Source organism: Streptomyces melanogenes (assembly GCF_014649795.1).
In the GTDB taxonomy this organism is placed as follows: domain Bacteria; phylum Actinomycetota; class Actinomycetes; order Streptomycetales; family Streptomycetaceae; genus Streptomyces; species Streptomyces noboritoensis.
In genome coordinates this window covers 1-47,919 of record NZ_BMTS01000037.1, presented here as the reverse complement: position 1 = coordinate 47,919, position 47,919 = coordinate 1, and the positions used below count along the sequence as shown (strand labels likewise).

The 47,919-nt window shown below is 70.2% G+C and carries 38 protein-coding genes; 17 read left to right on the top strand and 21 right to left on the bottom strand.

Annotation, left to right across the window (positions count from 1 at the left end; translation table 11 throughout):
- Nucleotides 1-768: uroporphyrinogen decarboxylase/cobalamine-independent methonine synthase family protein (locus tag IE252_RS39335; protein WP_308434604.1), on the bottom strand; the 768-nt coding region annotated here is incomplete at its 3' end.
- Nucleotides 769-1,373: 605 nt separating this feature from the next.
- On the opposite strand from IE252_RS39335, the gene IE252_RS39330 reads away from it, so the two are divergent.
- From IE252_RS39330 to IE252_RS39320, 3 genes are all read left to right on the top strand, one after another.
- On the top strand, nt 1,374-1,580 hold the full coding sequence (locus tag IE252_RS39330) for a hypothetical protein (protein WP_190094302.1): 207 nt from the start codon (nt 1,374-1,376) through the stop codon (nt 1,578-1,580).
- A 218-nt stretch (nt 1,581-1,798) separates the two neighbouring features.
- A complete protein-coding gene (locus tag IE252_RS39325; protein ID WP_190094301.1) occupies nt 1,799-5,011 on the top strand; it encodes an MSCRAMM family protein in 3,213 nt (1,070 codons plus the stop codon).
- 228 nt (nt 5,012-5,239) lie between these two features.
- The gene (locus IE252_RS39320; RefSeq protein ID WP_190094300.1) at nt 5,240-5,782 is read left to right on the top strand and encodes a hypothetical protein; all 543 of its coding nucleotides are present in this window, start codon (nt 5,240-5,242) and stop codon (nt 5,780-5,782) included.
- 285 nt (nt 5,783-6,067) lie between these two features.
- On the opposite strand, the gene IE252_RS39315 is transcribed toward IE252_RS39320, so the two are convergent.
- Both IE252_RS39315 and IE252_RS39310 read right to left on the bottom strand, forming a co-directional pair.
- Entirely contained in the window at nt 6,068-7,165 is a 1,098-nt protein-coding gene (locus IE252_RS39315; RefSeq protein ID WP_190094299.1) for a PP2C family protein-serine/threonine phosphatase, read from the bottom strand.
- Nucleotides 7,166-7,368: 203 nt separating this feature from the next.
- On the bottom strand, nt 7,369-7,722 hold the full coding sequence (locus IE252_RS39310) for a hypothetical protein (RefSeq protein ID WP_190094298.1): 354 nt from the start codon (nt 7,720-7,722) through the stop codon (nt 7,369-7,371).
- A 275-nt stretch (nt 7,723-7,997) separates the two neighbouring features.
- Between IE252_RS39310 and IE252_RS39305 the strand changes: the two genes are divergently transcribed.
- Nucleotides 7,998-11,105: a S8 family serine peptidase gene (locus IE252_RS39305; RefSeq protein ID WP_190094297.1), complete on the top strand. Its 3,108-nt coding sequence runs from the start codon at nt 7,998-8,000 to the stop codon at nt 11,103-11,105.
- 15 nt (nt 11,106-11,120) lie between these two features.
- Here IE252_RS39305 and IE252_RS39300 read toward each other — a convergent pair whose 3' ends face one another.
- Nucleotides 11,121-12,209: a Dyp-type peroxidase gene (locus IE252_RS39300; RefSeq protein WP_229849097.1), complete on the bottom strand. Its 1,089-nt coding sequence runs from the start codon at nt 12,207-12,209 to the stop codon at nt 11,121-11,123.
- A gap of 106 nt (nt 12,210-12,315) precedes the next feature.
- Between IE252_RS39300 and IE252_RS39295 the strand changes: the two genes are divergently transcribed.
- Nucleotides 12,316-13,647: a right-handed parallel beta-helix repeat-containing protein gene (locus IE252_RS39295; protein WP_190094296.1), complete on the top strand. Its 1,332-nt coding sequence runs from the start codon at nt 12,316-12,318 to the stop codon at nt 13,645-13,647.
- Between the two features lie 12 nt (nt 13,648-13,659).
- Here the strand turns inward: IE252_RS39295 and IE252_RS39290 are convergent, their stop codons facing one another.
- The 3 genes from IE252_RS39290 to IE252_RS39280 all read right to left on the bottom strand — a co-directional run bounded on the left by IE252_RS39290 (nt 13,660) and on the right by IE252_RS39280 (nt 18,164).
- The gene (locus IE252_RS39290; RefSeq protein WP_190094295.1) at nt 13,660-14,538 is read right to left on the bottom strand and encodes a hypothetical protein; all 879 of its coding nucleotides are present in this window, start codon (nt 14,536-14,538) and stop codon (nt 13,660-13,662) included.
- Nucleotides 14,539-14,658: 120 nt separating this feature from the next.
- Nucleotides 14,659-15,147, bottom strand: a complete 489-nt coding sequence (locus IE252_RS39285) for a hypothetical protein (protein ID WP_190094294.1) — start codon at nt 15,145-15,147, stop codon at nt 14,659-14,661.
- 134 nt (nt 15,148-15,281) lie between these two features.
- Nucleotides 15,282-18,164: an MSCRAMM family protein gene (locus tag IE252_RS39280; protein ID WP_229849096.1), complete on the bottom strand. Its 2,883-nt coding sequence runs from the start codon at nt 18,162-18,164 to the stop codon at nt 15,282-15,284.
- A 407-nt stretch (nt 18,165-18,571) separates the two neighbouring features.
- On the opposite strand from IE252_RS39280, the gene IE252_RS39275 reads away from it, so the two are divergent.
- A complete protein-coding gene (locus tag IE252_RS39275) occupies nt 18,572-20,989 on the top strand; it encodes a DUF4855 domain-containing protein (RefSeq protein WP_190094292.1) in 2,418 nt (805 codons plus the stop codon).
- Between the two features lie 29 nt (nt 20,990-21,018).
- Here the strand turns inward: IE252_RS39275 and IE252_RS39270 are convergent, their stop codons facing one another.
- Nucleotides 21,019-21,573, bottom strand: coding sequence for a hypothetical protein (locus IE252_RS39270; RefSeq protein WP_190094291.1), 555 nt, complete (start codon nt 21,571-21,573; stop codon nt 21,019-21,021).
- A gap of 445 nt (nt 21,574-22,018) precedes the next feature.
- On the opposite strand from IE252_RS39270, the gene IE252_RS39265 reads away from it, so the two are divergent.
- Nucleotides 22,019-22,270: a hypothetical protein gene (locus tag IE252_RS39265; protein WP_190094290.1), complete on the top strand. Its 252-nt coding sequence runs from the start codon at nt 22,019-22,021 to the stop codon at nt 22,268-22,270.
- Between the two features lie 155 nt (nt 22,271-22,425).
- On the opposite strand, the gene IE252_RS39260 is transcribed toward IE252_RS39265, so the two are convergent.
- Together IE252_RS39260 and IE252_RS39255 are read right to left on the bottom strand one after the other, a co-directional pair.
- A complete protein-coding gene (locus tag IE252_RS39260) occupies nt 22,426-23,568 on the bottom strand; it encodes a ParB/RepB/Spo0J family partition protein (RefSeq protein ID WP_229849095.1) in 1,143 nt (380 codons plus the stop codon).
- Entirely contained in the window at nt 23,565-24,812 is a 1,248-nt protein-coding gene (locus IE252_RS39255) for a ParA family protein (RefSeq protein ID WP_190094289.1), read from the bottom strand. Before IE252_RS39255 ends, IE252_RS39260 begins: the two co-directional genes overlap by 4 nt.
- 2,183 nt (nt 24,813-26,995) lie before the next feature.
- Here IE252_RS39255 and IE252_RS39250 point away from each other — a divergent pair.
- The 3 genes from IE252_RS39250 to IE252_RS39240 are packed head-to-tail and all read left to right on the top strand — an operon-like array spanning nt 26,996 to nt 30,035.
- On the top strand, nt 26,996-28,105 hold the full coding sequence (locus IE252_RS39250; RefSeq protein WP_190094288.1) for a bifunctional DNA primase/polymerase: 1,110 nt from the start codon (nt 26,996-26,998) through the stop codon (nt 28,103-28,105).
- Between the two features lie 20 nt (nt 28,106-28,125).
- Complete coding sequence (locus tag IE252_RS39245; protein WP_190094309.1) at nt 28,126-29,637, top strand: DNA primase family protein; 1,512 nt, start codon at nt 28,126-28,128, stop codon at nt 29,635-29,637.
- Nucleotides 29,634-30,035, top strand: coding sequence for a DUF6009 family protein (locus tag IE252_RS39240; RefSeq protein WP_190094287.1), 402 nt, complete (start codon nt 29,634-29,636; stop codon nt 30,033-30,035). The genes IE252_RS39245 and IE252_RS39240 overlap by 4 nt, the downstream gene beginning before the upstream one ends.
- 57 nt (nt 30,036-30,092) lie before the next feature.
- Here IE252_RS39240 and IE252_RS39235 read toward each other — a convergent pair whose 3' ends face one another.
- Entirely contained in the window at nt 30,093-30,566 is a 474-nt protein-coding gene (locus IE252_RS39235) for a carboxymuconolactone decarboxylase family protein (RefSeq protein ID WP_229849093.1), read from the bottom strand.
- A gap of 94 nt (nt 30,567-30,660) precedes the next feature.
- Nucleotides 30,661-31,590, bottom strand: a complete 930-nt coding sequence (locus tag IE252_RS39230; protein ID WP_190094286.1) for an alpha/beta fold hydrolase — start codon at nt 31,588-31,590, stop codon at nt 30,661-30,663.
- A 243-nt stretch (nt 31,591-31,833) separates the two neighbouring features.
- Here IE252_RS39230 and IE252_RS39225 point away from each other — a divergent pair, with 243 nt between their 5' ends.
- A complete protein-coding gene (locus tag IE252_RS39225) occupies nt 31,834-33,501 on the top strand; it encodes an MFS transporter (RefSeq protein WP_190094285.1) in 1,668 nt (555 codons plus the stop codon).
- A 25-nt stretch (nt 33,502-33,526) separates the two neighbouring features.
- Nucleotides 33,527-34,702, top strand: a complete 1,176-nt coding sequence (locus tag IE252_RS39220) for a carboxylate-amine ligase (protein WP_229849092.1) — start codon at nt 33,527-33,529, stop codon at nt 34,700-34,702.
- An 8-nt stretch (nt 34,703-34,710) separates the two neighbouring features.
- Here IE252_RS39220 and IE252_RS39215 read toward each other — a convergent pair whose 3' ends face one another.
- From IE252_RS39215 to IE252_RS39195, 5 genes are all read right to left on the bottom strand, one after another.
- On the bottom strand, nt 34,711-35,373 hold the full coding sequence (locus tag IE252_RS39215) for a nitroreductase family protein (RefSeq protein ID WP_373298684.1): 663 nt from the start codon (nt 35,371-35,373) through the stop codon (nt 34,711-34,713).
- Between the two features lie 48 nt (nt 35,374-35,421).
- Nucleotides 35,422-37,407, bottom strand: coding sequence for a DUF4855 domain-containing protein (locus IE252_RS39210; protein WP_190094284.1), 1,986 nt, complete (start codon nt 37,405-37,407; stop codon nt 35,422-35,424).
- 216 nt (nt 37,408-37,623) lie between these two features.
- Nucleotides 37,624-37,935: a hypothetical protein gene (locus tag IE252_RS39205; protein WP_190094283.1), complete on the bottom strand. Its 312-nt coding sequence runs from the start codon at nt 37,933-37,935 to the stop codon at nt 37,624-37,626.
- Nucleotides 37,936-38,001: 66 nt separating this feature from the next.
- Nucleotides 38,002-38,316: a hypothetical protein gene (locus IE252_RS39200; protein ID WP_373298683.1), complete on the bottom strand. Its 315-nt coding sequence runs from the start codon at nt 38,314-38,316 to the stop codon at nt 38,002-38,004.
- Nucleotides 38,317-38,887: 571 nt separating this feature from the next.
- Nucleotides 38,888-39,277 carry a hypothetical protein gene (locus tag IE252_RS39195; protein WP_229849091.1) on the bottom strand — a complete coding sequence of 130 codons (390 nt, stop codon included), beginning with the start codon at nt 39,275-39,277 and terminating at the stop codon, nt 38,888-38,890.
- 350 nt (nt 39,278-39,627) lie between these two features.
- Between IE252_RS39195 and IE252_RS39190 the strand changes: the two genes are divergently transcribed.
- Nucleotides 39,628-40,551, top strand: coding sequence for a cadherin-like domain-containing protein (locus tag IE252_RS39190; protein WP_190094281.1), 924 nt, complete (start codon nt 39,628-39,630; stop codon nt 40,549-40,551).
- Nucleotides 40,552-40,812: 261 nt separating this feature from the next.
- Here IE252_RS39190 and IE252_RS39185 read toward each other — a convergent pair whose 3' ends face one another.
- Both IE252_RS39185 and IE252_RS39180 read right to left on the bottom strand, forming a co-directional pair.
- On the bottom strand, nt 40,813-41,082 hold the full coding sequence (locus IE252_RS39185; protein ID WP_190094280.1) for a hypothetical protein: 270 nt from the start codon (nt 41,080-41,082) through the stop codon (nt 40,813-40,815).
- Nucleotides 41,083-41,391: 309 nt separating this feature from the next.
- A complete protein-coding gene (locus IE252_RS39180; RefSeq protein WP_229849090.1) occupies nt 41,392-42,300 on the bottom strand; it encodes a C40 family peptidase in 909 nt (302 codons plus the stop codon).
- Nucleotides 42,301-42,795: 495 nt separating this feature from the next.
- Between IE252_RS39180 and IE252_RS39175 the strand changes: the two genes are divergently transcribed.
- Nucleotides 42,796-43,161, top strand: coding sequence for a hypothetical protein (locus IE252_RS39175; protein WP_190094279.1), 366 nt, complete (start codon nt 42,796-42,798; stop codon nt 43,159-43,161).
- Nucleotides 43,162-43,189: 28 nt separating this feature from the next.
- Nucleotides 43,190-43,822 (top strand): MerR family transcriptional regulator, encoded by a 633-nt coding sequence (locus IE252_RS39170; RefSeq protein ID WP_190094278.1) that lies wholly within the window; start codon nt 43,190-43,192, stop codon nt 43,820-43,822.
- A gap of 50 nt (nt 43,823-43,872) precedes the next feature.
- Here the strand turns inward: IE252_RS39170 and IE252_RS39165 are convergent, their stop codons facing one another.
- Nucleotides 43,873-44,649 carry a hypothetical protein gene (locus IE252_RS39165; protein ID WP_190094277.1) on the bottom strand — a complete coding sequence of 259 codons (777 nt, stop codon included), beginning with the start codon at nt 44,647-44,649 and terminating at the stop codon, nt 43,873-43,875.
- Between the two features lie 353 nt (nt 44,650-45,002).
- Nucleotides 45,003-45,683 (bottom strand): hypothetical protein, encoded by a 681-nt coding sequence (locus IE252_RS39160; protein WP_190094276.1) that lies wholly within the window; start codon nt 45,681-45,683, stop codon nt 45,003-45,005.
- 373 nt (nt 45,684-46,056) lie between these two features.
- Between IE252_RS39160 and IE252_RS39155 the strand changes: the two genes are divergently transcribed.
- Nucleotides 46,057-47,121 (top strand): cobalamin-independent methionine synthase II family protein, encoded by a 1,065-nt coding sequence (locus IE252_RS39155; RefSeq protein ID WP_190094275.1) that lies wholly within the window; start codon nt 46,057-46,059, stop codon nt 47,119-47,121.
- Nucleotides 47,122-47,133: 12 nt separating this feature from the next.
- Entirely contained in the window at nt 47,134-47,694 is a 561-nt protein-coding gene (locus IE252_RS39150) for a carboxymuconolactone decarboxylase family protein (RefSeq protein ID WP_190094274.1), read from the top strand.
- Nucleotides 47,695-47,919 lie beyond the last annotated feature (225 nt).

Genomic DNA, 47,919 nt, shown 5'->3' with positions numbered 1-47,919 from the left:
GAACCTGGGCAGGAACCTCTGGTAGTCGACGTCCGCGCTGTGCGTGGAGTCCCAGTCCCCGCCGGGGCAGGTGTGGACCCCGATACGCTGCCGCTCCTCGGGGGAGAACCGGTCCAGCACCTCGTTGTTCAGGGAGACCCAGTCCCGCAGCAGCCCCCCGTCCGGGTCGAGCTTCAGCGAGACCCGGCCCTCGGTGAAGTCCATCTGCACCTTGTGGGCGCCGCCGTCGAGGCAGCCCCGGATGTCGGCCGCCGCCTCGTCGACCAGGTCGTCGTGGAATGCCTGCCGGGAGTATCCCCTGATGCCCAGAGGGGGGTAGAACATGCTCAGCATGGACGGCGCGATCACCGCCTGCTTCACGGAGAGGTCGGTCATCGACCGGACCGTTCGCAGCAGCTCGCGCGTCTTCCTCAGGTAGTCGCCGCCGTGCGTCTGATAGCGGAAGTCCCCCTCAGTCAGCAGCGGCAGCTGCCGGGTGTGCCCGTCGGCGAACGGCACGACCTGGCCACCCGGGTTCAGATTCAGCCCGGCGACGGGGTAGGTGGCGAAGCTCGGCTTGGTCTGCTCGCCGTCGGTGATCACCGGCGAACCCGTGGCAAGGAACTTCTCGATGGTGTCCCGCAAGGCGAGTTCTCGGTGTTCGTCGAGTTCCCCCTGGGAGATCCTCCCCTCGGCAAAGTCCTTGTTCGCCTGAATGAGATGAACTGGACGGGGAATGCTGCCGATCGGCTCAGTCGGCAGGGAAACCTTTGACGGTCCCTTCCTCACTTCCGCATTCCGGTTCTCCGCAGCTGCCTCGCCGACCAATCCAAGTCCGCCGCCCACAGCAACGGCCCCAGTTGCTGCAGCAGCATAACCGGCGGACTTGAGAAAACCTCGCCGATCGCTGTCGAAACCCGAAGAACGGTTGGCTTTCTTGCCGAACTTACCCACACCGCGCCCCTTTGAGGAGATCCCGGACAATTCCCCCGACAGGCAGGAGAATTACAGCAGGTAACCCTTGGGGCGCCAGCAAGGAACACTTCGGCCGTTACATCTCACCAGATTGTGTAAAGCGAGTCGACAGGGCGTTCCAGTATCGATCGGGCGCGCTGACCCCTGCTTTGCGTAGTGGATGCAAAGGAAGCCCTGGTTCTGGTCGGGCGGGTGTTCGCCTGCGACGGAGCACCCGACCGGCGCAACGGAGCGCGGAACCGATCCGCCGCGCCGTCGTTGAGCACAACACTACGTCCCCCGTAGTCGCCGAAGGGCCCCGCAGACTGGCATGGCCGTGGGGCCCTTCCGGCATGAAAGGGCCATGAGGGAACAAAACATTCCCCATGCCCATATAGTGGTACACGCCTCCGCCGCCGTCCCGCGCCTAGCCTTCGCGCATGACCGACGAACACCTGAGCGGTAACGAGGTCCCGGCCAGGACGGACATCCCGCTGACCGACGGCCAGCGCCACAGGAACGCCGAGATCTCCCGACTCCGGCACTACCGGCCCGACCGGCCGCCGACCGAAGCAGACGCGGCCGCGATCGCCGCCCTCACCACGGATTGGGAGCGCGACGGTCTCGGCTCAATGGAGTGGCCGTAGGCGCGAAGGACGGGATTCCGTGTCGGCCGGTCGCCACGGGCCGCTCGGTCCAGCGTCACCTGGGCCTGGGGCCGCCTGCCAAGGACGCGCGAGGCAATCCGGGTGAATCCGCCCCGGCGGACGGGTGAGTGTCGGACTTGCGCGAACCCGTCACCCGAGATAACCCCACGATGTGATGTTCATTCTTTTCGTCGTATTACCGGCGGAAAAGAGACATCATGAAGCATCCCCCGGGGCTCCTACGAGCCCGGAACCGGAACAGGTTGGCCGCCGGCGCCGCCGTGCTGCTCGCGGCACCTCTCCTGGCAGCCGCGCCCTCGAGCAGCACCGCAGCCGCCCGCGCGGACGGCACGGTGGACGTCACGGTGGTACGGGACGTGGACTCCGACGGGAGTTGGACCCCGGCCCTGGAGGTCGGGGAGAGGGGCATCCCCGTCACGATCACCGACGCGGCGGGCGCCGCCCGCACGGTGGTCACCGGCGATGACGGCAAGGTCCACTTCAATCCCGCCGACCTCGGGCTGACGGGCGGGCGCTACCGGGTCGAGGCGGTCATCCCGAAGGACAAATCATTCCTGCGCCCGGCGCAGGCGGGCGGGCCCGCCCCGTCCCTCTCGTCGCTGGTCGAGTTCGTCGACGTGACCGGGGGCAAGAACGCCTCGGTCGTGACCGGCGTCCACGTCCCCGCCGACTACTGCCAGGCCAACCCGACCCTGGCCACGCCCTGCTACCACCAGGGCGCGCCCGGCGAGGTGGGCACCAAGGCCCTGGTGTCCTGGCCGTACGACCGCACCGGCAACAGCCCGGCACCGGCCGACGAAGCCACCTTCGAGCAGATCGGCGCCACCTACGGCCTCGCCCACAAGCGCGACACCGACCAGCTCTTCGTCGGCGCGCTCACCAAGCGCCTGATGCCGTACGGACCCGCCGGCCCCGGCGGCATCTACGTCGTGGACCGCAAGACCAAGCAGACCTCGCTGTTCGCGACCGTCCCGGACGCCGGGGACGCCAAGCACTCCGCGGACCTCACCCGCGACACCCTGGAGATCAACGACGCGGTCGGCAAGGAGGCCCTGGGCGACCTCGACCTGGCCGACGACGGCCACACCCTGTACGCGGTGGGGCTCAAGGCCAAGAGCCTCTACGTCTACGACACCACCGGCGCCGGACCCGGCAAACCGCCCGCCCAGCCCAGCCAGACCATCCCTGTCCCCGACCCCGGCTGCCCCAGCGGCGCGGACGACTGGCGCCCGTACGGTCTGGGCTTCCACGACGGCGCCCTCTACGTGGGCGGCACGTGCAGCGCCGAGTCGTCGCAGAAGGACGCGGACCTGCGCGCGTATGTGCTGAAACTGAGCGGCACCTCGTTCTCGACCGTCGTCTCCCACGACCTCGCCTTCGAGCGGGGCATGGGCTACTCGTCGGTCAAGGGCGACACCCACTGGCGGCACTGGCTCAGGACCTGGGACCCGCAGGCGTGGTTCCAGCAGGCCAACTTCCCCCAGCCGCTGCTGTCCGACATCGTCTTCGACCGCGACGGCTCGATGATCCTCGGCTTCCGCGACCGGCTCGGCGACCAGGCCGGATACGAAGCCCTGGCACCCGAGGGATCGACCGACACTCCCCAGCGCTCCCTCTTCCCCGCCATGGGCGACATCACCCGGGTGTGCAAGAAGGGCGCCGAGTGGGTGTGGGACAGCGAGGGGCCCGAGTGCCCCAACCACTTCGTCAACGGCAGCGCGCCGCCGCAGCAGGACGGGGTCAAGGAGTACTACTACGACGACTCCACGCTCGGCCAGCTCGCCGAATCGGTCCAGGGCGGCCTCGCCTTCGCGCCCCGCTTCACCAAGACCGTCTCCACCATCGTCGACCCGCTCGACATCTTCACCGGCGGGGTCCGCAAGTTCGACAACACCACGGGCAAGGGCTCGGAGGACTACCAGGTCGACGGCGGCAAAGGCACCTTCGGCAAGGCCAACGGCCTGGGCGACCTGGAACTCCTCTGTGACCAGGCCCCCCTCCAGATCGGCAACCGGGTCTGGTTCGACCGCGACCGCGACGGCATCCAGGGCCCGACCGAGGAGCCCATCCCCGGCGCCACGGTGACACTGCTCGACAAGAGCGGCACCGTGCTCGAGACGACGAAGACCAATGACCGCGGCGAGTACTACTTCCAGGTCAAGCCGCACACCGAATACCAGATCACGTTCGACGCGACCACGGCCGACACCAGCGCCATCCCCGAGAAGCCGGCCCCGAAGGACCTCATCCCCACGGCACCGGGCAAGGGCGACAACCGCTCCATCGACTCCAACCCCGACCCGGCCACCCAGATCGACAAACTGACCACGGGTTCGGCGGGCGACAACGACCACACCCACGACGCCGGCTACTACATCCCGGCGAAGACGGGAACGCTGAGCGTGTACAAGCGCGAAATCTCGACCAACAAGCCGCTGGCGGGCGCGGTGTTCCAGCTGTGGCGCGAGTCCAACGGACAGGCGGGCCTGCAGACCGACGGGGCCGCGCCGGACGCCGTGGTGGACGGTCCGTGCACCACGGGGGCGGACGGCCTGTGCGAGGTGAAGGACCTGCCGCTGGGCACCTACTACTGGCAGGAGACCAAGGCCCCGGACGGCCACGTGCTGCCCGACCCGGCCGTCTTCGGTCCCCTGGAGCTGACCGAGGCCAACGCGGCGGACGGCCTGTGCATCGACGTCGACAACCGTCCCGTACAGGGCGGAGTGAGTGTGTACAAGCGCGACGCCTCGACCGGCAAGCCGCTGTCCGGAGCCGTCTTCCAGCTGTGGCGCGAGTCCAACGGACAGGACGGGCCGCAGACGGGCGGGGACACCCCCGACACCAAGGTCGGTGACCCCTGCACCACAGGCGCCGACGGGCTCTGCCAGGCGAAGGACCTGCCGCTGGGCACCTACTACTGGCAGGAGACCAAGGCTCCCGCGGGCTATGTGCTGCCCAGCCCGGCCGTCTTCGGACCGCTCAAGCTGACGGCCGACAATGCCGCGAGCGGTCTCTGCATCGACGTCGACGACAAACCGGTCCACGGAAAGATCAAGGTCCTCAAGCGGGACGCGCACTCCGGAAAGGCACTCCAGGGCGCGGTGTTCGAACTGTGGCAGGAGACCAACGGCAAGCCCGGGTTGCAGACCGGCGGCACCACCCCGGACACCAAGCACGGTCCGGCGTGCGCCACCGACCCGCGGGGCGTGTGCGCCTTCACCGATCTGCCGCTCGGCGCCTACTACCTGCGCGAGACCGCGGTGCCCGAGGGGTACCGGCTCCCCTCCCAGCCGGTCACCGGCCCGTACACCGTCACGGCCGACAACGCCGGGCACGGGGTCGAGGTCACCCTCAAGAACAAGCGGGGTGAGAACGGAAAGGGCAAGGGCAAGGGGCGGCCACGTCACTGACCCCTTTCCGCCTTCCGTCGAACGTCCGTGCCCCCTGGGGGCATCCGCTTACCGGGGGCACGGACGTCTACCGACCGCGAGATCACAGATCGCGGAGAGCCCGAACGGCTCCGCCCAGCCAGCGGGATACGAGGTCCGATGATCCGCTTGTTCCACATCCAGGCATCGATCCCCCCGCGCTTCGGGGCGGGCGAACAGCGCTGGCATATCCAGGGAAAGGAACCGATGGTGTCAGGAATCAATCGGGCCGGAGCGGCCAGGCGGCTCGGGGTGCTGGTCGGCGCCGTACTCAGCGCCGGGCTGCTGTCCGCTGCGCCCGCCGGGGCGAACCCGCCACCCATGCCCCCCACGGACTGGTTCGTCGAGCAGACGGGGGCTCCCGCCCTGCTGAACGAGACGGACGGAACCGGGACCCTGAACCTGGACTTCGGGGTCAAGCAGATGAACCCGTACACCGGTGTTCCGACGTTCGACGTGCAGATCAACGCACCCCGGGGCGTGGACTTCACCTCGATCACCCAGCCTCAGGTGGGCACTGCGAGTTCATGCCAGTTCACCAAGACGTCCGCCACCTGCCATATCGTGACCATCGGGGACACCAAGTCAGTACAGGTGGGCCTGCGCTACAACGGGGACAACCCGGACTACACCCCGGAGACCCTGCCGGGCGGCATTCTCCTGCCGGGCGGCAAGGCCGTGATCACCACGAACGACTACAGCCCGGGCAACAACCAGGTCGATCTGAGGATCGGCCTGCTCTGTACTTCCTGACTTCCTGGCACCCGGCTCGTAGGGCCCCGCTCGGCAGTCAGCCGGGGCCACGGAGTGGTCCGCCGAATATACCTGGCGCTCCCCTCCGGAGAGAACGGTGATGGTCCCTGCCGCCGCCGGGAGACAGGGGCCATCGCCGTGAAACGGCCCTCAGCGAGGACCGGGAAGGCACGCTATCGCGGCTGCCTCCGCCGACTGCCCAGGCGCGAGCCGGACAGCGGAGGCTCTCCGCCCGCGGCCCTGGTGCCTCGTGGTCGCAGGGCAGTCAGGACGGCCAGGGTACGGTCAGCGTCCGCCCGTCTTTTGCGGGTGCACCACCAAAATCGCCGCGTCGTCCTGCAACCGCCCGCCGGCGTACGAGACGAGATCCCGCGCGACCGTGCGAGCGAGTGCCGCCGGAGCAAGACCGCTCCACCTGCGCAGGCGCTGCGCCAGCGGGTAGAAGTCACCGCTCTGGCCGCGGGTTTCGGTGACGCCGTCGGTGACCAGCACCAGGGACGCCCCGGGCGGAAGCGCGGTGTCCACCGCCTGCCAGCCGGGTTCGTCGATCAGGCCCCCCAGCCCCAGCGGCAGACCGGGCTCGCCGAGGCCGATCTCGAAGGCGCCGAACGCGCCCGACACGAACGGTTCCAGGTGGCCGCAGTTGACATAGGACACCCGGCCCTGCGGGCTGTACTCCACCAGAAGAGCGGTGACGTGCCGTTCTTCCTGGCCGATGTCGAGGGCGTACCTGTTGTACCGGTCGAGCATCGACTCCATGCGTTCGGTCAGGCGGACCAGGTCCGGTTCCTCGTAGCCCACCACCCGGAACGCGCTGAGGACCGCGGAGCCGGCGTTGACGGCCTCCAGGCCCTTGCCCCGTACGTCCCCGATGAGCAGCCGGGTGCCGAACGGCGAGTCGATCACTTCGTAGAGGTCTCCGCCGACCCGTGCGTACTCGTCGGCGGCGAGGTAGATCCCGTACACGTCGACCAGCGCCGTCCGCAGCGGAAGCGGCCGCAGCAGGGCGAGCTGGACCATCTCGGCGGTCGAGCGGGCCCGCTCGAGGCGGGTCTGCCGCTCGGCGTCCCACTGCGCCACGAGTACCCCCAGCAGGCACAGCGAGGATCCGGCGATCACCCCCGCGAAACCCTCGCTCGCCATGGCCTCGCCCGCCACCCGGGTCGCATAGACCGCGGCGATCACGCCCCAGGTCAACGTGGCGAAGAGCACGGTGTCGCGCAGCGACAACAGGAGTGCCGCCAGGACCGGCACCACGCCGGCCATGAGGATCACGTGCACTTCTCGGGGGGTGAGGAGCTCCACGGCCGCCACACACGCCAGCAGCATCAGGAGCGCCGCCACGGTGGTCCAGCGCCGCCTCGGTGTACCCGCCCGTTCCACCGCCTGTGTCCCTTCGTCGGCGCCGCCTCACGCCGCCGGAGCGCTCCCAGAGCCGCTCTTCTCGTCCCGCACGCCTGCGGCCCGTCCGTGTACACACCGCTGTCCGGGCCCCGGTGGCAAACCACCCCACCCCCGCCAGGCGCAGCGACGCCGGGCGGGGGTGCGGAGGAAGCGGCCCGCCGTACCGGGCCTGTGCGGTTGCGTCAGCTGACGCAGACGACCCACACGGTCATCTTGGCGGCGTCGCCTCGGGGAGCCCCCTGCCAGCCGGTCGCCATACCGTTCTCCACGAAGGGGGTCGTGTTCGCGACGGTGGGGCTGCTGCCGACGTCGACGCCACCGCCGGTGGCAACCTTGCCCGCGGGGCAGCATGCGATGCGCAGCTCGCCGTTGGGAACGTTGGTGAAGTCGACCGACACGACCTCGTAGCCAGCGGGGACCGCACGTGGCGCCGGGGTCGAGGGCCCACCGGTGGCGGCATGGGCGGCACCGCCGAATCCGGAGGCCAGGGCCAGCGCCAGCACGCCCGCGCCGAGAACTCGCTTTCCTCGCAACATCAATAGGTCCTTTCGGTTTGGTGGGCTATTCCCGCAGCCCATTGGGAAATATTCATTGCGGCCCGGGCAAGGATTCATGTCGGTGATTCCGTTAATTGCACCTATCGGGCGAGGCTGCACGGGCAAGCGGCGCAGCGGTCGCTCCCCGGCCGGGCCCGGCACTCCGCCCGGCAACGGCGCCGCCTTGCTCCGCACGCGTGGGGAATGCGGTCGAACGGGCGATACCTCGCGGTGTGCGGGACGAATCGCACGGGCCGGGGAAGCCAGCCCTGGTGATGACACGCCAGAAGGGCCGCAGCGCCTTTGTCCTGCCCGTGGTCATGACCTGCGTGCTCGTCACGGGCCCGGGGTCGGCCATGGCCGACCCCGGGCGGGCCGATCCCGGGAAGGGCTACCGGGACGGCGCCTATGTGGTCCGGCTGGCGGACGAGCCGGTGGCCACGCACGACGGGACCCGGGCCCCACGGGGGCAGCGGCTGGACGCGGGCTCCGAGGCCGTACAACGGTACGTCGCCCGGCTGGACCGGCGGCGGGAAGGCGTTCTCGCGGAGCTGTCCGGCACGGGCGGGGCCGCGAAGGCGCCCACCGTGCTCTACTCGTACCACTACGCGCTCAACGGATTCGCCGCGCGGCTGACCGGTCAGCAGGCCGCCCGGCTGGCCTCCCGGCCCGGTGTGCTGTCGGTGACGCGCGACGAGAAGCTCGAACTGACCGGCCGGCCCGCGGCCTCTGCCGGGGCTTCCCCACGGGCTCCGGCCGCCTGGGCCCCTCCCCCGCCCGAGGGCGGTCAGGCGCCCGGCGCGGGCGGCGTGACCGCGTTCGCCGACATGCCCCGCTTCCTGGGTCTGACCGGCGACGGCGGCCTGTGGTCGAAGTTCCCGGGAGGGGCCGAGCGCGCCGGTGAGGGCATGATCCTCGGAGTCATCGACTCCGGCTTCGACCCGGCCAACCCCATGCTCCAGCCGCTGCCCGGTCCCCGCCCCGACGCCGCGGCCATCGCGAGGAAGTGGCGGGGAAACTGCGACGCGGGCGCCGACGTGGACCACCCGGTCGGCTGCAACAACAAAGTGATCGGCGCCGCCTACTTCGACAAGGCGGCCGCGCCCGGCCCGCACGACCGGCCCTCCCCGCTGGACACGGAGGGCCATGGCACCCACACCGCCACCACCGCCGTCGGAAACCACGCGGTCGCGGCGGCCATCGCGCACACCCCCCTGGACGGCAGGCTCTCGGGCATGGCACCCGGCGCCCGGCTGGCCGTCTACAAGGCGTGCTGGGGCGAGGGCAGCTGCTCCCTGGTCGACGTGGTCGCCGCCCTGGACAAGGCCGTGGCCGACGGTGTCGACGCCATCAGCATGTCCATCGGGATTCCGCCGGGCACCCTGGACAACCCGCTGGCCACCGCCCAGTTCAACGCGGCCGCGGCCGGAGTGTTCCTCGTCGCCTCGGCGGGCAACGCCGGGCCGGGCACAGTGATGAACACGCTGCCCTGGGTGACCACGGTGGCCGCCTCCCTGGGCGACACCGGCTACCGCTCGGCCCTCACCCTCGGCGACGGCACCGCTTTCAGCGGGACGGGCGTCGGTCCGGCTGTCCCCTCGGCCCCACTGGCCGATGCCGCCGCTTTGGGTGCGAGGGGCACCGACCCGGCCCAGGCCACCCTCTGCGCCGCGAGAACGCTCGACCGCACGAAGGTCCGGGGCAAGATCGTGATCTGCACGCGGGGGAAGAACGCCCGCGTCGAGAAGAGCGCCGAGGTGAAGCGGGCGGGCGGCGTCGCCATGGTCCTGGCCAACACCGCGGACGCGCAGGAGCTCGTCGCCGAGGGCCACTCGGTGCCCACCGTCCACGTGAACGCCACGGACGGCGCCGCCGTCAAGGCGTACGCCGCCGGTGCCCGCGCCACGGCCCGGCTCGGCGCCGCCCGCAGCGTCCCTCAGCGGGCCCCGGAGGTGGCCGGGTTCTCCTCCTCGGGACCGGACCCCCTCACCGGCGGCGACCTACTCAAACCCGATCTCACGGCGCCGGGTGTGGACATCGCCGCCGGTGTGGTCCCCGGCGGCACGAACGGCGCCTTCACGGGCGGCTTCGGCCTCATGTCGGGTACGTCGATGTCCGCCCCGCACATCGCGGGCCTCGCCCTGCTGCTCCGGGCCCAGCACCCAAACTGGTCCCCCATGGCGGTGAAGTCGGCGCTGATGACCACCGCCTACACCACGGACAACCAGGACCGGCCGATCCAGCGCTCCGGCGCGGACGCCACCCCGCTCGACTACGGCTCCGGCCACGTCCTGGCCGCCGCGGCCCTCGACCCCGGCCTCGTCTACGACTCCACCTCCGCCGACTGGGCCGACTTCATCTGCTCCGGCCCCCGTCCGTCCAGGCCCGCCGGTGCCGACCCGTGCGCTGCCGCGAGCAGGATCGACAGGAGCGATCTCAACTATCCCTCGATCGCGGTCGGTGCCCTGACCGGACGGCAGAGCGTCACCCGTACTGTCACCAACGTGGGGGCCGCCAAGGCGGTCTACAAGGCCGCCGTCCAGGCACCCGCCGGATTCCGGGTGCAGGTGTCACCGGACGTCCTGGAGGTCGAGCCGGGCGCGTCGGCCCGGTACACCGTGGCCTTCACCCAGACCGACGCGGTGTACGGCTCCTGGAGCTTCGGCTCGGTGACCTGGAGCGACGCGCACGGCCGCCACCACGTGCGCAGCCCCCTGGCCGTACAGGCGCGCCAGTTGTCCGTGCCCGGCGAGGTCAAGGGCGTCGGAACCGACGGCTCGGTGGCGCTGACGGCGCAGGTCGGGTGGGAGGGCGAGCTCCGCACCCGATTGCGGGGCCTGTACCCCGACACCGCCACCATGGGCCGGCTCACCGGCACCAACTACGACTTCCGTCCCGGCACGCCCGCCGAGGGCCCGGCGACGGCGAAGCTGAGCGTCCATGTGCCCCAGGGCACCCAGCTGGCACGCCTGGCCCTGCTGGCAGAGGAGTCCCGGGAGGGGCAGGACATCGACCTGTACGTGTACCGAAGCGGCAAGCCCGTCGCTTCCAGCCGGTCGGCCGGCTCCGGTGAGTCCGTCGTCCTCACCGAGCCCGGGGACTACGACGTGTACCTGAACCAGTGGGGCGCGCTGGACCCGTCGGCCGCCCTGCCGTTCACCCTCCACACCTGGCTGGTGGGCCCGGACGAAACCACCGCCGCGGCCACCGTGACCCCCTCGTCCCACTACGTGGCCGCGGGCGACCGGACCGACATCACCGTGGCCTGGAGGAGGCTCCAGCCGCGGCGGTGCTACTTCGGCGTGATCGACTACAGCGAGGGCGCCGCCGAGGGCGCGGGCCGCACCCTCCTGACGGTGTGTCCATGGCGTGGAACAGCGTGAGGGGGCCGCGGCGGATCAGGCACGCACCAGCGGGTGGTCGGCGGGCAGGACGTAGCCCACCGCCGACGCGCGGTGTTCGATGAAGGCGCGCATCGCATCGCTCTCGCTCAGGCGCTGCTGCACGCGGGTGAAGAGGGCGGGGTCACGCATGTAGGCGAGGAAGAGCAGGCCCCGGTCACCGGGCCCGTTGTCGTACGAGTAGCCGCGGCGCAGCATGCGGGCTCCGCCGTCGAGGCGGGAGTGGGCCACCCGCACATGGGCGTCGGCGGGGATGACGTACCGGCCCTCGGGTGTCTTGGCGTAGAGGTCCACGGTGTCGTGCTCGTGATGGCCGGTCAGGGGGGCGCCGGTGGCGCGGCGGCGTCCGATGACCTGTTCCTGGCGCCCGAGCGGCAGTGCGGTGAAGTCCGGAACGTTCATGTGGATGCGGCGGTAGACGAGATAGGTGCTGTCGTCGGGGTTCCACACCCAGCGGCCCAGCTCCCCGTGTGCCGGGTTCTCCGTGCCGTCCTTGAAGCCGAAGAGGTTGCGGGGCGTCTCGCCGGGCGTGTGCCCGGGCAGGAAGCCGCGCTCGCTCCAGCGGGGGCGCAAGGCGCCCACCGCGAGGGGGCCGAGCCGGTCGGCGGCGCGCCCGAGCGCGTCGGGGTCGTCCGCGCACAGCTGCACCAGGACGTCCCCGCCGCCGCGCCGCGCATCGAGCCGCTCGCCCGGGAAGGGCGGGACGGCCCGCAGTGCGGCCGGGGCGGGCAGACCGAGTGCGGGCAGCAGACCGGGCCCGGCCGCGAGGGTGAGAGTGGCTCCGCCCGGGAGGCGGATCCCCAACCAGGCCATCAGCGCGCGGCGCAGGTGCGCGGCACCGGCACGGTTACGCAAGCCCTCGGCGAGGTCGTAGGCCGCCACCAGGGCGTGGCGCGGCGGGGGGTCGTCGACGCCGGGCCTGCGGGCGGCCGGGCGGGGCGCGGCCTTGGGGTCGGGGTGTTCGCGGTCGGCGCCCTGCGGGGGGAGGGCGGGTCTGGCGCAGGCTCCGGCGGCGCCCGCGGCCAGGGCGGCGAGCACGGCGCGGCGACCGGGCACGGGCCCGCCGGAGGGGGGTGTGGCCGTCACCGGTACTCCAAGTTCCTCGCGCGGCGATCGCCCCGCGGACCGGCACATGTGCAGGGGGCGGCCAGCCTGAGCCGTGGCGACGGCCCCGACGGTACACCTTGCCGCCATGCGAACTCTTGCCGCGAAACGCCGCGAACGGCGCGTACCCATCGGATCGTTGGGCCGGGTGTGCCTGGCCGCAGGGCTCCTGGCCGCGCTGGCCGGATGCGGCGGTGGCGGCTCGGACGACCGTCCGGGGCCCAGCGGTCCACCGGCCGTGCTGCGCGTCCCCGAGCAGTACGGGACCATTCAGAAGGCCGTGGATGTCGCCCGATCGGGCGACATGGTGCTGGTCTCTTCGGGTGTTTACCGCGAGAGCGTCCAACTGCGCACCCCCCGCGTCGTCCTGCGGGGCGCCGACCGGAACACGGTCGTGGTGGACGGCGAGTTCAAGCGGTCCAACGGCATCACGGTGACCGGCGCCGCGTCGGTGGTGGAGAACCTGACGGTGCGCAACAACCTCGCCAACGGGGTGCTGTTCACCGGCGTCACCGACAAGACCCTGCAGGGCGCGGGGGCGGGCGGCTCCGGCTACAACCCCCTGGACACCGCCAAGTTCCCCGCTCTGCGCGGCTTCCGCGCCTCCTACGTCACCGCGTACGACAACGCCTTGTACGGAATCTACGCCTTCGACGCACGCGACGGGGTCATCGAGCACTCCTACGGCTCCGGCCAGGCCGACTCCGGGATCTACGTGGGCCAGTGCGACCCGTGCAACACGCTGGTCGCGCACAACACCACCGAGCACAACGCGGTCGGCATCGAGGTGACCAACGCCTCGCGGGGGCTGTACTTCCTCGGCAACACCGTGCGCCGCAACCGGGTCGGGATGACGGTCCAGTCCAACAACCTGGAGGCGCTGGGGCCGCAGCACCAAGCCGTGATCGCCGCCAACCTGATCGCCGACAACAACGAGGCCCGCAGCCCCGAGCAGGCCGACGGCGGCTTCGGTCTCGGGGTCGGCATCGGCGGAGGGACGAACAACCTCTTCGAGCGCAACCGCGTCCAGGGCAACAGCCGGGCCGCATTCGTCCTCCAGGATGAGCAGGGCTACCCCGTGCAGGGCAATGTGATCCGCTCCAACATCCTGGAGGACGGTCAGCTCGGCCTCGTCGTCCAGGCGGCGCGCACCGGCGGCAACTGCTTCACCGGCAACGGCGACTCCGTCCCCACCAGCCCCGACAGGCTCCCCTCCGCCCTCACCACCTGCCCGGGCGGCGACACGGCCCTGGCCTCGCCCGGACAGCCGCGCGCGGTCCCCGTCCCGCCGGGCGTCTCCTTCCGGGACGTGCCCGCTCCCCCGGCCCAGCCCGGCCTGCCGAACGCGCCGCACGCCCCCGCACGCCCGGCCGTCGGGCTCCCGGGCCGGGTGGACCCGGCCCGCTACCCGCTCCCCTGACCCCCGAGCGGGTCAGGTGCGCGCCGCTCCGGGCGCCCGGGGCGCACCGGGCATCAGGCCCTGCCAGGGCTTTTGGGGCAGCTTCCACTTCGTGTCGCTGTCCTTGAAGTCCACCCGGGCGGGGCGCGGCAGCGACGCGAGCCGGACCTCAAGGCGGCCGAGCCGGTCCTGGCCGTCCAGCCAGTACGTCAGGGGCGACGTGGCGGGGCGGTCGGGCGCCGGGGAAGCACCCTTCCGGCCGCCCCTCGTGCCGCCGTCCTTGTCGCGCTGCGGCCGGGGTCCCGTGAACAGGGTGTACGTCACGCCGCCTTCGGTGCGCTGTCCCAGCCGTCGCGCCCCGCCCTGCGCCAGCAGCTGGGCGTTGTCCGGACGGTCCTGGCCCAGGACCATCATCACGTGCAGCACGACGTCCAGCGGGTCGCTCGAATACGCCCGGGGGGACCAGTCCCTGGAGGACAGACGCTCCGCCGCGCGCAGCGCCCCGCTCCCCCGCACGGCCGCGGCCCCCTTCACCGCCGGCCCGACGGCCACGGCGAGGCCGGTGGCGTCCCAGGCGAGCATGCCGTGCTGCGCGGGTCCCGCCCCGCTGGTGGCGTAGCCCCCCACGGCACGGTGGGCCCGGTAGTCCACCACCCCGTCGACGACCGTGTCGCCCGTGCCGCCGGGCACGCTCACCTCGACTCTCGTCGGACCGGCTTCGTACGCGTGGAAGCGGACCGCGGCCAGCCGCTCGGCCTCCTCCAGGGTCACCGGCCGTGAGTCCTCCCCTCCCCCGGTCAGCGCCGCCGTCCCCGCGACGGCGGCGAGCAGAGCCATGGTCACCGCGGCCAGACCCGCCTTCGTACGGGGTACGAGGCGGCGGACACGGGTCTTCTCGAACATCGTGGACATGCCTTTCATGGACGGGTGTACCTGCACGTGCCTGCGGGCGCGCGGCGGCGGGCGGCGGGCCCTGGAAGAGAGCCCACCGCCCGCCGTCGGTGTTCGGTCCTGCCTTACCGCTGTGCTGCCCTACTGCTCGGCCCGGCGGCGGTACCACAGGGCCGCGGCGCCGATGACCGCCAGGGCCGCGCCCGCGGCGATGGCGGGGTCGGCCACCGGGACCGTCTTGGTGTTGACGACGGTCACGGAGACCATGGGGGTCGCCATCATGGTGACGTCGTCGCGGGCCTTCAGAAAGGCGTGCCCGGCGGGCAGGCCGTCCTCGGGGAGGCAGGACCAGGTGCGGTCCGCACCCACGACGGCGTGGCAGAGCACGTCACCGTTGGCCCTCGAGACGGTCACCTGGTGGTGGGCCTGGCCGGTGCCGCTGACCGGACCGTTGTGCGGGACCGCACGGTCGAGGCTCAGGGCGGCGTGGTTCCCGCCGTCGTTGGCCATGGCCGGTGCGGCGACGCCCGCCACGGCGGCGACGGCGATGCCTGCGGTGGCCAGCGACCGGGCGGCCAGCGAGCGGCCACGTCTACCGTTCGCGCTGGGGGAGGAAGGAGTACGTGACATTGATGTGGGGGGTTCCTTTCTGAGGGGGCTGGTGCGAGCGCGGTGGGTCCCCGCGCCCCGGAAGGGGCGCGGGGAGCGCGGCCGGCCGGAGCCGGCCGTCGGCTGGTCCACCGCACTACCAGTGGAGTGTTCGGCTACTCGCCGGCCTCGACCTTGGCCATGGGCGCGCGGTGGCGCTCGTGGAGGTGCCGTGCCCGGAGAGCGGGCTTCAGCTCCAGGGGCCCGAAGACCGCCGGGTTCGGCAGGTCGTACCCGGCCGGAGCCTTGGTCTCCTGCCAGTAGTAGGTGCCCATCGGCTGGCCCGAGATCTTGGCGATGCCGTCGGGGCCGGTGACGATCGTCCCGCTGACCGTGGTGTCGGCGTTGATGCCGGTCATCTGCAGGCCGTCCGTGCCATTGGTCTCGCGCCACAGCTGGAACTCGGCGCCGGGCAGCGGCTTGCCGTCCTGGTCGACCTTGACGACCTGCACCTCACCGAGGACCGGCGGCGGGGTGACCGGCTCGTCCTTGACGGTCACGGTCACACCGTCGCGGAAGTTGGCGTTGGTCAGGTCCAGGGGCCCGAAGACCGCGGGGTTCGGCAGGTCGTACCCGGCCGGAGCCTTGGTCTCCTGCCAGTAGTACGAACCGAGCGCCTGCTGCGTGATCTTGGCGGCGCCGTTGCCGTCGGTGGTCACGGGCTGGTCGATCTTGGTGTCGGGGGTGGCGCCGTCCGTCTGGAGGCCGGACTGGTTGTTGCTCTCCATCCACAGCTGGAACTCGGCACCCGCGATGGGCTGACCCGTCTTGGCGTCGACCTTCAGTACCCGCACCTCGCCGTTCGGCTTGGTGAAGCCGAAGTCGTAGGTGTGGTTGTCCTGGCCCGCGGTCCCGGTGGTGAAGCTGTACTCCGGGAACTGCCCGCCGGACGGGACGATGCCGTTGCTGTCGATGTAGCGGTTGCCACCGGCGTCGTTCTGGGTGGCGGTCCAGCCGTTGAGCGGGCCGCCCGCCGCGTAGTCCGCCGGGTTGTCCAGCTTGATCGTGTACTTGGTCTCGGTCTTCAGGCCGTCGGTGATGCTGTCGAAGTAGTACTCGCCGCGGCTGGTGGTCTTGGTGGTGGCGACCAGCTTGCCGCTCTCGTCGTACAGGTTGACCGTCACCCCGCCGACCGGGTTCTCGGTCGGGTCCTGGATACCGTTCTTGTTGTTGTCGTACCAGACGCGGTTGCCGATCTGGATCGGTGCCTCGTCACACATCACTTCGATGTCGGCCATCGAGCTGGCCTTGCCGAAGCTGGTCGACTCCGCCAAGCCCTTCTGGTTGGGCGCGCCGCCCAGCGGGGTCTGGCCGCCGTCGCGCCTGGCCCAGGCCGTGCCGTTGGTGAAGATCTGGGCGGCCGGGTCGACGGCGGACGAAGCGATGGTGTCCTCGACCTTGGACAGCGCCGCACCGCCGTAGAAGCCGTTGCCGTGCTCCCAGTAGGTGCGGGTGTCGTAGAACCCGTACTGGGTGCTGGCCGGGTTCGGGTTGGTCGGCAGCGTGAAGCCGCAGCCGCCGTTCTCGGCCATGACGAAGTTGCCGTTCGCGTCCGGGCAGGCCTTGCTCAGCGAACCGCCAGGCGCCGGGCGCAGGCCGCCACCGACACCCGAGGTGTCGTTGTTCGCGATGTCTCCGCCCATGTCGGCCAGCCGGTCACGGAAGCCCAGGACCAGCGAGCCATCCGTCTCCACGATGATGTCCGACAGGATCGGCATGGGGTTGGCGTAGAAGCCGAAGCCGCAGGACTTGCCGTCCTGCGTCTTGGGAATCGTGTCGTTCCAGGGGTACCAGCTGCCGCCCGTGCAGGGAGCCGCCGACTGGAAGGTGTTCGCGCGCGGAAAGTCCAGCTTCTGGTCCAGGATCACGGAACCGAAAGCGCCCGCCTTGGGGTCGAAGGTGCGCACCACGGCCCGCATGTCGGACTTTTTCTGGGTGGACTGACCCGAGCAGACACCGCCGACGTAGACGGTGCCGTCCTGCACGCCAAGCCCGTACGGGCGCCAGTCGTCCGCCGACGGACAGCCCGGGTCGGGAATGGCGTACGACGCCTTCGGGGCGGCCGCAGTCTTCTGCGTGGCGTCGTAGACGTACAGCTTCTTGTCGTTCAGGTTGACGACGTAAAGCTCCTTGCCGTCCTCGGAGACCTCCACATCGCCCAGCGACTCCTTGCCCACCGCGGGCATGAAGGTGTTGTCCTGGGTGGGGATCGCCATGTTGTGCTCGGTGGTCCCCGCGTTGGGCACGGTGGTGAACAGCGACGTCGCACCGGTCGCGCGGTCGGTCAGGTAGATGCCGCCCTGCTTGCCCGGACCGTAGTTCGACCCGCGGAACGCCATCGCCCCGCTGAAGATCCACTTCTTCTGCTTGCTGTAGCCGATGCCGTACAGCGCGCCGGTGTCGGTCTTGTCCGCCAGCGGCGTGATGCCGGTGGTCATGTCCGTACCACGCTGGTTGTACGCGAAGGTCCGCAGCGTGTTGGTGGCGTTGTTGGTGCCGCCCTGGATGTCGTTGCGGATGCACGCCGTCACCAGCGGCGCGTTCTTCTGGCAGTAGTCGGCCGGGTTCCAGAAGCCCGTCGTCATCTCGACGTTGTTGCCGCCCGAGACGTCGACGAACTCCTCAGCACTGGTGAGAGAGGTCGGGTTGGCGGCCAGCAGGCCCTGGCGCGAGGCGAACGCCGGGTACAGCACGCCCGGCTTGGGGTTGAGCACCTCGACGCGGTACCTGCTGCCCGTCAGGCCGCTGCTGGCCGGGTTGAAGGTGAACGTGCCGTCGGCACCGGTCTGGCCCGTGATGGTGTTCCCGGCGTCGTCGGTCAGCTTCACCTGCACGCTGTTCATGCCCGGCTCCAGGACCTGGTCCCAGGTGCCGTTGGCGTTCACCTCGCGGATGACGCGCACCTTCACGGTGCCGTCGCCAGGGGCCGACTTGTCGTGCGTAGCCGCGAAGGCCGGGGTGAGGCCGGCCGTGATGGTCGCGAGCGTGAGTGCCGTCACCGATGCCGTACGAGCCGCTGACCTCAGTCGGCTGGGCGACACGTCTTCACCGTTGGTAGGGTTGCTACCCAATCTGATCATCGCTCCTTTCCGCGCGCCTACCGTCTACTTGCGGTCGGCAACAGGAAGTGACACACGGCAGGGGGCGCTCGAGGCCCCAGGCGCGCCGGTGGGTACAGAGGATGGCGCCTGCCGCTACACCCTGATGGAGCAGACCGCACCGCAACGCCGAACCGTCCAGCTGAGTGACCGTCAGCCGGGCGACCGGGGAGGCGTCGAGCGCGCCCGGGCGGGGAACGGCCGGGCGCGTCGACTACGAGCTGACGAGTCGTTATAAAGCTCCCAGGAGTGGGAACGCCCATGGGCCCCTGCCCCGCAGGTCCCCCCTCCACAGGAGAGTTGGCGTGATGCCCCTTCGCCGCCTGATGGCCGCCGTCCTGAGCGCGCTGGCCCTGACCCTGCTCATTTCCGCGGCGCCGGCCCGTGCGGCGATCGCCGCGCAGTGGAAGCGCTCCCTGCTCGTCTACCACGACGACAGCCGGACCGACGCCCAGTGGCAGAAGCACCTCATGCGTGTCGGGCCGAACGGCGGCTTCAGCGGCCAGTGGCTCTTCGACGCGGCGGTGATCACCGCCGTCGACTACCACGGCAAGGACCTGATGTACGGCAGGTTCACCGGTGACGAGCTCGCCGGAATCCTCGACACCGCCTTCGCCGACGCCGCCCGCCTGGACTCCGCCGCCATCGCCCTGACCAAAGCCCACGGTGCGCCGCCCGCGCCCCTGCAGGTGTCGATCACCCTCCCCTGGCTCGACCCGGGCAACCACAGCCTCAAACTGCCGGGCCGTTCCGGCACGCTGGACCTGGGAGTGCAGAGCCAGCGCGTCCAGGCCGCCGACTGGTACCTGGACCAGGTCAAGTCCCGCGCGCAGGCCGCCCACTGGCAGCGTCTGACGCTGTTCGGCGCCTACTACCACCGCGAGGAACTCATCGATGCGACCGGCGACACCACCTTCGCCAAGCAGCTGAACGCGGACGCGCACAGCCGGGGGATGAAGACCGTCTGGGTACCCGTCTACGGCACCCCGCACGCCTGGGACGCCGCGTCGTACGGCTTCGACGTCGTCAACGTCCAGCCGGGGCAGGTGTTCCGGTCGCCCCAGTACGGCGGCGAGGCCAACGGCGGCCGGCTGTACGCGGTGGGCACGGAGGCCGTCAAGCGCTCGCAGTCGTTCGAGTACGAGGCCAGCACGGCGGGCGAGACCCAGCTGGAGACCTGGGCCTCGCGCCAGTACCTGGCGGTGGCCCACGACACCGGCGCGGACGCGTACCCGCAGGTGTTCTTCACCGGTCTCCAGGACGACATGTTCGACCTGATCACCACCCAGACCGCCGCGGCCGGCGACCGCTGGTGGTGCTACCAGGACCTCGCCGACTATCTGGCCGGCCAGACCATCGCGAACCTGGAGATCGGGCTGCCGTGGCCGGTCCAGGACCAGCCGAACGGCACCCGCGTAGTGCAGTGGACCCCGCCCGCGCCGATCGACCTGTGGGCACTGCGCATGGACTTCAAGGACCGGGACTCCGCCCAGCCGTGGCGCGGCCGCCTCACCGTCAGGGTCGACGGCCCGGGGGGCACCCGCACCTCCTTCGGCCAGCGCACCGGCTCGGCCGAGATGCCGCCCTACCAGCAGGTCGGTGTCCCCCTGGCCCTCTCCCCGGCCGGAGACAGCACCGTCTCCCGGCTGACCATCACCCTCACCCGCGAGCCGGGCAGCGACTGGCCCAACATCACGCGCCTCGTCGCGGCCCGCTACATCGTTCCCCTGATCGGCAACGGCGTCACCGAAGAGCCGTCCACCAGCAGCTACACGGTGCAGCAGGGTCCGTACGCCGACACCGCCTCAACCCATCTGGGCTTCACCAAAGGAAAGTTGACGGATGGTCAGATCTCGGCCAACGGGAACTGGAACTGGCCGGGTGCGCTGGGGTGGAACTTCTACAGCGGCCTGTTCACCGTGACCGTCGACCTCGGTCAGCAGCGCGCCGTCTCCGAAGTGGCCCTGATCGCCCACTACGACCAGACGGCGGGCATCGGATGGCCCATCAGCCCAGTCGCCCTGGTGGGCGTAGCCGCGCCCGCCCGCAAGGCCGGACTCGACTCTCTGACGGAGAAGGCCGCGGGCACGTCCGGAGCGTCCCTGCGCACGGCCTACTCGGTACCGGGCCAGCCCTTCCAGCAGGCGGGAACGGTCTCCATGAAGCTCGCGGGCGTCACCGGGCGCTACGTCACGGTGGTGAGCCACTGCGTCGGCTGGTGCCTGCTCGACGAAGTCCAGGTCAAGGACTCCGGTGGCCAGATCCGCTCCACGGGCAAGCCGTACACCATCACTCCCCAGCCGTCGGTGAACCAGGGCCAGCAGACCGCCTACGGCGACAACTCCGAGCGGCTCACCAACAACGCCGTCACCCCGGAGTTCCAGCCTCAGTTCGGCCAGCTGCTCGACGGTATCCCCACCGCCACCGGCGGCACGGCCGAGGTCACCTGGGCCGTGCCGCGGACGGTACGGGCGGCCACCATCTGGTTCACCAGGCAGAACCAGGCCTACGGGGTCACCCTGCCGGTCTCTCCCGCCCTTATGTGGCGCGACCAGAACGGCGTGTGGAGCCAGCAGCGACCCGTCACCGTCCTCGCGGACGGCGCCTCACCCCATGCCACGCTGCCCCTTCCCGGGGGATCCCAGGTGACCGGCGTCAGAGCGGTTCTGCCGCCGATCCCCGGGTCCAACGGCTGGTACATGGTCAGCGAGATCACGGCTCGCTGAAGCGGAGGGCTCAGCGGTCCGGACGCCGATCACGCGGTCCGGACGGCCAGCCTCATGCGGGGCGAGGTCCAGAAGTAGCTGTTCGAGAACGGCTCCGCATGAGTGAAGAAGCGGGCCCGGCCGTCTTCCAGCACAGTGCCGGGCGGCGTCTCCCGCGGAACCCTGATGTTCACCTGCCACTGCTGGAGCGTGTACTCCTGAATCGACCTCGGGTCGTCGGAGTAGCAGACCAGGGCGGTGTCGCCCTCGGTCAGCTCGCAGCGGTGCCAGGGCCCGGGCGCGTCGCCCAACGGCGTCAGCGCGGCGTCGGCGAACGTCGTGCCCCTCGGGGCGTACAGGTTCATCTGCCAGTCCTTGGTGACCGGCGGGAAGCCCCCGATGTTCCAGATCCCGAAGCGCACCGGACCGGAGGTCCCCGGCGCGATGACGGCGGGCCTGGTGTGAGCGGCGACCGCCGAGACCGGCTGCGCGCCTCCGTAGAGCGGTGGATCCGCGGCGAGTGCCGGAGCGGCCAGGGCCAGCACACCCGTCGCCGCCAGGGCCGCGGCTCCCCGCCGCCACGCCCGCCGGGAGCGGTTCTCCACTCCCCCACCGCCTTCCCTGCTCCCTGCCTCTGCTGCCGTTGCAGGAACCGCCCGCCGCGCACTCATCATGGTCCGCGCCTTCCGTGTCTGACCGGGCCCCAAAGGGCGGGCACCATGGCGGTGCCCGGCGGACATTGAGCTCCGCCGCACCGGCCCCTCGCCGCCCCACGCGCCGAGCAGTGCGAAAAACCACCTGATCAGCTCATGCGTCCCCGAGCACGGGTCTGGTCGCCCACCGCGTCAGGTAAGCGGGCGACCAGACCGTGTGCACCGCGACACTCTGTCGCTGATGTGCTTAACGACGGACCACAGGCGAAGGTTTCAGCCTGCTCGCTCACCACTGTGCGCCGTGCCCGTCCCGTTCCGGTGATTCCGACGGCACGCCCTGTACGAGGCGTGCCTTCTCCCCCGCTCCGCCGTTGATACGGGCATGAACGTATATCGCGTGTTCAGCACCGCAGTTGCAGGTACAGCGTTGATCGCGGCCGTCGCACCCGCCGCCCAGGCGGTCGACCTCGAAGGCGCCCTCGGCAACACCACCCATGCGCTGCCCGTTCCAAGCGCGCCGAACGGGCAGACGACCGAAGGCCTCGGCGAGCAGGGTCTGCACAAGGGTCTGCACAAGAGGATCGACATGGTGCATGACACCTTGGCCAAGGGTGCAGGCCTCGTGGGAAGCAACGGCCTGCTCAAGTAACGTTCCTTCGCCCGGCCCCCAGGACACCTGGGGGCCGGGCGTTTCTGTGCCATGGCGCGAACAGCACCCCAGGGCATCGGCCGGGGGAAGTGGGGTGGGCTATCACGGCGTGATAGCCCACCCCACTTCCCCCGGCCGTACTCCCCCGGTGGGGATCAGCGTGTGCCGCCCGCCGCGGCCGCACCGCGAGCCTCGTTCTCCGCCTCCGCCTGCAGCCGTTGCAGCATCCGTCCTCGCTCGACAGGCGTCATCCGCGAGATGGCGATCTCGGCGCAGGCGACCCCGTCTGTCCACGGCATCCTGACGACAGGACGGGTCCCGGGAGCCGAAGGCTGCTCGCCGGAGAGGTGTTCAGGACGGGGAGCGGGCACTTCGGTCCCCGTCTCCGGGCTATCACGGCGTGATAGCCCGGGAGCATCCGCCTCGGAGCTATCACGGCGTGATAGCTCCGGATCCTCCGAATTATCACGGCGTGATAGCCCGGACTCCTCGGAGCTATCACGCCGTGATAGCCCTGCCACTCCCCCGGCTTCCGGCTGCCGGTCATCACGGCGTGATAGCTCCGTCGCCCGCCGGACGCTCTCCCGGCGCTCCTCGGCCGCCGCCTCTCGGGCGTCAGCCATCTCCTTCTGCTCCTCCGCGTCGTACTTCGACAGGTTCCGCACATGCTCGACCTTGCGGCGGCCCGAGAGGAGGTCGGCCTGGAGCTCGGGGGCGAGGTCGAGGACGGACAGCTTCGAGGAGATGGTCGACTGGGCGAGGCCGAGGCGCTTTGCCGCACGGCTCTGGGAGCCGTAGAACTCGACGAGCTTGCGCAGCGCCTGCGCCTGCTCCAGGGGGTTCATGTCGTCGCGATGGACATTGGCGACGAAGGCTGCTTCCAGCAGCGCCTCGTCTGTCGACACGAGCGCGTTGTCGACACTGACCCGCACCGTCTCCGCGCCCGCGAGTTTTGCGGCGGCGAGACGGCGGTGACCGTCGACCACGATGTAGCGGGTGCCCGGCTCCAGATCGTCCGCCCGCTCCGGACGCTCCCTCAGATACGCCTCGGCGGTCGCCACCGTGATGGCGTTGACGAGGCCGATCGCCCGGATGCTGTCGGCCAGGCCGTCGAGATCGCGCAGTCCTTCACGGGGGTTGTCGGGGTTCTGACTGATCCGGGCGACGGGCAGCTCGTTCGGCTCCGGCACGCCCACGGTCGGAGCCGCGGCCACCGCGCCGATCGCGGCCCGGCGGGCGGAGACCGCCTGCGCGTGGCCGAATGACGCCCCCGCTCCGAGATCCTTTGCTTTGCTCACTTGCTGATCTCCCGGGCAAGGGCACGCAGCCCGATGGACTGGTCGCAGCGCGGGGCGTACGACAGCAGCGGACGCTTCACTCGGACCGCTTCTTTCTGCTCCTTCAAGTCGCCGATGACACCGACGACCCGGGGGTCCTTGATGTCCATCCAGGACTGGAGGGAAGAGGTCGCGATGTAACCGCGGCGGGCGTCGTAGTGGTTGACGACGATCCCCAAGTAGTCGAGTTCCAGAGCAAGGTCGGTGCGCATGTCCTCTATCTGCGACGTCAGCAGGTCGTAGGCGTCCGCGCTGCTGTCCTCTGCCTGGACGACGATGAGCGTGCCCGAATTGCCAGGCACTTCCGCGGTGCGGCGGCGACCGTAGTAGGCGGCCGCATCCATGCTGAGACCCAGGCTGGGGGGGCAGTCGATGAGGATGACGTCGTAGTCGGCTTCCACGGGGGTCAGCGCCCGCTCGAGAGCGGCCTCCCGTGCCCGTACCGAAGCCAGTCGCACATCGAGCAGGAAGGCGTCCGTGCACGCGGGCAGCAGGTGGAGTCTGTCACCGAAGCGCTCCTGGTCGATCGCGACGACCAGATCACGCAGCTCACCCTTGGCATCACCGGCCATGTGGTTGGTGAGGGAGTCTCCGCCGATCGGCAGCGGCTGGTGGCCGAGCTGCTTGGTGAGGTGGCCCTGCGGGTCGAAGTCGACGAGCAGTACACGCTGGCCAAGGCCCGGGAGGTCTTCAAGAGCGAGCGGATCGTCACCGCCCTCGCCGTCGCCGAGGAGCGCCGCGAAGTGCTTCGAGACGCGGACGGGCATGAGGACGGCGGGGTCCTCTGCCAGCGCCTCGCCGGCTCCGGCAGTAATGGCTGTCTTGCCGACGCCGCCCTTCTGGTTGCAGACGACGATCCGGCGCACGATCGCGGGCCGCTTCACGGCCGGCGCCGGATGGTGGTCCAGCCACACCTGCACGGACTGGGCGAGTCCCTGGATCAGAGAGACCCCGCGGTCTCTGCAGTCACTGCGGAACCCGGCCCATTGAACGGCAGGCAGAAAGGTGGCGAAGGACTCGGCACCGGCGGTGTCGATGGGGGAGAGGTTCGAACCGAGGCTGCGCCAGGCGGTGATGCCGGTCTCGACAGCTTCCTGGATGTCGACGCCGAGCTGCGCCGCCCGGACCTTGAGCTCTTGACGGAGCCGGAGGGGAAGCTTCGAGACGACCTTCTCCCGGTCGCCTCGTGTTGCTGGTGAGGTCATGAGAAGTCACTGTACTAACGCGAGGCGCGATCTGATGCACCAACACGTTAGCTTTCTGATCCTGATTTCGGGCAATATCGCCGAAACCGGGAACGACCACGGCTATCACGGCGTGATAGCCGCTGCTGACCTATCACGCCGTGATAGGTCAGCAGCCGTGAAGACTCAAGTCATCGAGACGTACAGCACTCCCCTGATGCCGTACACACCTGCCACCACGCCGCCTTGAGAAGGCGAGGGGAACCTTGCTGCGCGTCCTGCCAAACCGTCAGGACCGAGCCTGCGGCCGGGGCGAGCGCCATCCAGGGCACGGTGTTCGGGAAAGAGCGAGGCGAACGCGGAGTTCATCGCCGGCAGAGGGCCCGACCGGGCGCGGACGTACGCCATGTGCGCGACCGAATCGTCTTCCTCTCGCAGGGCACCCTCGGCAGGGGCCATCGAGCGACCGACAGTCGGCAGTGGGGGAGCCGTGGATCTATCACGGCGTGATAAGCGCCTTACTCCAGCTGCGTGGGTGCACCGGCCGTACGTACGCGCACCATAGGCAGACCAAGTAGACGGCGGGATACCGAAACGGCGGACGGACCATCTGCCTCCGGAGGCCGTCGTGTTGTACGGGCAGATCACCCAGTACGAGCCGGTGGCACCGCAGAACGAATCGATGCCCGCCTGGCTGCCGGAAGCGCGGGCTGGTCGCCGTCGAGCCGGACTTGCCGGACATCCCGGTGGCACTGGACCCGCAGGAGGCGGCTCGGCGCCACCCGGCACCAACGCGACGCCGACCTGCGGGAGATGGGCGACGCGAGAGGCCCGGATGGCTGCCATACCGGAGGACGCCGACAAGCTGAGCCGACACTTCGAGCGGGGGCCAGGTTGCGGACGGGGGCACGGCTCGGAGATCCTGACCGATCCTGGGCTGGTCAACCCCCGGATCGAGCACGCCGTCGGCCAAGCGCAGAACGAGCTGCTCATCGCCCAGCCGGGAATCCCGCGAAGCCCCTGTCTGCCGACCATCGCCCGGGACCACACGCGGGTGACGACTTCCAAGGGGGCCCAGTTCGGGACTCTGGTAGGTCCGTTCCAGCGGGCGTACGGTGTTGATCTCGGACCACATCGCCACGGGGTTCGGCCTAGCACGGGATCCGGGCCTCTCGGACATGGCGCAAGGCGCCGGACGACCCGGCCGCAGCGGGAGTTCCTCCGGGACACGGCCGCAGGGATCGAGCAGCGCATCACGGCCCAGCGGCTCGGCATCGGACCGCGCACGCTCTCCAAGGGGAGCAGCAAGTGCCGGGAACTGGGGACAGATGTCGGACCTGGCGAGGTTGACGTTCCGCTGGGCGCTCTCAGCGGAACGGCTGATCGCCGACGAGTCGTCGGCGATCAGGGGAGTCGCGGACCTATCACGCCGTGATAGGTCCGTACATCCGCCGGCACGGACGGCTGCCATCCGTGTGCATGCCGGAAACGGCAGTGCAGAACCCTCCGAGTCCTGCCGGGGCCCTGCCGCATCGGCCTTCTCCCCTTGCCGGTACGAGGCCGGCCAGGCGGGAGGGTTCGCCTCGGCCAGCGATCGAAGCGACTGAAGCGACTCTGGGGCAAAGTCACGGGCCGCTCGTGCCACAGGCGCGAAAGAAAGCCCAGGGCATGAGCCAGGTTTAGTCGCTCCGGTCGCTTCAGTCGCTCGGCTTCAGTCGCTACCTCTGAGGCGCTTCCGGACGGTTCAGTCGCTAGGTAACGCGCCTCAAGACCCGTTTTTAGGGGTGTTACAAGGCTCAGCGACTGAAGCCGAGCGACCGTGAAGGGCTCGGTAGCTGTTCAGTCGCTGGGTTAAAACCGCAGGTCAGAGTATGTTTGATCACATAATCAGCGACTGAAGCGACTCAAGCTCGGGTCTTCCTCCGTCAGAAGTACCAAAACCTCGTATGCGCGCGTGAGCTCATAGATAGGGACCTTCAGTCGCTTCAGTCGCTGAACGATCACTCACACCCCATCTGACCTGGGGTTTTGTCTCAGCGACTGAACAGCTACCGAACTGACTACGGTCGCTGGCCCTTCAGTCGCTGGTTTTCCCCTCCACGACACGGGCTCCTTTTCCCCCTCCCTTGTGCTTCCTCTCCTCCCCGGCTTCGCTAACCTATGTCCGTCCTTGAGTCGCTTCGGTCGCTGATTAGGGGAAGTACATGACTGCTGAGCTGCGGTTTCCGCGCAGCGACTCAGAGCAGTCGGCTATAGCGCTGCCGGTCGCCACGTCGTCGGCAGTTGCCCGTTGGTGCGTTTCCCGAGGCTGGCCCGTCCATCCGCTGGCACCTGGCCGCAAGACTCCGGTCGCCAACTGTGGGGCCTGCTCCGAGCCGGGCCATCGCCGTGAGACCTGTGCCTGCCTCTCCTCCGGTCGCTGGTGCCACGGCTTCCACGCGGCTTCCCACGACCTCTCCTTCATCTCCGAGTGGTGGGGCTCGCACCCCCGGCATGGCGTCGGAGTCGCTTGTGGTCCTGCCAGACTGGTGATTATCGATATCGACGACCATCCGCAGCCGCTGCCACCCCGAGACCACCTGCTGCCCGGCATCCCGATCCCGGAGCAGGTGTCGCTCGCCGGGCTCTCCAACGGCTTCCACACGCTGGGTGTTTTGGCCGCGCTGCGCGGCCAGGTCAGCCCGGCCGACGACGACGCCACCCTGAGGGTGCGTACGCCCTCGGGCGGTCTGCACGTCTGGTACAGGGTGGACGACGGCCGCCAGTGGCAGTGCTCCGTGGGGTCGGGCGGGGGCCGCAGCCTCTGCTGGCAGGTCGACGTTCGTGCCCACGGGGGCTACATCGTCGCTCCCGGGACCGTCACCTCCGCCGGAACCTATACCCCCGTGGGGGAGTGCAGGGAGCCAGCCCGGCTGCCTTCCTGGCTGGCCCAGGAGCTGGAGCGCACCGGTCATCTGCGTCCCCTCAAGGCGAGTGTGCCCCGCCCTGGGCCCTCGCGTGCCCGGCGGGCGGTGCTCGCCGCGGGAGGCGGACGGGACCAGGCCACCAGAGTCCTCGCCACGGCCCTGGCCGAGGTCGCCGACTGCGCGTCGGTTCCGGAGGGCGCGGGTTTCACGGACAAGCTCAACCGCGCGGCGTACACGCTGGGTGGCCTCGTCGCGGCCGGTTACCTCGCAGAGGAGTCCGCCGAGCACGCGCTGCTGGACGCCGCCGCGTACGCCAGACCCGGTCAGGAGCGCCGCTCCGCTCCCATCGTCCGCAGTGGGCTGGTCGCCGGCTTCCGTCGCCCCCTCCAGCTCGGGAGCCGCTCGTGACCTCGCCCGGCAACGACAACATGTTGTTCGACTTCGACCCGCAGACCGTCGCGGCCCAGATCCTGGCCCATGCCCAGGTCGGCGACCTCGGCACCGGGGCGGTGCCCGCCCAGGGCATCAAGGGGCACGCTCCCGCGGTCGCGGATGCCACCGCCGCCGGGCTGCTTCCCGACACGCTCACCGACCGCGGCAACGCCAAGCTGTTCGTCAGGCTGTACGCGGACGACTACCGGCACGTCCCGGGTCTGGGGTGGTACCGGTGGAACAAGACCCGCTGGCAGCTCGACGAGGACGACACCATCATGTGGGTCGCCGGAGACCTGGCCGAGAACATCGCGCACACCGACCCCCGCGGCCTCTACACCACCCAGGCGCTCCAGCAGCACCGCCGCCGCGCGCTGTCCACCTCGGGGATGAACGCGATGCTGGCCCAGGCCCGTACGGCCCCGGGCATGGTCCTCAACGCCGCGCTGCTCGACGCCGACCCCTATGCCCTGTGCACCCCCGACGGCATCGTGGACCTGCGCACCGGGCTGATCCGTACCCCCGACCCCCAGAAGGACTTCCACTCCCGCTCGACCTCGACCGGGCCGCTGCAGATGCCCACTCCCCGGTGGAACCGTTTCCTCACCGACACCTTCGGTGAGGACGAGGAGAACGCCGAGATGATCGGCTTCCTGCACCTGCTGCTCGGCTACTCGATCACCGGTGACGTGGGCGGACAGGTCATGCCCTTCCTGTTCGGCTCGGGAAAGAACGGCAAGTCCGTGCTGCTGGACGTGGTGATGAAGCTGCTCGGCGACTACGCCGACGCGGGCCCTCCCGGCTTCCTCATGGCGCGCCCCTTCGAGGGACATCCCACCGACCTCGCGGAGCTGCACGGCCGCCGCGTCATCGTCTGCTCCGAGGTCAAGCCGGGCGACAGGTTCGACGAGGCCCGGGTGAAGCTGCTCACCGGCGGCGACCGCATCAAGGCCCGCCGGATGCGCCAGGACTTCTTCAGCTTTCAGCCGACCCACAAGCTCTGGCTGCTCGGCAACCACCGTCCCGAGGTCGGCACGGGCGGCTTCGCGTTCTGGCGCCGTATGCGGCTGATCCCCTTCGAGCGGGTCGTCTCCGACGAGCGAAAGATCGACAACCTGGCGGACGTCCTGGTCACCGAGGAAGGCCCGGGGATCCTCAACTGGCTGATCGACGGCGCCCGTCGCTACCTGGGCGGGGAGAAGGACCTGACGGGACCGGAGAGGGTGCGGATCGCCACCACGGCCTACGCGGAGACAGAAGACCACACGGGTCGCTTCTTCGAGGAAGCGTGTGCGCTCGCCCCCGATCTCAGGGCGGAACAGACGAGCCTCTACGCCGCCTACCGGGCTTGGTGTCAGAATGAGGGCGCACCCGTCATCACCTCCCGAGCATTCGCCGCGTGCGCACGCGAACTGGTGGGGCTCGCCTCACCCAAGGAGATGATCTTGTCCAATTCGCGGAAGTACTATCCGGGAATCGGACTGCTCACTGACGAGGAGAGGGCATGAGTTCGCTGATTACCGATGACGAGATCAGCCACGAGACGGAGATCGTGTGGCTGGAGGACGTCAGCGCTCTCGACTATGTCCGCCAGAGCCTGGACCGGCTGGCCACCCGCCGCAGCAAGCCGGCCTACCACCGGGACGGCCGGATGGTCGGCTACGCCCTGCTCGGTCCTTCGGCCAAGCCGTCTCCGTCGTCCGGCACTTGGCGCCGCCGGGTGTTCTGGGTGCTGCCGCACGACCGCGACAGCGAGCCCACCGGTCTGTACGCGACCGGTGCCCCCGCCGAGGCGGTCGACCCGCGCACGCTGGCCCCGGGCAGCAAGGGCCGCAAGACGGAGCGCTCCGAGGGCGGCCCGCCGTCGAGCGCCATGCGGGAGCTCGGCATAACGCTGCCCCGCTGAGACCCGCTATCACGCCGTGATAATTCCGGAGCTATCACGCCGTGATGATTCGGACCGTCACTGCCAGAGGGCACCGGTCGGCTGACGGGTAGTGGCGTTGATGCGGTTGAACAGATTGGTCAACGCGGTCATCAGGACGAGCGAGGCCAGCTGTGTCTCGTCGTGGTGGCGCGCTGCCTCGTCCCAGACGGCGTCCGGTACCGGATCGGGGCGGTCGTGGAGACGGGTCGACGCCTCGGCCAGGGCGAGGGCGGCGCGCTCGGCGGGGGTGAAGCAGGACGCCTCTCGCCAGGCTGCCACCGCGTGCAGCCGCTCATCGGTCTCTCCTTCCCGTTTGGCGCTCCGTACGCCCGCGTCGACACAGTAGGAACACCCGTTGATCTGGCTGGCGCGCAGATGGACCAGCTCCAGGGTGGCCGACGGCACGCCCCCCGACCGGGCGGCCGCCGCCAGGTCGAGCAGGGCCTTGAGGGCATCCGGAAGGACTACGGCGGGGTTGCGCATCCGGGCTGTGCTCGGTGTCGCTGTCATCTGCTCCTCCAGTCAGTGGGTCCTTTGGACCAACGACCGGGAGGGCAGGCGTGAAACGCCCCTTGTGCGGCTCTCTGTGCCCGAAATCCTGCTCTCAGACCCCGCCCGGGTACTGGGTGGGGATTCCCGGACGTTCCAGTGCGGTGCAGTAGCTCAACCCGTCGACCGGAATGTCGGTGACGAACCTGGCCAGCAGGTCGATGAACTCCTCGGTCCGCTCCCAGTGCACCAACTGGTCGGCGTGCTTGACCGTGGTGAACACGGCGTCCGGCAGCGCCGTCGCGACGGCGCGCCCGGCCGCGGGCGGCGCCAGTCGGTCGTACTCCCCGGTGAAGACCAGCGCCGGAACCTGAGGCAGCGGCTCGGGCCGGTACCACTCGTGGTTCATCAACCGGTGGTGGTGGTCCACCACCGTCATCCGCAGCCGCGCGGGAGTCAGCTCGGCGAAGTGCCGGTGCAGGCGCCTGGCGGCGGCCGCGTGCCGTTTGATCACGCCGGTGCCGGGCGTCGTCGTGTACCAGGCCGCGAGTTCCCTGCTCGTCTCCTCGTAGCGCTGATCGGTGAGCAGGGTCAGCCAGCGGGCGGCCGCCTCCTCGTAGGCGGCCGGCACGGCAAGTGCAGTGCCGGCGAGGACCAGGTGCTCCACCGCGGCCGGATAGTGCTGGACGAACCGCAGGGCGATCGCACCGCCGAAGCAGTTCCCGAACAGATTGACCCGGCGGAATCCGAGCTCCGTCACGGCGTGCCGTACGGCTGCGGCCAGGAAGTCGAGCCCGTACCTGGGCGGTAGCGGGTCGGCTTCGCCGTACCCGGGAAGATCGAGGGTGACCACGTCGCACAGGGGGGCGAGCCCCATTTGGGGGCGGACCCAGGAGAATCGGTCCTGCGCGGGGCCGCCGAGAACGACGAGCGGTGCGGCGGCATTCGGCCCCTGCTGTGCCACCTCGGCCGTGAAGCCGAACCCGCCGAAGGACAGGGGGAGTCGGGTCATGGTGGGGGAGGGGGCGACACTGCTCATGGACATGGGAGCCTCCCGGTACGCGCAGGGACCGCACATTTACCACCGGAACGGGGCACATGCTCCGTACCGTCACTCATCCGTGAGCGCGCCTCGCTCCGATTCGCACAGCGGGCTCCTCACGATCGGCCCGCATCGCGGGGCGGCCCCGATCGTTGACGCTCCATGAGACCCCTGCCATGGTGAGCCTGTTGTCGGCCGGGGCGGAGGGAAGAGCCCATCCATGAGCCAGCACGGCGAGGCGGTCGTATGACCCGTGCGGGATGCCAGCAGACGATGCCGCGCGGAAAGGCGCCCGGGCGCCTGGACTTCGCCCGGCCTGCCTTCTTCTGGACGGGCACGGCGCTGTGCGTCGCCGGTGTACTCGGTCACCTTCCGATGTACGCGCGGCTCACCGGGCCTCCCGGACAGCACCACGGCATGGGCGGGATGGGCTGGGACCTCCCCATGGTGCTCGGCATGGTGCTGATCCTGGTCGGCCTGGCGGCGTGCACCCGCGGGCTCGTCGGCCCGCGACGCGTACCCGAGGCCGATGAGCCGGCCGATCTGCGCGTGGTCTTCGACGAGGACACCCCGCTCAGCCGCGCGCACTGGCTGCTCACGTCCGTCATGACGATCGCCGTGGCCATCGACGTCATGAAGCCGCTGACCCTGAGCTTCGTCGCCCCCGGCATGGCCCGGGAGTACGGGCTGAGCTCGCCGCTCGATCCGCACGGCGGGCCGCCCGTCGCCCTGCTGCCGCTGTTCGGGATCGGCGGGACCGTGGTCGGCTCCTTCCTGTGGGGCAGGTTCGGCGACCGCCTCGGCCGCCGCCCGGCGATCCTGCTGGCCTCGGTGGTCTTCATCGCCACCTCCGTCTGCGGGGCCATGCCGCGGTTCTCGCTCAACCTGGCGATGTGCTTCGTGATGGGGATGAGCGCCGGCGGCATGCTGCCGCTCACCTTCACCCTGCTCACGGAGACCGTTCCGGCCCGCCGGCGGGGCTGGCTCGTGGTGCTCACCGGCTCCGGCATCGCCGGTGGATACGCGTTGACGAGCTGGATGTCGACCTTGCTCATGCCGCACTTCGGCTGGCGGGTGATGTGGCTGCTCGGCCTGCCCACCGGTGTCCTGCTGCTGCTGCTCAACCGCTGGGTGCCCGAATCCCCCCGTTTCCTCGCCGCCCAGGGCCGTGAGTTCGAGGCCCGGGCCGTCCTGGCGCGGTACGGTGCCCGGCTGCTCCCCGCCCCCCGGGCGTCCACCGCCCCGCCCCGGCCGCAGGCCGCGGGCTACCTGCGGCTGCTGGGCCCCGCGCACATCCGGGTGAGTCTGCCCCTGGTGCTGCTCGCCCTCGGGATCGGTCTGGTGACCTACGGTTTTCAGCTGTGGATCCCCTCCGACCTGCGCCGCCTGGGCTTCACCGACGTCACCGCCGACACGATCCTGCGGGACTCGGCCCTGCTGGGACTGCCGTTCAACCTCGCGGTCGCCTGGCTGTACGGACACTGGAGCAGCAAAGGCACCCTCGTCCTCCTGGGCGCGGTCACGACCGTCGCGATGACGGGCCTGGCCGTGGCGGGCGACGGCGTCGCCACCCGGCCCGCTCTGCTGCACGTGCTGCTCGCCGCCCCCATCTGCGCCGCGAGCTCGGCCATCGCCGTCATCGCGGCCTACACGGCCGAGGTGTACCCGACGGCGGTGCGCTCGCACGCCTCCGGCCTGACGGCCGCCGTCACCAAGATCGGCGGACTGCTCATGATCTCGGCCGTCGCGGCCGCCCTCACCCCGCCGTCGGTGCGCGCCACCGCGCTGCTCGGCGCGCTGCCGCTCGCCCTCGCCACCGTGGCGATCCTCCTCGCGGGAGTGGAGACCCGTGCACGCTCCTTGGAGGAGCTCTCGCTCCAGGCCCTGGAACAGGGCGCGTCCACATCCGGATGACTCGACCGCGCAGGAGATTCGTTCGATGACGAGCCCCCGCACCGCCGCCGCACGCTGGATCCACCCCTCGCCCGGCACTCTGGCCATGGGAGTGGAGGAGGAACTGCTGCTGGTCGACGCGTTGACGCTGGAAGCCGCCCCCGGCGCACCGGGAGTGCTGGAGAGCTGCCGGACGCAGGCGCCCGGCCAGGTCTCGGCCGAGATCACCACCTTGCAGGTGGAGGTGAAGAGCAACCCCCAGGTGCGTACGGAGGAACTGCGCGGCGAACTGCTCTCGCTGCGTCGGCTCGCCGCGCGCTGCGCGGAACAGGACGGCCTCAAAGTCGTGGCCTCGGGGCTGCCCGTCCTCGGCGATGTGGTCCCTCCGCCCATCACCGAAGGTGCCCGTTATGCCATGGGGACGAAAAACTACCGGGCCCTGCACGACGAGCAGTCGATGTGTGCGTGCCATGTACACATCGACTGCCCCGACTTGGATCAGGCCCTGCAGGTCAGCAACCGGCTGCGCCCCTGGCTTCCGGTGCTGCTCGCGATGACGGCGAACTCGCCGTACTTCGCCGGCCGCGACACCGGATACGCCAGCTGGCGCACGCTCGCCTGGGGACGCTGGCCGGTTGCCGGTCCGCCCCCGTACTTCCACTCCCCGGCCCATTACGAGGAAGTCCTCGCGGTGCTCGGGGAGTCGGGTGCTCTGGTGGATCCCGCGACGGTCTTCTGGGACGTGCGCCCCGCACCCCGGCTGCCCACCCTGGAGGTGCGGGTGGCGGACATGACCGGCACGGTGGGGGAGTCGGTGGTCCTGGCCGCGCTGGTGCGCGCTCTGGTCGCGGTGGCGCTGCGGGACGCGGCGCGGGGCGGGAGCGCACCGGCTCCCTCGGCCGAGGTCATGCGGGCCGCCTACTGGCGTGCCGCCCGTGACGGCCTGGACGGCACGGGTCTCGACGTCGTCTCGGGGAAGGCACGGCCCGCGCGCGCTCTGGTCGAGGCCATGGTGGCGTATGCCTGGCCAGCCCTGGAGCAGTACGGTGACGCGCCCCTGGTCGCGGCCGGTCTGCGGCGCCTGTTCGCCGTGGGGTGCGGCGCCGCACGCCAGCGCGCGGCGGCGCAAGGGCCTGGCGCCCTCGCCAGTACCGTGCGCCACCAGGTTGAGCAGACGCTTGTCGACTGGACCGTCCCTCTGCTGCCGGCCGCCCGCGGCTGAGGCGACGTTCAGAGTTCCACGAGGACCTGGTCCAGAGGCTTGCGCGCGAGGTCGGGCACCGTCGCGTCGGGGGAGGGGTGCCCGACGGGGATCACCAGGTAAGGACGCTCGTGGGGCGGGCGTTGGCACACGGTGTTCAAGAAGCGCATGGGGCTGGGAGTGTGCGTCAGGGTGGCGAGGCCCGCCTCGTGCAGGCAGGCGAGCAGCAGGCCGACCGCGATGCCGACCGACTCCTTCGCGTAGTACGGGCGGGGCGTGTCCGGGCCCTGGTGGACCTCGAAGACGACGATCACCACCGGAGCCGTCTCCAGGAAGGGCTTGCGCCAGTCGGTGCCGAGGGGGGCCAGGGCGCCGAGCCACTCCTGGGAGGCGCGCCGTTGATAGAACTCCCGTTCCGTGGCCTCGGCCGCGGCGCGCAGGTCCCGTTTGCGCTGGGGGTCCCTGACGACGACGAACCGCCAGGGCTGCAGATTGGCTCCGCTCGGTGCGCTGGCGGCCGCCCGGACTGCGGCCTCGATCACCTCGTCGGGGACGGGCCGGTCGGCGAAGTCGCGGATCGACCGGCGCAGCACCATCGACGCCGCGAAACGGGCGGCCCGTTCCACCGACTCGGCGTCACCGCAGCCGTAGCGTGGTGCGGGAGCGGTGAGAAGTTTGGCTGGAACTGTCACCTTTCAAGCAAACACAATCCGCCTGCTTCCGTGGTTCCGGCACGCCGGTCATCGGCCGGCGGGCGGTGGGCTGAACCGGTAGGGCGCGTGGAGGGCCGCATTCGCGTTGCTGCCCGCCTCGATCGCCTCGATCTCGTCGACCATCAGCCAGCCGTGAGTGCCGAGCGAGACGGTGAGGTACCGGGCGGGCGTGCTGGTCTGCACGGGAAAGCCGATCGTGCCCGCCAGATCGGGATCCGTGCCGCCGGTGACTGCGGCCTGCGGGGGATCGGCCCGCAGGGGCTGCACCGCGCAGGGCAGCGGCCCGGTGCCCGCGGGGCCCGGCAGCGGGCAGTCGGAGAGCAGGGCGGAGGGCCGTCTCGGCCAGTTCACCCCGGCGGAGCCCCCTCCGTGGGTGCGCACCGTCACCTGGGTCAGCGAGCGGGGGCGGCCGAGGTCGAGGGCGATGTTCGTGGTGGAGACCCAGCCGGACCAGCCGACGGCGTGCTCCCCCTGCCAGCCGGCGGGCGCCCACTGCCCGTCCGTGAGCTTGCCCGCCGTCCAGTCGCCGGACACGGCGTGCGGGACGTCCGGGTAGGCGGCGGGGGCGCGCGGCTCCGCGGGCGCGTCCGGCGGCCAGGTCCACGTGGTGTCGGGGGTCATTCGGTCGACCGGGGGGACCTGGGGGCTGAAGGTCACCCTCAACCGCCGCACCTGCTGGGCTTCGGCCAGCGGCACGGTCAGGGCGGGGGCGACGGCGTCGATCGTCTCGGGCGGGCGGGAGACGGCCCAGCCGGCGGGCTCCCATCCTTTCGGGGTGTGGGCCTCCACCCGTACCGTTCCTGTCCAGTTCGCGGCGTTCTCGCCCAGGTCCACCCGGAGGCTGCGCAGATCGTTCCGGGCGGGGAACGCGGTCTCGGCGCTGGTGCCCGACCACGTCCAGTAGGGGTGGACGTCGTCGTCGACGATCTGGCGGCCGAGGACGTAGTCGGCGATGTCCGTGAACGCGGAGGCGTTTCCTCCCCACAGGTTCGGGTCGGTGCCGAGGAACCAGGCGGTTGCCGCCTTCTGGTAGCCGAGGCGGTTTCCCTCGGCCAGGTACTGGCGCAGCACCCGTCTGCTGGTGCCGTCCGTGCCGGCTCGCCGCACCTCCATCTCCATGCCCAGTCCCAAGTGCTGGGCGCGGTGCGCGGTGGAGCGCAGTCGTGAGGCGCTGACCTGTCCGCCGTCCTGGGGGGAGGTGAAGGCGTACGACGGCTGGAGGAAGGTGGCGTCGAAACCGTAGATGCCCGCGTTCTCCGCGCCCGGGGCGTCCGCGTACGGGATCCACAGCGCCTTCAGTCCCTGGTCGTGGACGGTGGCCGTGGCTGCCTGAAGCCACTGGGGATCGCTTCCCAGGGCGTCCTCCCGCATGAAGTACAGGCCCCACAACTGCAGATGGCGGTACTTGCCCGCGGCGAAGCGCTCCTTGATGAGGCGGGTGTACCAGGACACCGCCCGTGTCCGGTCCGCTTCCTTGGCGAAGTCGGCGGGGGCGCCGTCCACCGTGCCGAAGGCGTGCTGCTCGGGGGAGGGCCAGGGCAGGGCGAGGATGACCTTGCGCGGTGTGGCCGGGGGCCCCATGGGCTTGTCGTCGTCGGCGAGCGTGGCGGCCGTCTCGACCAGGGCGTCGTCGAGGCGGCCGATCTGGCCCCGGCCGTTGCCCGGGACGCCCAGCCAGGAGTCGACCTGGGACTGCCAGTCGGCGGCGTTGGTGGCGCCGTAGTCGGTCTTCTGCCCCGATGGAGAGGTGAACCGGAGCTTCACGAAGGCGTCGAACAGCCAGCCGTTCCGCACCGGACGCCCGCCCCGGTGCTGGGCGACCAGGTTCTCCATCGGCTCGGGTGCTTTGCCCCTGTTCCCGCTGGCGGTGCTGTCCCGCTCGTCGTAGAGCAGCGCCGCGTGGTGGAAGCCTGCCTGTTCCGGCGTGAGGAAGCCGGGCCCCGGTACGGGACCCGCCGCCGCGTGCGGGGCCAGTACCAGCACCGCGAGAAGAGCCGAGAGCAGAAGCCTCATCCATCGGAACGAAATAGAGGAAATCTCTCTAAGCGGCAACATTTGCCAGAATCGGGATCGATCGGACATGTCGGCACGGTCACACGGTACGGCGCGGCCCGCCACCGGAATTGCCGGTGATTGGCCCGGGGGAGTGGGGCCGGGGGCTGAATGGAGGCATGGAAAAACCGGTGGGGAGCCGCCTGGTTTGGCGACTCCCCACCGGTGAAGTACGACTCAGAGGATGTTGTTCCGCGCCGGGGCGTTCTGCGACTGGTCGATCGGCGCCGTGTTGCAGGCCGCGTAGTGCGAGTTCGGCGCGACGACGCCGCCCGCGACCGCACCGTTGGACCACGGGGCGATGCAGCGCCCGTCGACGAGCGAGCCGTTGGAGATCAGAACGCCCTGCTGGGGGGACTGGATGATGTTCGGGGACTGGGAGAAGCCGTCGCCCCCGTTGACGGTCGCGCAGTCGTCGGCCACAGCGGTACCGGCGGCGGCGAGCATGAGGCCGGCCGCGAGGGCGGTGGCAGCGGAGATCTTACGCATGGTTGCGCCTTTCGGGTGTGAGTGAGGATTCCTGCGACTGCTCTGAAGGGGTAGAGCAGGGATTGGTCAGAGGATGCCGTTGTCGGCCGCGGCGTTCTGCGACTGGTCGATCGCCGCCGTGTTGCAGGCCGCGTAGTGCGAGTTCGGCGCGACGACGCCGCCCAGGACCGAACCGTTGGACCACGGGGCGATGCAGCGCCCGTCGACGAGCGTGCCGTTGACGATGATGAGGCCCTGCTGGGGAGCCTGGATGACGTTCGGGGACTGCGAGAAGCCGCTGCCCCCGGTGACGGTTGCGCTGTTGTCAGCGGTGGCAATGCCGGCGCTGCCGACGACGGCGCTCAGGGCGATTGCAGTCATAACCGCGAACTTCTTGGACAACTCAGTTCCCTTTCTCAATTCACGGGGTGCACGCTTGCACCCAGGAAACAGGAATCGGCTCGGATGGGTCACGGCCAGAAGGGAATTCTTCATCAGGTTCCTTCGGATGGGCGACTCCGGCATGCCACCTGGCCCACCCCGCTTGCCGCTTCAGGCAGGCGAAAAACGCCTGAAAATCCAATGGGGTGGAGGGGAAATAACCTGCCTCATCGGGAAGGAGCAGCTTGCGAAGCACTGCGGACCCCTGCCCGGGAACGGGGTCGACAGGGAAGGCGGAACCGGCGTGGCCGCAAGCCCCGCGACATGCGAAAAGGCGCATTCCGGCACCCGCGTTGTATGCAGGGCGAAGTGCGCCTGAATGTCGGTCTTGCCGACAGCGTGCCGCAGACCTGGAGCGGCTGCCCGGTACGGACCGGATCCCGCTGCGTCCGGAGCGGCTGGGTCCGGACCCAGCGGGATCCACGCCGTCCTGTGCCGCGATGTGCAGGGTCATGAATGCGGCACAGGACCGTGGGCCCTCACCGGTCACGGAAAGCCTTCGCCGGGAAGCCCGGCGCGTACGAGCCCGTCGTCACCCGAGCACGCTCGCCAGTCCGCCGGCAGCACTCGCCCCGTTCAACGGGTGCACCTGGAAGTCGCCCTGCCCCACCGGGTTCTCAATCGGGATGGAGGGCTCCATGCCTCCGTTCCGGGTGCGCTCGGTGGAGTCCAGGCCGTCCAGATAGACCCCAGAGACCCCGCCCGACTGCTCCTTGTCGAAGGCGCTGCCCTTGGTGAGCCCCCCGCCCTGGGCGGCCTGCATCACGGTGTCGGCGGCGGGGAGGACCGCCGGGGCGACCTCGGGCGAGGAGAGGAGGCTGAGCGGGTCGGTGGGGCTCATCGCCGACGCCGCGACGGCGGAGCCGCCCACAAGCCCCATTCCGATGGCCAGTGCCGCGGTGCTGAAAACTGCCTTCTTCATGGCTCACCTCAAGTGAAATCAACTTCGGATCCGAGCAGAGCGAGACCTTAGCAGTGCGAAGTCTCGGAAATGCCAGCCCATTGCTCCATACGTATGAAAGTCGGCAAGGGTGACGGCGGTAGTACCGCAGGAGTTTTTCAAGATGGAAAAAACATGAACCCACCTTTTAGAATTAGTTCGAATCATCGTACTGTACGTCGGGTGGTGGGGGGATTTCGGGGGTGTGTGTCTGCTTCTGGAGTGAACCACGCCCTGCCTGCGCACCAAACGCATGAATGGAAAGAGGGGATGTGATTCCTATGAAGCGAGGGCGCGTTTTTTCGGGATGCGCCGAAGACGAAGAGGAACCGATGAACCGTCTCGCAAGCAGGTTTGCCGTCGTTGCCCTGGCCTCCAGCGCTGTGCTGGGCCTCGGGCTCGGCCCCGCCTTCGCGGCCCAAGGGCCGTGCCCCGACCGTACGGACAAGAAGCCGCTTCCGTGCTACTGCAAGCCGCCTCACGGTATGGACGACTCGGCGACCACCCCGGCGGGCGTACCGGTGGACATCGCGGTGCTGGCCAACGACACCGACGCGCTCAAGCCCACACTGGTGAGTGTGTCGCAGCCGGGTCACGGCACCGCGGTGATCAACGCGGACGGGACGGTCACGTACACCCCGGCCCCCGGCTACAGCGGCCCCGACACCTTCACCTACACCGCCAAGGACCTGCTCGGCCGCACCTACACGGACACCGTGAACATCACGGTCACCCCCGTCGGCGCCGACGACTCCGCGACCACCGCGGCGGGTGTGCCGGTGGGTGTCCCGGTGCTGGCCAATGACGCGGGGGTGTCCTCGCCGTCGCTGGTGAGTGTGTCGCAGCCGGGTCACGGCACCGCGGTGATCAACGCGGACGGGACGGTCACGTACACCCCGGCCCCCGGCTACAGCGGCCCCGACACCTTCACCTACACCGCCAAGGATGCGAGCGGGCAGCCGTACACGCAGACGGTGAAGATCACGGTCACTCCGGTCGGAGCCGACGACTCCGCGGTCACCCGGGTCGACGTGCCGGTGACGATCTGGGTGCTGGCCAATGACGCGGGGGTGTCCTCGCCGTCGCTGGTGAGTGTGTCGCAGCCGGGTCACGGCACGGCAGTGGTCAACGGCGACGGGACGGTCACGTACACCCCGGCCCCCGGCTACGACGGGCCGGACATGTTCACCTACACCGGTAAGGATGCGAGCGGGCAGCCGTACAGCCAGATCGTCTACATCACCGTCAACTGCTGACGGTTCATCAGAGCGAAGTGTGGGTCCGTGAGCACCACTTGCGGACCCACGCATTTGACGGTGGTCCAGGACGAACGTTGTTCCTGGAGCAAGCCGCTGCGGAGCTTGCGCTCTCCGCAGCGCCTGCCTCACCCCCGTCCCGTGGGGCGGGCCTTTCCCCAAAAAGGCCCGCCCCACGGGCGGCGGTCGACCGGGAGCGGATCCTGTCGGCGTCCTATGTCCCCAGTTCCGCTCCCGGCCGGGCTTGTGGCGTCCGGGGCCTCAGCAGCCCGGCGCCTCGTCCCGCCGCACCTTGCGGCGGATCGCCGAGAACGCCGTTCCGCCGACCACGGCCATGGCCGTGGCCAGGCCGACGGCGAGCGGCGTGACGCTGTCGGCATCGGAGTCCAGCCGCCGCTTGCGTTCGACGGAGTTGCTCCTGGCGCCCTCGACGAGCCCGGTCTCCGCAGGCCCCAGGACCCGGAGAGCCGAGCCCTGCCGCAGAGGCGCGCCGGCGGCCGATTCGGCACGGGCGAAGCCATGCGCGCTCATTCGGTCAGTCCCCCCCTGCTGCGCCGCGACGGCAGGGTCGGCCCCGGCCCCTGCCAGAAAGCCGGCACAGGCCAGTGCCGCACCGACGGCGACACCACGTGCCGTGGAGATTCCCAGGGGTTCGCGACGTGTGTTCCGGAGGGGGGGCATGAAGGACTTTTCCCTAGAGGACGAGAGCGCAACGCAAGGCAGTTTGGGAAAAAAAATCACTCTTGTCTTGTTGGCGCGCCGACGTTCTGGCCGCAGTGCATTGCAAGACCACTCACCTACTGGATTCGTCGGATTATCCACTGATGGCCAGAGGGCAACTTACGCTTGTGCGGGCCCGGGCCGGACCACTCCGAGTACCGGCATCCGGTGCAGCGCGGTGAGGCGTACGACCGTTCCGGGCCGCGGCGCGTGGATCACCATGCCCTGGCCGACGTACATCCCGACATGCGTCGCATCCGGGAAGTAGATGACCAGGTCCCCCGGGCGCAGTCGGCCGCCGACCCGGGGCAGGCCCGCCCACTGCATCTGACTGGTACGGGGGATGGTCACCCCGGAGGCCGACCACGCCCGGGAGGTGAGCCCCGAGCAGTCGTAGGACGAGGGTCCCGTCGCTCCCCAGACATAGGGGCTCCCCAGCTGCGACAGGGCGAAGCGCACGGCTTCGATCTCGGTGCGCCCCGGTGTCTCGTCGGCTCCCGCCAGCACCCCCGAGAACGGGCTCCAGGCCCCGTCGCCGAAACCGGTGGCGAACTGGCCGAGCAGTGCCGTCAGGCGAGCGCGGTCCTGTTCCTGGCGGCTCGCCTCCACGTCGCGCTCATGTTCCGCGGCGCGCTGCCCGCGCAGAGCCGTCGCGGCGACGCGGGCCCGCCGGGCGGCCTCCCGCTTGGCAATCTTGAACTTCACGTCCAGTACGTGTCCCATGTGCCGCTGCACAGTCCACCCGTCCAGGAGCACCTGGGGCGAAGGAGCGAGCAGGAGCTGTCCCAGTGCGCCGTATCCGCCGCCCCGGTATTGTTCCCGCGCGGCGCTGCCCAGGTCGTCGCCCATGATGTCCCGCTGCACCCGGAACCAGTCGGCCTGCCGCCTGGCCCGGCTCGCTGTGGCACGCAGCTGCCGCACCTTGCGTTCGAGTGCGGCGGAGCGCGCTCCGGCTTCGCTGATCCTCAGTATCGTGTCCGTCCACGAGCGCAACGACTCGCTGCTCGGCGCGAGCCCGTGTGCGGCCACCGGGGAGGGCCTGCCGTCGTCACCGGTGGGGCCGGTGGCGGGGACGAAACCATTCTGTAGCGGGGCCGGCCAGGGCAGGGGGTCCGCCGAGGCCGAGGAGACGGGTCCGGAAGCCGCCAGCAGGAGAACAGCCGCACCGGCCGCCAGCCCGCGAAGTTTCGGCGGGCGGCGTCGTGCGTTTCGAGTGCGTTGCATGCATGAGGAATAAGACACTCCGGCAGCCGCATGTCCATCGGACACACCGCCGGGCCCCTGGATGGCCGGGCGATCCCACCCGGCCTCGCAGGCACGCGCCATCGGTCGAGCGCGGATGGCGTAAGCCCCGATCACGTTGCCGTCCCGGGTGGGAGGGGCACCCTCGGCGGTGATCCGCGCATGCCCCGCGTTTCCTGATAGGCGATGGATCGTTGGCCATCCGAGTGACCCGTTGGCCCGCGCGGGCTATTCCGCGCCCCGGACCGGCGGGACGTAGCGAATGTGACAAGGAGCTTCATCATGCCCGCCCTGGCCTTAACCGCCCCCGTACTCCTCGCGGCGGGAGCCGTGTTCGGATATGCCCCCGCCGTGTCCGCCACGCCGCACGCGCCGACACCATATGAGTTCGTGGCCCACGGCGGAGTCATCAAGATCTGTACGCGGGGCACCCTCTTCGACGGCATGATCAACCTGGGGTGCCGGGCCCCGCACGTGCTCGGTGCGACCACCAGCTGGCGTGACCTGCGCCAGGAAGAGGACGCCGTGGCCCCGATGCTGTGCAAGCCGTCCGTGGTGAACACAAGTGTCGAGCGCACGGAGGTCGCCGCGCTCGGCGCGGGCGCCGCCTTCCAGTGCACGCCGGTGCCGGCCGCATGGTACCGGTGAGACGGTTTCGCACACGAGCGGCACGGCCGTGCGACTGAGTGAACTGAGTCGCCGGACCGGCGTTTCCGCGGCGATGGTCAAGTTCTACTTGAGGTCGAGGCTTTTGACCCCGGGCGTGCTCCGCAACTCAACCCAGGCCGATTACGGGCCGGAGCACGAGCACCAGTTGAGGCTGATCCGGGCGCTGACCGGTCCTGGGCAACTCTCCGTGGAACGGGCCCGCCACGTCATGGAGGCACTGAGGGAGCCGTATGCGAGCCCGCGTGCGGCGACGGTGGTCGGTCACGGCCCGGGGCCGGACCTCGCCGCCGCGGCGCAGGAACGGGACCGGGAGTGGGAACGCGCCGCACGGGCGGCGCAGGAACTGCTGACGCGACGCGGATGGCCTCCCGCCGACGCTGCGGCGCGGGCTCTGACCGGGGTTGTCGCCGTGGCGAACGGGCTGGATCACGACGGTCTGGCCGAGTGTTTGGACGCCTACGCCGACGCGGCGCAAGGGATCGTACGGGCCGAAGCGGGCTACGCGGCCGGGGCCGACGGCGCGCACGCCGCCGCTGAGCGTGCGGTGGTCTCCGCTGTGCTGGGCGGCGCGATCCTCGCGGTGCTGTGTGCCGTTGCCCGCGAAGCGGAGTTCACGGACGGTGGGGACGGCGCATCATGACGCTGCGCCGGTCCAGAGGGAGCGGACCGGCGCAGCGGCGAGGGTGTTTCTCAGTGGGGCTTCGGAAGCGCGGGCAGTTCGACCGGCCCGGCGCCGGGCTGCGTGCCGGTGGGCAGCTTTCCGGTGGGGGGCTGGCCGGTCGGCAGCTTGGGCAGGCCGGGAACGGCGGAGGGCGGCAGACCACCACTGAGCACAGCCGCGAGGACGAAGCCGACAAGGTCGGTCACCGTCTTCTGGACCGCCGGGAGGACCGTGGCCGCGTCGCCACTGGTGACCGCCTCGAGCAGTGCGTCCAGGTCCTTCTGCAGCTTGCCGAGAGCGTCGTCCTTCACGTCACGTGCCCGCTTCGTGGAGACGCCCTGGGCCGGATGGGCCACCTGCGGGCCGCTGTGGCCGACAGCGGGGGGCGTCGGTAGATCGACCGGAGGCACCGAGGGCACGGTGGGAACCGACGGTACCGAAGGCACCGAGGGCACGGTGGGTACCGAAGGAACTGAAGGCGCTGACGGAACTGACGGAACGTCCGGCTTGGGAGGCTCGGTCGGTGTCGTCGGCTTGGTCGGTTCAGTCGGTGTCGTCGGCGGCTCCGGAGGCTTGGGGGGCTCGGTCGGTGTCGTCGGCGGCTCCGGAGGCTTGGGGGGCTCGGTCGGTGTCGTCGGCGGCTCCGGAGCGGTGCTCTTGGCCTTGGCGATCGCGGCGGCCGCCTTCTCCTTCAGATCCTTGATCTCCTCCGGGGACGGGGAAGGCGTCTTCAGGACCGCGTTGAGGAGATCGGTCACGGGCGTCAGTACGCCGCCGATGTCACCAAGAGCCTTGAGCTGCTTCATAACTGCGTCAAGGTCAGGAGCGGGGTCCGAAGAAGACGCGCGGACGAAAGCCGACTGCGGCTCATGGTGGACGGCGGCGAACGCGCCGCTCCCCGTACCCAGCACAATCGATGCAGCGAGGACGGCGGTCAGGACTCGTGATGTACGGCGGACACGCATAAGGAAGGTCTCCTTCCGAGAGAGGTTGGATCCTGTTCACCGTGCATGTGCCGTGTAGTGGCTGCAATCGCTGGCTGTCCATCCGGGGGAGTTGCCCACCGGAGCCCCTCGCCCAACGGATCGTCATGACACGAGCTGGGGTGGACCTATCACGGCGTGATAGGTCCACCCCAGCTCGTGTCCCGGTTCCGCTCTCAGGCGTGCATGGCATCGATCGTGAACGGCTCGATGGTCGCCACGGTCATCGCGGGCAGATCGGCGAAGGCCAGTTCCACTTTCCGCCGCGAGGCCAGGGTGTGGTGCTGGAACCGCCAGCTGGACAGATGGTCGTTCTCCAGCACCAGCGGCCCTGTGGTGACGAGCGTGGCCGACTGTTCCCCGAGGCCCAAGGGGAGGCCGACCCGCTCCAGCAGGTCCGCGTGCACCCGCTCGACCTGCATTTCGAGCTGGGAGCAGACCAGCCGCAGCGCATAGCGCGGCGACGCGTCGTCCAGGCGGCGGATGGTGCTGGGCGGCAGCGATCGCGGGTGCTCGGGTTCCTGCACGATGCTGATCTCGCCGAACTCCGTGCTCCGGCCCCGCATCCGGTGGTCGAGGACCCGCAGCCGCCGCGTCCGGCCGAGGCCGTCGGTGGGATCGGCTTCGACCCGCAGCGCGATGGCGCAGTCGACGTCGACCGACCCTGATCCGACGAGGGTGCGCAGGACCACTCCACGCGCTGTGCTGACGCACCGAATGGTCTCGCCCGGAAGCGGCAGCTCGGAAGGCTCCGCGTAAGCCGAGCCGGAGGCCGTCCACCAGCCGCCGACCATGACGGCGGCCGCGCCGACGAGAAAGCCCCGGCGGTCCGCGCCTGCTTGATCGCTTGAGGTCATGCGGCGCAACGTAACTGATCGGCCAGGGGTGGCGTCGGCAGCGTGCCGGGTGAGCGGACCTTTGTCCCCCGGCCGGGTGAGCGGGTGGATGGGCCGGGTGGGACGTGGGGCCGCCGTCGCTGCTCGTTCGGGCACCGGTCAACCCGGCGAAAGGTGAAGCCTATGCAGTGAACTTCCGCGGATTCCCTTGGGAGATGGCGTCGGTCTGTGCCATCGTGCGAGGGACTCTGTCGTGCTGCCGTCGGGCGACCGATGACCTGCGAGGACGCGGATCCCGTCACGAGGAAGGGGCCCACGCTCGGCGTAACCGCCCCCGACTGTGCGAGTACGGGCCCTCTTGCCGAGGCCGGTGACACTTCCTATGGTCCCGGCCATGACTATCCCCACCGAGCCGATCGGCAGCATCCCTCGCCCGCGCGCTCTGCAGGAGGCCCTCGCCGAACACGCCGAAGGGCGGTTGTCCCACGCGGAGTTGGCGAAGCTTCAGGAGCAGGCGACGGTCGACACGCTGGCCCGGCTGGAGCAGCTCGGCTGCGCCGTCCTGGTCGACGGCGAGCAGGCCAAGCCGAGCTTCGCCACCTACCCGATCGCGGGACTCGCCACCCTCGCCCCGGACGGCGCCGTCATCCCCTTCGCCGACGGCCACGTTCGCCAGTTGCCCCGGCTGGCCGAAGGACCGTTCCGCTACCAAGTCCACGCGGACACCTATCTGCGGGACGCCCGGCGCCACACCGACCGGCCGGTCAAGCAGGCGGTGATTGCGCCCTCCGCCCTGAGCCTGCTGTATCCGAGTGAGCCGCTCGCCGGATACCCCCGCGAAGCGTTCCTGCGGGACCTCGCCAACGAGGCCGAGGCCGACATCCGCCGCTGCCTCGACGGGGGTGCCCACTGCGTGCAGCTGGACTTCACCGAAGGCCGGCTGTCGCTGAAGCTGGACCCCAGTGGTGCTCTGCTCGACGACTTCATCGCCCTCAACAACGAGGTCCTCGGCCGTTTCATCGGGGACGAGCGGAGACGTCTGGGAGTGCACACCTGCCCGGGCGGCGACCACGACTCGACCCACAGCCTGGACGTCGACTACACGGATCTGCTACCGAGGCTCTTCCGGCTGCAGGTCGGCAATTTCTACATCCAGCTGGCCAGCGAGCCCGACCCCGAGAGGGTGTTGCGACTCATCGCAGAACAGCTCCGTCCGGGCGTCCGCGTGTTCGTCGGTGTGACCGATCCCATCGGTACCACCTTGGAGACGCCGGAGGAGGTGCGCGACCGCGTCCTGCTCGCCGCGCGCTTCATCCCCGTCGATCAGCTGGGTACCTGTGACGACTGCGGTTTCTCGCCGTTCGCCGACGACACCTCCACCTCCCGCGATCTCGCCTTCGCCAAGATCGAGGCCCGAGTGCGGGGAACCGCCCTGGCCTCCCAGGCCCTCGGCCTGTGAAAGGAGCCCTGTATGCCGCACATCCCGCTCGACAGTGATCTGCCGGGCATCACGGGGCTGTTCGCCTACCGGCCCGAGACAGCCCGTCCGCTGATCGAACTCGCCGAAGTCCTGCTGCGCGGTCCCAGCTCGCTGACTCCGGGGGAGCGCGAGCTGATCGCCACCCGGGTCTCCCACCTCAACGGCTGCCGCTTCTGCACCGGCGCGCACGCGGCGTTCGCGGCCGCGCAACTGCCCCAGGGAATGGATCTGGTCGACCGCGTCCGGGCGGAGCCCGCCGAGGCCCCCGTCTCCGACAAGCTCAAGGCGCTGCTTGCGATCGCCGACGCCGTTCAGCGTGGGGGGCGGGAGGTAGGGGAAGAGGAGGTGGCGGCTGCCCGCGCCGCCGGCGCCAGTGATGCCGAGATCCATGACGCGGTACTGATCGCCGCGGCGTTCTGCATGTACAACCGGTACGTCGACGGACTGGGCACGCTCGTTCCCGAGGACCCCACTGCCTACACGGCCATGGCCGTGCGTATCGCCGCTGACGGATATGTCGGCCCGGTGCCCCCGCCGCGGGTGCGCAGCTGAGGGAGCCGATCGCATCAAGTCGGCGCAGGTGAGCTGAACGGCGGTTCGGGGGTGGGACGCTGCCCCTGCCACACGGCTGATGGGTACGGCGAATGTGCACGCCGTACCCATCTGGTCCGGAGGGTTTTCCTGTGGCCCGGTGTTTGTGGGTGCCGGGCCACAGGAGGGGGTCAGTCGGTGGTGGCGCGGCGGCGGATCACCACGGCACCGGCCCCGAGGGCCAGG

Coding starts and splice junctions, on each gene's coding strand:
- IE252_RS39305 (WP_190094297.1), top strand. CDS start 7,998: ATGACACGCCAGAAGGGCCGCAGCGCCTTTGTCCTGCCCGTGGTCATG.
- IE252_RS39160 (WP_190094276.1), bottom strand. CDS start 45,683: ATGACCTCAAGCGATCAAGCAGGCGCGGACCGCCGGGGCTTTCTCGTC.
- IE252_RS39220 (WP_229849092.1), top strand. CDS start 33,527: ATGACGAGCCCCCGCACCGCCGCCGCACGCTGGATCCACCCCTCGCCC.
- IE252_RS39255 (WP_190094289.1), bottom strand. CDS start 24,812: ATGACCTCACCAGCAACACGAGGCGACCGGGAGAAGGTCGTCTCGAAG.
- IE252_RS39175 (WP_190094279.1), top strand. CDS start 42,796: ATGCCCGCCCTGGCCTTAACCGCCCCCGTACTCCTCGCGGCGGGAGCC.
- IE252_RS39195 (WP_229849091.1), bottom strand. CDS start 39,277: ATGAAGAAGGCAGTTTTCAGCACCGCGGCACTGGCCATCGGAATGGGG.
- IE252_RS39210 (WP_190094284.1), bottom strand. CDS start 37,407: ATGAGGCTTCTGCTCTCGGCTCTTCTCGCGGTGCTGGTACTGGCCCCG.
- IE252_RS39310 (WP_190094298.1), bottom strand. CDS start 7,722: ATGTTGCGAGGAAAGCGAGTTCTCGGCGCGGGCGTGCTGGCGCTGGCC.
- IE252_RS39290 (WP_190094295.1), bottom strand. CDS start 14,538: ATGTCCACGATGTTCGAGAAGACCCGTGTCCGCCGCCTCGTACCCCGT.
- IE252_RS39155 (WP_190094275.1), top strand. CDS start 46,057: ATGACTATCCCCACCGAGCCGATCGGCAGCATCCCTCGCCCGCGCGCT.
- IE252_RS39225 (WP_190094285.1), top strand. CDS start 31,834: ATGACCCGTGCGGGATGCCAGCAGACGATGCCGCGCGGAAAGGCGCCC.
- IE252_RS39275 (WP_190094292.1), top strand. CDS start 18,572: ATGCCCCTTCGCCGCCTGATGGCCGCCGTCCTGAGCGCGCTGGCCCTG.
- IE252_RS39150 (WP_190094274.1), top strand. CDS start 47,134: ATGCCGCACATCCCGCTCGACAGTGATCTGCCGGGCATCACGGGGCTG.
- IE252_RS39205 (WP_190094283.1), bottom strand. CDS start 37,935: ATGCGTAAGATCTCCGCTGCCACCGCCCTCGCGGCCGGCCTCATGCTC.
- IE252_RS39250 (WP_190094288.1), top strand. CDS start 26,996: ATGACTGCTGAGCTGCGGTTTCCGCGCAGCGACTCAGAGCAGTCGGCT.
- IE252_RS39245 (WP_190094309.1), top strand. CDS start 28,126: ATGTTGTTCGACTTCGACCCGCAGACCGTCGCGGCCCAGATCCTGGCC.
- IE252_RS39230 (WP_190094286.1), bottom strand. CDS start 31,590: ATGTCCATGAGCAGTGTCGCCCCCTCCCCCACCATGACCCGACTCCCC.
- IE252_RS39190 (WP_190094281.1), top strand. CDS start 39,628: ATGAACCGTCTCGCAAGCAGGTTTGCCGTCGTTGCCCTGGCCTCCAGC.
- IE252_RS39295 (WP_190094296.1), top strand. CDS start 12,316: ATGCGAACTCTTGCCGCGAAACGCCGCGAACGGCGCGTACCCATCGGA.
- IE252_RS39240 (WP_190094287.1), top strand. CDS start 29,634: ATGAGTTCGCTGATTACCGATGACGAGATCAGCCACGAGACGGAGATC.
- IE252_RS39325 (WP_190094301.1), top strand. CDS start 1,799: ATGAAGCATCCCCCGGGGCTCCTACGAGCCCGGAACCGGAACAGGTTG.
- IE252_RS39235 (WP_229849093.1), bottom strand. CDS start 30,566: ATGACAGCGACACCGAGCACAGCCCGGATGCGCAACCCCGCCGTAGTC.
- IE252_RS39185 (WP_190094280.1), bottom strand. CDS start 41,082: ATGAGCGCGCATGGCTTCGCCCGTGCCGAATCGGCCGCCGGCGCGCCT.
- IE252_RS39285 (WP_190094294.1), bottom strand. CDS start 15,147: ATGTCACGTACTCCTTCCTCCCCCAGCGCGAACGGTAGACGTGGCCGC.
- IE252_RS39165 (WP_190094277.1), bottom strand. CDS start 44,649: ATGAAGCAGCTCAAGGCTCTTGGTGACATCGGCGGCGTACTGACGCCC.
- IE252_RS39330 (WP_190094302.1), top strand. CDS start 1,374: ATGACCGACGAACACCTGAGCGGTAACGAGGTCCCGGCCAGGACGGAC.